Source organism: Alteromonas sp. 4NH20-0104 (assembly GCF_057547795.1).
Genome location: NZ_BAAJLP010000003.1, coordinates 57,672 through 115,342 on the forward strand (window position 1 = coordinate 57,672; position 57,671 = coordinate 115,342).

Genomic DNA, 57,671 nt, shown 5'->3' on the forward strand with positions numbered 1-57,671 from the left:
ACCCTCGGTATTGGTGGCGGGACTGATCCCAAGTTTACCCGATGAGGTTGTCGGCAGTGGTGAATCGCCGCTGTTAGTGACAGCATCCATGGTTGGCACTACCGTATTCTCCGGTTTGTTTATCATTCGAACCACTTTGGTTAAAGAGGCGGGCTGGACAATTGGCCAATACCAGGAGCAGCGTAACGATGCGTTATTCTCCGTGGTATTAATGTTTATTATCAGCGCATCTATCATGGCCGCTGCAGCCGGTACTCTGCACATTGCCGGGGTTCGCATGACCAGTGCGTCGCAAATGATGAACTTGCTTGAGCCATTAGCGGGTCAGTTTGCGGTGTCGGTGTTCGCAGCCGGGCTTATTGCTGCCGGTGTATCTTCACAGTTCCCCAATGTGCTGATGCTGCCCTGGCTTATTTGCGATTATAGCGGCCGCAAACGCGATATGACGCTACCTAGGTATCGCCTGATTGTGTTCGTTATATCGCTGCTCGGGTTAGTGGTACCGGTATTTAATGCCAGGCCGATTGTGGTAATGATTTTATCGCAAGCCTTCAATGCGGTGATCCTGCCGCTTACTGTAGCTTGCCTAATCTATCTCGCAAATCAAAAAGCGTTAATGAAATCCTATCGCCTCAGCGGTGTTCAGAATCTGGTGTTGGCGGCAATCCTGTTGTTTTCTTTGTTTACTGCCTACATCGGGCTCTCCGGTGTATGGCAAACCATCACTTCACTTTAATTAAGCGGTAAAAAAAGGTTCTGTATGTTTGTAACTACCCCTGGTTTTCATGGCAAATCATTGCTATTGGTCATTTTCGTGACGTTGACTCTCAGCGCATGTGGCGGGGGCGGCAATAATAGCAAGCAGCCTGAACCGTCCGCTCCCGAGCCGGAAACGCCGGTATCAAATACCTGTATTAATGAGGTTTACTCTATTAGTCAGGTAAGTAGCACTGCTATAAGTCATTCTGCTTATACGGCTGATAAAGCCGCTGATGGGGATACGGCTGGTGAGTCTCGTTGGCAAAGTGATAGTGGCAACGGCGATATTACAATTGATCTTGGTGAGCCGGTACTGCTCGGCTCAGTAACCATAAAATGGTATCTGGGTGATAGTCAGGAATATGCTTTTGACCTCGCAATCTCTGCTGATGGCGAGCAATGGGAACTGGTAGCAGAAAATCAGCAATCCAGTGGCAAACACAGTGGTTTTGAGCTGGTCTCATTTGATAGTGCAACAGCCCGCTATATCAGAGTTACTATTAACAGCACCAGCGCAACAATACCGGCTGGAATTGTTGAGCTTCAGGCCCACCGCTGTAATACTGCCACTGGCAACTTTACCGATGTCTTTCCCAATGAACTGGGGATTGATTTATTAGACTGGTACCTAAGCATTCCCACCGACGAAGACGGCAACGGTAAATCAGACACCATTTCAGAGTCAGAGCTTGCTGCTGGTTATACTAATTCTGAGTATTTTTATGCATCAGAAGATGGCGGTATTGTGATGCGTTCGCCAAGCTATGGATTTAAAACCTCCACCAATACTCAATATGTGCGGGTTGAATTAAGAGAAATGCTTCGTCGCGGCGACCGTGATATCCGTACTCAGGGGGTGAATAAAAACAACTGGGTTTTTGGTAGCGCATCGGCCGCTAATCAACTGCAGGCTGGCGGAGTGGATGGTGATTTACATGTTACGCTGGCAGTTAATAATGTCACCACGACGGGTGAGAACTATCAGGTTGGACGTGTAGTAATCGGCCAGATACATGCCAATGACGATGAGCCTGTTCGGTTGTATTACCGTAAATTGCCCGGCAACCAACGAGGCTCAGTATATTTTGCTCATGAAAGCCGGCAAACAGACGCTGCGGGCGACAATATTGAAACCTATGTTGAAATGGTTGGCTCACGAAGCAATAGTGCGCCTGACCCCGCTGACGGCATTGCACTAGATGAAGTGTTTAGTTATCACATCAGCGTGAATGTAAACCTGCTGACCGTCAAGCTATCCAGAGAGGGCAAACCGGATGTGGTGGCAAATTACGATATGAGTACCAGTCAGTACGACGCAGAAGATCAGTATCATTATTTTAAGGTGGGTGTTTATCACTTAAACAATTCCAGCGATCCTGATGAATATGCCCAGGCAACGTTCTATGAGATTCGCAACAGCCATACCGGTTACACCGCGAGCGAATAGATACTTTGTTATAAAGGCCAGATTAGGTAATAGGCCAACGCGTTTTAATTTCTCAGCAGCCGTCTGTTTTCAGACGCTTCTTGTTGTGTAAGGCACAACTGAAGTGATAGGCACGCAGACGTTGAAGATAGTGGTATTTATTATTTCCCGCATTAACACCAATCCATAAAGAAGTTTGCCCACTCAGTAAGGATTGGTTGCAATGGTTTGGTGATTCCAAACCATGCCTGGCCAGGTAACCTGCTGCCTGGTTCCTATGAGGAGAAAGCCCGCTGGGTTTCTTTGAGAGGGTAAGCTTCTATACGGGTTGATATCACTTATCAAATCACCTGGCAGGAATAAAACATCAACCAAAAAAAACGGGCCGAAGCCCGTTCAAATAACGCAGGGTAACAATTTATTAGTATTTGAATGTAACGCCAGCGAACAGACGAGGGCCATAGTCGTTCACTTCACCGAGGTTACCCTGCACGTAAAAGTCCTGCGATTTAGGGGCGCTGAACAGGTTAATAGCGGAAACGCGTACTTTAATATTACTGTTAACTTTATACGACGCGCGCGCTTCCCAAACACCTACCTCATCAACATAGCGCAGACGTGTACCATTGCTGGTATAAGGCTGGAAATACTCGCTACGGTACTTATAAATAAGCGCGGTATCAAAGTCGCCCACCTGGTAATACACCTGGCCACTAAACACGTGCTCAGAGAAACCAGGTACTGAGCCGGGTGGAATAATACCGTCCTGCAGTTGCGTGGTATTGCCATCCAGGTCGGTTACGAAGGTATCGCCATAATTACTATCTTCAAACTCGTAATCGGTGTCTGCATAGTTGTAGCCGAATTTAACCCCCACACCGATATCCCAGCGGTAAGCAACTGAGGCTTCAATGCCGTACAGGTTGCTGGTGTCATCGGTGGTCACCGAGTTAGTAATGGGTAAGTTAAATGACTGGCCTTCTATTTCATAGGGTTCAAGCACGGTACGCTGCTGGAAACCACCCTGAAACTGCTTGTGGTACAAGCTCAATGCAAAAATAGAGTCTTCATTTGGGTACCACTCTATTGCTACATCGTAGTTCCAGGACATCAAGGGCTGGGTGTTGGGGTTCCCTGAGCCGTTAACCCCAACAATCAGATCTGCAAGCGTGGTTGGGGCTACCTCATCGTCGGTCTGAAATTCGCGATTAAAGCCTAAATCTGCCGGCTCGACCCGCGACATGCCGCGATAGATACCAGCCCGAAGTAAGATATCATCACTGTAGTCAACGACCAGGTTAAAGCTTGGCAGTATTTCGGTGTAGCCACCGCCACCCACGGTCCGTTCAAGGTTGTCACCTGGTACCAGGCGCAGTTCGCCAAGCTCGGTGGTTTCAATGGTAAATGAGTTTCTGAAACCTACTGATGTTACTTCAGTATCTACCACTCTGATGCCGAAGTTACCGCGAATAAATTTATCGAACATTTCGGTGTCATAGTTGGCCATCAGATACATGGCATAGGTCTTCTCAGTGACATCAATGGTGCCCTGGCTTTCATACTCCACCTCAGGATAGCTAACGCTACCGCCACGAGAGCCACTGACTGCTTCAGCAAAACACAGGTTGTCATAGGTTGCCCAGGAAGACCCTGTACCGCTGCTTATTACATTGCCGTCTGCGTCTACGTTGGTGATGATGTCACCGTCTGACACGTTATCCAGAAAGTCACTTTCCGGAAAATCGATCTGGCAGCTACTAAGGATATCCAGCGCGTTTGCTACGCTGGTGTCAAGCGTGTACTCATTCCGCGAGCCGTTGCCATTGGTCCCTCCGAATTGTACAAAGGTCATCTCAGAGGCCCGGACGCCGCCTTGGATACTGGTAAACACATCACTGTCGAGAATGTAATCAAAGTCTAATCGTACAGAAGACACTTCGTTTTCCCGTGAGTTTTCTCTGTCTAAACGAGAGCGCAGGCTGTCAGTGAAGTTAGTGATATCCGTAACGTCCAGGTTCGTGGTAGTGAAATGAGGAATATTGTCACCCATGTCCCAGCTAAAGAAATGCCGGTCCGCGGTGCGCGCCCGGTTAGAGATTTGCAACTCTTCCCGTTTTGTTTGTGAGTAAGCTAAATCAAGTTCAACGGTAAGCAGATCGCTGAAGTGATGCTCTATGTTAATTCCGCCACCGCGATAGTTCTCCTCGCGAGAAAACTGCTCGCCCGACGATTCAATGCGGTCTTGTCCTTCCCAGTGTAAGATTCCGCCCACGTCATTGGTAACCAGCGTAGGACCGGTCAGGCCTGGAATGGCTCGCTTCTGTAAGAAAATAAGATCGTGCCGTGCCTCTCGTTGAACCCGGTCAGATACCTGAGCGTCAAGGTTGATATCCCAGTCCGCTGAAGGTTGATACTGAACCGCCAGGAATAGCGCATCCCGTTCATCTGAGGTTTCATTCTGGCGGAAGCTTCGGCTACTGCCTGTCCAGGCGTAGGGTACGCCGTCGCTGTATGCGCGCCCGGTTTCCGGGTCAATCTCCGGATCGTAGCCCTGATTAGAGCCGCCGGTGATCCGATCTTCACAGTCTCCGGCCGAGCTACGATAGAAGCCTTCGTTGGTATTGTTAGGATCGTTCAGGCATGCCCACAGGGATGAACCGGTTGGGCTTGAACTGCGGTATTCTGCCTCAGGTTGAGTGATGTCCTGACGCTGACCACCAAATGATATGCCCAGGTTTTGTCCGCCGGCGAGCTCAAACTGGTCAACATAGCTAAATGTACCCCGGTAGCCTAAGTCACTTTGCAGCGAGTTATCCACATTGGCTTCTTCAGGATTGTAGTTAAGTTTAACCTCGCCCTGAAAGCGTTGTTTACCGTAATCGAGCGGCTGTAACGTTTCCAGTGAGATAACACCGGCTACACCGCCTTCAATCATCGAGGCATCCTGGGTTTTATAAATTGCTACTTTTTTGATTAGTTCGCTGGGGAACTGGGAAAAGTTAACTGAGCGGTCACCACTGCCATTGGTTGCTTCGCGGCCGTTGATATGAGTAGCACTTAAAAATGGCCCTAAGCCACGAATGGTAATTTCTGTGGCTCCCCCATTTTCACGGTGTGATGCGGCGCCGGTAATCGATTCCAAAGCTTCACCGATAGACAACGCGGGCAGGTCGCCAATATCCTCGGCTGATAAGCCATCCACTACTGTCGTGGCCTCTCGTTTGATGGATATCTGGTCCTGAATGGTGCGTCGGCTTCCAACTACATCAATGACTTCTACGACTTCCTCGTCTGCGCCTTCCTGGGCTTCCTGAGCCTGAACAGTAAAGGCGCTAGAGCTGGCCATGCCGGCAATGATTGCTGTTTTTACCCACTTTGAGACCGGGTGAAGGTTAAATTGAGTGTGTTCTTCTCGCAACGACATTATATATTCTCCATTTTTTTACTGTGCACTTCAGGCAGCGCGTCGTCATAGTTAATTTTATTTTCAGGCGATAAGTGCATGGTGTTATTCATCCTGAGCCACCCAGGTAGAACCCACTCCAACTTCGGTAGACTGAATGTAGTGCAAGTCTTTTGCCCCTGCCACTGATTGAGCGCCGGCGGGATCGGTTTCAGTTAAAGAGTTGGTAGCGGTTACGAATTCCGGGATTTCTTTGCCGTTAGCTACAGGATCCTGGTCGATGGCACCGTCGGAGTCGAACTCACCGTTACCATTGATGTTTCTGATATCTACCCAGTAGTCATCCTCTACATCCCCTGAAGCATAGCTGTCGCTAAAGCCAAAGTTGTTGGAGAAGAACGACTCGGTGTGATTGATCAGGTCACAATCGTACTCAAAAGAATGGTCGCTGCTGCTGGCATCAAATGGTAAGAACAGACCCTGAGACATGGCATCGTCATTTAAGCCATTCGCAATGAGGTTGGCATCAAAGTTAATGACAAAAAAGTTCTTGGTCAGGCTATATAGCTCAGGCGCATTGGCTGCTGTTAGTTCATCGCAGTCACCAACCGGGGCTTTTGAGCCAATCTCAGTACTAAATACAATGGGTTGAATGCTGTTTAGCACAGTATTGTTGGCAATAGTGAGGGTAAGATCACCAGTTCCGTCGAGAATTGCCTGGTTGCCACTATTGGGCACCCCGCCGTCTGCCTGAGAAAATGGGTTGGCAGTAAATACAATACCGCCGGCTTCTTTGTTGGTAGAGCGAATACCGGCAATATAGTTATTGCTAACCGTGTGGCCCAGAGGTGTAATGAGTACGCCGCTTGGACGGTCACTTGAGTCTGCAATATCGGTAGTGCGAACAACAATATTGTTGGTTACGGTGTTAAAGCCACCGTCTTCCAGCGAAATACCGCCATTTGCATTAATGATGGTATTGCCGTGAATCGTTGCCCCGGAGGTTTGTACCCGCATCAGGCGACGGCCGGTTACGAAGTTTTCCACACGGTTATAACGAATCACAAAATTGGCATCGTCAGCGGCATCAGAACCGGTTGTACTACCAACATTTAACAACAGCAAACTGGAGTCGTCGTAGTTGGGGTTATTACTGTTGGCAAACAGGTTGTACTGAATAACGTGATCCGCAGAGGAAGAGGCCAGTTTAATCACTGAGCCTTTTTCGGCGTTGTCCCGGCCGGTAAAGGTATTTCGTTCGATCAGGGAACCACTGCCTTTAAGCATCAACCAATGGTAAGTTGATAGGTTAAGCGTGTCTTCTTCGCCATCAAAAGTATTGTGTGAGAATACAAAGTTATCACCTTCTGAGTAGATAACGGCTTGCTCTTCTGTTTCGCAGAACTCGGCTGATTTTGTATCAACATCTTTAAAAGTTAAACCGGTAATCATCGCGCCATCAACCGTGCTGGCCACATGGATACAGGTTTCGCCGGTAATAACAGGAGATTGCTCTTCAACGGCTCGCAATGTCACTGCACTGGTTAACAGAATTGGGTCTGGATCCGTATAGATGTTGGTATTCAGGCCTACAACATCACCGTCAGCCAGGCCACTACTGATTGCAGCCGACAAACCGGCTGTATCGGAGACTACCTGAGTATAAACAACCGTATCCAGTGCATCGGATACGGTAGCCGAGAAATTATCATTATCGGTGTAGGTTGCGCTGACAGAGATAATCGCACCAGCCTGATTAACCGGAGTAAAAGTTGCCGCGTTATTGTTAGCGATTGCAACACCGTCAGCAAACCAGGTGTAAACAACATTGCTGTCGGTAACGCCATTGTTATCGCTCAGAACGGCGGTCAGTTCTGCGCTGGCCATGTAGGGTGCTGTGCCAGCTATTGTTATGCTGCCTGGTTCATCAACTGCTACATTCGTGACCGCAATGGTAGGTTCAGAAGTATTCGTTTCGGCAAAACCATTGTCGTCTGTGTACTCTGCCTGCACAGTGATTACCGTGCCAACCAGTGATGCATCAACAATATAACTACTTTGCGTAGCGCCACTAATGGCTACATCGTCGGCAAACCACTGATAGCTGATTGACCCGGTTGCGCCGTCCTGATCTGTGACATCTGCTGTTAGTGTATTACCAACAGTTGGCGTGCCGGTAATTGCCACACTGCCAACCTGGTTTATGCGCCCTACGGTTTCAGTAGCATCAGATGTTACCGATTCGGCAAAACCACGATCATCCTCAAACGCAGCATTTACGGTGATAACGGTGCCAAACTGTTCTTCTGCAAGTAATAGGGTGCTTTGGTTTGCATCGGCGATGACATCACCGTCGGCGTACCAGATATAAGCGATGACGGCATTGGCAATACCGTTGTCGTCAGACACCGACGCGGTTAACTCTTCACCAACAAAGGCGTCACCGGAAATTGTTACCACCGCAGGAAACGCTATCGCAGAAACCGGAGACGTGGCCTCGGTAATGTGTGATTCATTGATTCCGCCATCGTCAGTGTAAAGAGCCTGTACGGTAATAGGTAAACCAATTTGATCGTCTGTTAATGTAAAATTGTCACTCTCTGCATTGGCAATAGCCATGCCGTCGGCATACCAAATATACGTCACCAGACCTGAAATACCGTCGGGATCAGTGACCGTTACATTTAGCGTCTCTCCAGAGGTTGGTGTGCCAGAGAGCGCAATGCTACCCCGGGTATTAGGATTGTTATTGGCGTCAGTGTTACAACCTGTAAGGGCTGCTGCAACGATGCAAAGCGCGAGGTAGTTTAACTTCATGATGGCGATACTCTCCCAGTTTTCCGTGTGTCCAATATGCTTATTGTATTACCAATAGTTTCTATTTGTATTTTAATTGTTAACCTTTTGGTAAAGTATAAACACAATAATTGGTCTAATTCTACCACTTTAGTTACATTTTTTTCACAAAAAAGTTCGATTATTGGAATTTGGAGTGGTGTGGGTTATTACCAACTTGAAATTTTGGTAATAACTTAAGCTGGGCAGCCTGTGATCGAATGTCCACAGGCTGCAGGAGTTGGGGGAAATTAATGAATATTATTCAGGTAGTAGAAAGTTGCCTGAGCGTAATCGCGGGGCTCACCGCTGTTATTCTGGTTATACACGCCAGCTTTGAAATACATGTATTGATTATTTTTGAAATAGCCGCTTTCTGACATGTCCAGTGAGCGAGTGATATTTGGCTTATCCTGGCGAATGACGGTGACGTGCAGCACATTACTTTCCACGCTTATCTTGTAGCTGAATTTTTCATCTAAACCAATGCCATCAGTGGGGTCGGAAAGGGTATGTGAGCGCGAGCCAATCAAGTTGATCCAAATGTCATCACCGCCGTTGATTTCGTGGGCAAAATAAATAGAGCCTTTTTTATTATCCGGAAGTTTTCTGTAATACAAGCGGATAGGCTCATCGTCAGTGGCATGAATCTGACCAATAATGACGCGGCCAACCTTTTTGATGTCGCCGGTGGTGGATACCCGGTTAACTGCCAGAGTGGCTTCCAGACTACCTTCTATGGCACCGGCCTGGCGTTTTACTGAGCCATGAGTACCACTAAAAACCCAGTTATTACCGGTTATTCCCTGGGTTTTCATACTTCTGTTTCCGCGTCTGAGCATTTCGCGCAGCTCAGTACGTGCATATTTAGTGTTTTTTGAGGTTTTGGCTCCCTCGTTCGGACACGCGAATACCATACCGCCATCCTCTGCGGTGTAAAATAGCGGGCTAAGTTCAAATCCATCAGACAAAGGTTTCTCATAAATCATGTCTGCCTTGTTATCCTTATTCAGATCCGTGGGTAGGGTCAGACTCCAGTCGAGTAAATCGAAATTAGCGCTTGGCGGCACACCGGGTTTGAGTTGTCCATCTATTCCAAGCAAACGGCCTTCGGCAAGCGCTAGGTGAGAGTCTGGCACTGGAATGGGTTGCTGAGCGTTGCTTTTATTTATCACCAGCATGAACATGGCCAGCAGCAGGCAGGGTCCAATTATCTTTATTATTTTTGATTTCATTGTCTTAAACTCGCTTAGTCATCTTAAGTGCAGAAGGCCAGCCGTTTAGAGAGGCTGACCGTCTGATATGGATTGATTAAACTGGCTAACCAGCGACGCCGATCCCATTGCTACCGGGACGCGCTGGTGGATGTGAGTCGGCAGGATGTTCAGGATCCGCCGGCCATTGGCAGTGGCTATTCCGTCGGCATGCTCTACCAGCATTGCCAGCGGATTCGCCTCGTATAACAGGCGAATTTTACCGTGTTCGTTACCCTGGCGTTTGTCTTGTGGATAAACAAACATGCCGCCCCGGCTCAGCACGCGATGGACATCGCCAACCATGGCCGCGTTCCAACGCAAGGTGCTGTTTTCAAACTGGCTGGTATGACTGAGTAACTGATTAAAATAGCGCTGAATGATCGGTGACCAATGGCGATAATTAGCCATATTAACGGCGAATTCTGTACTGTTTTCCGGCACCTGCATTGCGGTTCGGGTAAGCAAGTATCCGCCATGGGTTAAATCCAGCGTATAACAGCGGGTTGGCCCGCCGGTGGACATTACCAATAAAGAGGAGGGACCATACAATACATAGCCCGCACAAACCTGCTGGGAGCCGGGTTGCAAAAACTGCTCTTCGCTATCATAGGCTACATCTGACCGTACCGGATAAATGGTAAAAATGGTGCCTATTTGCCCATTAACATCTATGTTGGAAGAGCCATCAAGGGGATCGAAAGCCACCACGTACTTTCCCTGTGAGTGACCGGCAACCACGTTCGGCTCTTCTTCCGAGGCGATAGCCGCCACGCTGTCATCATCAAGTAAAATATCCTTGAGTAGCTGGTTGGCAACGATATCCAGTTTCTTTTGGATTTCGCCCTGAATATTTTCATCCAGGGTTGACCCTAAGATACCCGCCAGATCGCCCTGACTGACCCGAAATGAGATTTCCTTGGTCGCCGCCAGGACCGTTCTGATCAGCATAATCAGATCGGTCTCTACACCGTCGTTTTTTAGCACAGGTATGAGTCGTTTCATGGTTGATACCTGTTGATACAATTGAGGTCGTTGAAACACTGAAAAAGCCGTTCAACCATATATTGCTCGCCATGACGCAGCCATACCCGTGGGTCGTAGTATTTTTTATTAGGCTTGTCCTGACCCTCAGGATTGCCAATTTGACCCTGTAAATAGTCTTGTTTTTCCTGGTAATAGTGCAATATGCCCTGCCAGGTTGCCCATTGGGTATCGGTATCGATGTTCATTTTGACTACGCCGTACGTCAGCGACTCCGCAATTTTATCGGGATCTGAGCCACTGCCACCGTGAAACACAAAGTTAAGGCTATTTTCCGGCAGGTTGAACCGATTGGAGACGTGAGTCTGAGAGTCTCTGAGGATTTTGGGAGTGAGCACCACATTGCCAGGCTTGTAAACACCGTGAACATTGCCAAAGGAGGCGGCGATGATAAAATTAGGACTAATCTTACTCAGTCGCTCATAGGCATAGGCAACATCTTCCGGTTGAGTATACAGCGCAGAATTATCCAGATGGGTATTATCGACGCCGTCCTCTTCACCACCGGTACACCCCAGTTCTATTTCAAGGGTCATACCAATGCGCGACATTCTGCGCAGGTACTCCTCGCATATCGCGATATTGTCTTCCAATGGCTCTTCTGACAGGTCGAGCATGTGCGAACTGAACAGTGGTTTACCATGCTGGGCAAACCAGCGTTCGCCCTCATCCAGTAAGCCATCAATCCATGGTAGTAATTTTTTGGCGGCGTGATCAGTGTGCAGCATGACGGGTACGCCATAGTGCTCAGCAACGGTGTGCACATAACGTGCCGCGGCCACCGAGCCAAGCACCGCAGCTTGTTGTCCGGGTAACTTTAACCCTTTACCGGCAAAAAACTGTGCTCCGCCGTTGGAGAGCTGAATAATCACCGGTGACCTGGCGAGCTTAGCAGCCTCAAGAGCGGCATTCACTGACGAGGTACCGACAACATTTACAGCCGGTAATGCGTATTGATGCCGCCGGGCATGATGGTAGATAAGCCCGGTATTTTCACCGGTAACTACACCCGGCTCGATAGTATTGCTCAAATGCATTGAATTGCTCCCTATTCACTAACAGCTTCAACACAGGCGTCAGTAATGGCTGACCAGTTTTCACTGTCTACCCACTCTTTTTTCGCGACCCAGGTGCCGCCTACGGCAAAGACGTTATTGAGTGACAGGTAATCTTTTTTGTTACCAGGGTTTACGCCACCTGTGGGGCAGAAGGAAACAGACTGAAACACGGAAGAAATCGCCGATAAAAATGGCGCGCCACCGGATAGCGAAGCAGGAAATAACTTTTGCTCAAAAAAGCCAAACTCGGTCGCCATTAATACATCGCTGGTGTTCGATGCTCCTGGCAGCACCGGTACATCTATACGGGAGAGTTCGCTAAGTAATAGTGGCGATACTGCTGGTGTGACAATGAAATCAGAGCCAGCTTTCAGGGCCTGTTCCAGAATCTCCAGAGAGGTCACAGTACCAGCCCCCACTTTAAGCGTTGGTACCTCAGTTTTAATGGCTTCTAACGCCGCTAAAGACGCGTCTGTACGTAGTACAACTTCCACCAGATTGAGTCCGGCGGCGGCCATTGCTTTAGCGATGGCAACACCTTGTTCAGGTGAATTGGCCTGAATAATAGGCAGCAGTGTCTGACCCGACATTAACTCAGAAAAGCGATTCATGATTTTCTCTCTCGTGTAGTTAGGCAACAATGCTGGTGCATTATTGCGAAATTATGGTGAGGTCAGAGAAGCTGATCCGTCACCGTCTCTTAAATGGGAAAACACACTCTTTTTCTAACTGCTTTGGTGCTAATTTCCGTGTATGGGTACTAGAGTCCTGCGGATTTCATTGCTGATTTAAACGGTTCCAACGGGATAATTGCGCCGGGGTGCTGAATCACAGTACCTGCCGCTCTGGCTGCCAGTTGCACAGCGTCACTAATGGGTGCTCCATTAGCTCTGGCGCCCAGATAAACGCCATTAAATGCATCACCTGCCGATGTAGTATCAACCACCTCTTTTACCGGCGTGATTTGGTGGTGCTCAATTTGCCCGTTGTCACTGGTAACCACTGAATGCGGACCATTTTTGATGACAACTTCGGCTAGGTTAAAAGGACGGCAAAATGCGATAGCTGCCTCGGCTGTCTGAATATCAAACAGAGCGGTGAGGTCTTCCACGCCTGGAAGCGCAATATCGGCTAATTCCAGCGCACGCATAAAAGCACTGGCTGCTTGTTGTGGTGAGGACCAGAGCCGGGCACGGTAATTCGGATCGAATATTAGTTTGACGCCCCGTGTTTTAAGCTCTGACAGGAGTTTCCACAGCCGTTCCCGGCCAGACTCTTCCAGCACGGCAATCGATATGCCGGAAAAAAACAAACTATCTCCGGCAGTAAACAAACTGGTGGTTTCCGGGCTAATAAAATCCATGACTTTGCGCGCGGCTGAGTCATTTCGCCAGTAAGTAAAGTGGCGTTCACCGGTATTGTCTGTTTCAATTAAATACAGGCCGGGGGACTTCTCCTGATGCTGAAAAACAAAACGGCAGTCCAGACCCTCTTGTTTGAACTCAGCTAACATTTTTTCACTCAGGCCATCTTTACCTATAGCGGTTAGCATGCCCGCTTCGATTGCCGGGAAGCTACGCTTCATATATACCGCTGAGTTATAAACATCCCCAGCAAAGGCTTGCTTCATGGTAGATGGCTCAGTAGCTCTAAGCTCTACCATGCATTCGCCTAAAAAATAAAATTTATCCATGTTTTGCTCTTGCACTTAATCACGAAGGTAGCGACGTGCGATTGAGCTTATGCAGCATCAATCGCACGCTGGTTATTTTTTGTCTGGATTTGATAATGGCTCGATTTTAGGGATCAGAATCCAAATCGCTGCCATGGCAGTGATTGCCAGCGAGGCGCCAATGACAAACGCAGGCGTGTAATTCCCATCGGCAGTCAGATAAGGCACTAGCGAGGTCAGGCCTACTGCCCCCAGCTTGGCTGCCATACCGGAAAAGCCCGACAAGGTGCCAACCGCTTTTTTCCCCAGCAAGTCACTGGGTAAGGTCTGGACGTTACCAATGGCAGTCTGGAAGCCAAACAGAATAACCGCCATGATCATTACTGCTGTGGCCGGTGAGCCTGGATTGGCCATGGCAAGTAATGCAGGCAGCATTAACAGGCATCCCAGGGTAATCGTTAGTTTTCGTGTCTTGTTAGTGCTCCATCCGGCTTTTAAACGGTTTTGTGCAAGCAGACCACCAAACCAGGCACCAAGCATTGCACCTACATAGGGTACCCAGCCATAAATACCGATGGCCTTAACATCCATGCCATACACTTCATTCAGATAAATGGGGATCCAGAATACAAACAGCCACCAGATAGGGTCGATAGCTGCTGAAGCAAGAATAACCCCCCAGCTTTCCTTGCGTCCCAACAGCTCTGCGGTTGACGGGTTATATTCATTGTCGGGCGCTTCGGCGCTGCTACCTGCTGGCGAGTTGCGCTGCCCGGTTAAAATGTACTCGCGTTCTTCCTCGGTGATCCATGGGTGACAGCCAGGTGGCGCTTTAACCAGTATTAACCATGGCACTAACCATAGCAGGCCGGTCAGACCGACCACTACAAACACCATTTGCCAGCTAAAGTAGACAGTTAACATGGCGATCAGAGGAATCGCTATAATGCCACCAATGGCAGCACCTGAGTTGAAAATGCCCTGCGCCAGTGCTCTTTCTTTAGTGGGAAACCACTCAGCGTTACCTTTAGCTGCCCCCGGCCAGTTGCCCGCTTCCGCTATCCCCAGAATGGCGCGAAAGATACTGAAGCTAAAAACACCTTGGGCGATAGCATGAGCTACGGTAGCCAATGACCAAACGCCAATAGATAGCACAAAACCTATGCGGGTACCTACCCAGTCGAAGAGCTTGCCAAATATGGCCTGACCAAATGCGTAAGCAAACACAAACACAATCGAAATATTGGCGTAGATTTGCTTTCTTTCCAGCGAGTCTTTATCCGGAAATAAATCATCAACAATATCCGGCCACAGCACGCTAAGCGCCTGACGGTCGATATAGTTAATGATGGTAGCCAGTGCAATTAAGGCAATAACCCACCAGCGTAAGCCTTGTAGTTTCATGGTTATTCCTCAATAAAGTCTTCGCGAGGTGGGCTGAACGTATCGATAAGAATGCCGCCGGTTGGACATACAGCGCCATGTTCTGCAAACGGTGGGATCAGGCAGCTGTCGCCAGGCTTAAGTACTTTTACGTCGCCGTTGATACTAAAGTGAAATTCGCCTTCCACCACGTAGGTGACCTGAGAGTGACGATGCTTATGAACGTACCCCTCGGCACCTTTGTCAAACCAGACCTTAACTGCCATTAGTTCTTCGTTATATCCAAGCATTTGACGTTTCAGGCCACCACCCAGATCTTCAATTTTTGTCTCATTGCCGAATGAAAAGAGAGGACTCTGCTTTTGCATGTTGTAACTCCTAGTGGTTCGAACGTACGAAAACGCCTAAGCGTCCGGTTAAGGTGTACGAAGTATTAAAATAAGAAAAAGTTTGCGACTCATCGTCTGCAGCCTGGTTTGAGCTGTCGATAGCGACGAGGTAATCCAGGCCTTCCACCGTCAACTCAATCAGGGTAAGCGACCCTTGCTGTGAGTATTGCAGTGCCGTAAGCTGACTGACTGCATTGAGGGTATACTCCTTGCTCGGGTTGTATTCACCGTGAGGTTCCAGCACCGACACAAAACGATGCTCAGACGTATTTTCAATACGGCGAATAAAGCCGTGTTCATTGCGCAGATTAAAATTAGGATCGTTAGCGCCGATTTGCGTAAACAGAAACTCTTCATTGCCCTGAGTGAGGCTGGTTTGCGTGTAAAACCGACCATTATCATTAAGCCAGGTCACTTTGGCCAAACCTGCTTTTGGCGTTGAACTGCCTTTTAACCATAAGTGCTGATAACCATTTTTTGTGCCCAAAGCCGACAAGTTGCTTGTGTTGCCTTTGAGTTCAAAATTTGTGTCGATCAACTGGCCCTGATAATGCAGCGGTAAATCCAGCTGATGAGGCGAGTCAGACGTGACCGAGAAAATATCCACGGCCACTGAGCGATTGAGTTCAGTGAGGTTAACCAGTGCTACTGTGCGTTCCAGCATGACGTCCGGATAAGCCGTTGCAATCTCTCCACTGGCTACCGAACCGGTGCCGCTGGTGGCAAAGAAGTTCAAATCTGGTGGGTTGGCATTGCCTTTTGTAACCTTGCCGTCAAAATGACTGGTCTCGTCGACGACGACAGTATTATGTGCCACTGTTTGCTTGGCGTAAGTCGTATTCTCCGGGAGATAGCGACCGCCGTATTTAGCTTCCACATTTAGGAACCGGGCAGCGCCGTAATCAGAGACGATTTCACTGCCATGGTCGTAATACTGCCAGGTGAGCTTATCAAAATGGCCATGTCCCAGACCCTGCGAGGCGGGCTTAAACAACAGCGCTTGCTCGGTTCCAATATTACTGCGCATGACGACCAGCGCGCCTTCGGTACCGTCACTGCCGTCGCCAAAGGCCACGGACTGGTACTGGTAAGGGGTGGTAAGTTCAGCGTCCAGCGCCTGAGCGACTTTGAGGCCATCACCGGTAAGCACTATCTGGTCTTGTTGATGTGCAATATCCAGCAGGCTGGTATCGGATGTCAGGCTATAAGCTGCAGCTACACCATGTACCAGCTCAATAGTATCGGTTCCCTTGCTCTTAATTGCGTCATTAATGGGGAAGAAAAGGCCGTTGTAACTGAGCTCAATGGCGGCATAAATGGCTTTTAACAGTACGCCGTCGCGATGCTGGAAAATCGCCCGGCCAGGTTCGTTGTTCTCGATAGCTCTGGCAAAGGTCACAAAGGGTAATAAGGCAAATCGATGGTAATACGGGCCCTCGTTATAATAGCCCTGTGGCGAGAACAAAATATCAAGCTGCTTTAAGAAGCCGCCCTCACCGGATTTATCCAGGTCGTAAAGGGCTTTTTCAACCCATTCTGGTTCGTCCATGACATAACCCGCCATACCCACACCGGCCGTGGCCCAGGTACCGTGATTATGCACTTTGTTAAACGTAGATGGCTGACCCTCAGAAAGGAATAGCGCCACCGGTTTGAGCAGGTTTGTTTCAATGGTAGCAATGTGCTCAATGCTCAGGGCGTCATAGATCAGATCATAAGCCTGGATGGTATAGACCAGCCACATTGCCTCATTCAGGCTTTGCCAGAATAATTTGCCCGGGTTTTGTGCGTTCACCTTACGCTGGGGGTGTACGTTTAAGGTGGGGTAGAGCTTCGCGTACGCCAGTAACATATCCCGAACAAAGTCTGCATAGTCTTTGTTATGGGTAATTTGGTACATCACGCCAGCGTTGTACATTAACTGGTAGTTCTTTTTGTGTTGCTCATGGGTGTAACCACCGCCACCATCACGGGGTACCGGTACAACAATGGGTTGTTGAATTTGTTCGTCGAGCTGCGCCTGCCGGGCCGTCACTGCAGTGCTAAACCGACCCGGCTGTTTGGCCGCAGTGCGCATTGCTACGACGTCTTGTTCAGTAATCACCAGGTTGGGATGTGAAGCCTGAGCACAGGCAGACAAAACGACGGCAACCATTAGTACAATGAGATGGGATTTGATAAACCGTAAATGCATAATCATTATCTTTTCTCACTCGCCACGATGCGGTTGTTATGAAGTGTTGCCGTGTGTGGTCCAGGCATCCGTAGTTCTTCAACCTGCGGCGCGCTGGTGTCTTCAAACACGTTATTGGTGATTGAGGTGATAGGTTCTCCCACCGTGTGCTCTACCTTAACCGGCGCTGAGTGTCTTACCTCATTGTTGGCAATATTGGTTACCTGCACACCGTGTAAAAAGAGACTGGCATTGCGTTTATTCCGTTTGCCATTGCCCGCCGTATCCACTGTGTTACCGGTCATATCAAAATGAGGACCAAAGGTGCTTTCGTCGGTACCGCCCCGATAGAGTTTAACGATAGCGCCTTGAATCTGACTAAAGGTGTTATCGGTAAGCGTGACGTACTCAGCGTTATAGATGCCCAGGTCTTCAATTTCACTGTCGAGGCTTAAAATATCACCGGTTACCTGGTTAAAGGTGTTGTTAACCAACGTAATCTGGTCGGCAAATGCGCCCTTACCGGTGGTAAAGAAATTAAAGGAATGGTTAATATTTAAGTCGCTAACCGTGGAGTCGGTCATCACAAAACGGTAATTGTTAAGCATGCCCCACTTTTGGGATCTGATAACACTATTACCGGCGGCGTCCGGGCTGTACTGACCTGTTATGGATAAGCCGTGCAGACTGAGGTTGCCGCCATCGCGAATTTCGAATAATGCGGTGCGTTCAAAAGACAGCTTAGCTTTGCCATGATGGCGAGCTTTAACCGCTAGCGTTTTATCGATAACGATTAACTTAGGCACAATGTAATGACCGCTGGCGAGTTCCAGTGTGTCGCCGTCCTGTGCCTTATCGATAGCCATTAACAGTGCGCTGGCGTTAGCTTCTACCTGGTGTGTACGACCTGAACCGAAAGCGGTTTCCGGTGCCTTTTTAGGATACCAGCTAACGCCGGTCTGTGATTTTTTTGTGCTTTGCAGCGATGAACTGGCACCTGCCTTCGCATTAGCGGTAAGCAGACCACTGTCATTACGTTGCAATGCAATTTCCTGGTGTTTAAAGCCGTACTCAATGTCTGCTGGCGGCGCCTGATTAATCAGGTTGTTGGAAAACGTAATGCCGCTGATGTCGTCAAATACAGAGAACGGATGCTTACCACTTGTATTGATGATCAGATTATTACGAAAAACACTATTTACCGGAGGTGCGCTACGTTCTGCATCACTGCCGGCTGCCAGATGAATGTGCTGCACATCAGCGAATGTATTGTTTTCAATGGTGGCGTTGTCCACCTGGTGGTAGCGGTTGATTGGCGAGTCTGGTACGCCATTCATAACCGTAAAGCCACTGCCGAAGCGGTAGCCGGTTAAACCTTCCAGGTAATTGTTTCGCACGATCTGATCGCGGTTAATCACACGGATCCCACCGGTGTGAGGCACGTTATTACCAATAAATACGTTTTCTTCAATCAGGTTACCATTCCCATGGCGCATGGTAAGTGTGCCGCGTGCTTCAAAGAAGGTGTTATTACGAATGATATTTTTGCCGGACTTAATAGAAATAATTTCTACTTCGCCATTGGTGTGTTCGAAATAATTATTTTCCACCAGCGTGTGAGAGTCAGTCAGCGAGTAATGACTGGTACCTATACGCAGGGTTTCACCACCGTTAGAGCCAAAAGTAGGGCGATATCCAAAGTAGTTGTGGTCAAGGCGGTGGTAATTTTGCTGGCTTTCTTCATTATTCAGGCGCACAGCGACAGTGACGCCTTTATTGCGTTTACCAACAATATGGCTGTGGTCAAGGCGATTATGCTGACCGTATAACGCTACCCAGTAGTCAGATTCTTGTTTATCCGGGTTGTTGAAATTATCGATAACGATTTCGGTGACCCGTGAGTTAAAAGCTAGCTCATTTTTGTTGCGACGAAACTCAATGACTGCAGAGGTAGGCGTATAACCGTTTTTGAACACCAGACCTGAAACGACGAGATATTGCCCGGCTAAGCGCAGGTTACTCTGGCCACTGATAATAACGCCGCCCTTGGTTTCTGCGGTTAAAGTAATAGGGGCTGATTCAGTGCCCTGGCCAGACAGTAAAATTTCAAAATTTTCCCAGACGCCATTTTTCAAGGTAACAGTATCGCCAGCCTTAAAGCGCTGAGCGATGTTTTGGTAAGCTTGTTTATTCTCAACGAAATACTCTTTTGCCGTCAGGTTAAAAGACAGGCACAGAGAGACAAGTAAGGCGATTGTCAGACCGTAAACTTTCACTATACGCATCATACTCTCTTGGTAGTTGCGGCCGGCAGTAAGGGTGATAAAGCATCAACGCAGGCAATACCGGCCAATTATTATTATGTATGTTGGGGGTAATTAACACGCTCACCGGCAACGACAAAAGTGCTGATTACCCTCCTTAACATAGACTGTTATTTCGATAACTTGAGATAGTAATCAAAGATTTCAGGCACATTGCCCTGGCCCAGTCCTGCATCGAACGCCGCCTGAAGGTTAGCCGAAGAACCTTCGGCAATTTTTGATTCGGTGCCCAGATCGTCAACCATCTTCAGGAAATAACCTAAATCCTTGTTGGCATTGGCAATTGAAAAACCAAGGTCGCTGACATTATCGACCGCATAGTTTTTACAAAACTGCATAAAGGGTGAGCTTGACGGGCCGGTAGACATAATGTCGAATAATTGCTGCCGATCAACGCCAGCTTTGTCTGCCACTGCAAATGCCTGAGACATGGCACAAACCGTTGTCATCCCCATAAAGTTATTGATCAGTTTGGTGGTGTGCCCGGCACCGAGAGCACCCAGGTAGAACACGTTTTCTCCCTGGTCTTCCAATACAGTTTTCACTTTTGCAAAGGTTTCAGGGTCGCCAGCCGCCATAATATTGAGCAGGCCATCTTTAGCGTGTGCCGGAGTGCGCCCAAGAGGAGCATCGATCATGCCTACGCCCTTTTCAGCTAAGTCAGCACCAATTTTACGAGTAGATGCTGGTACTGACGTACCGAAATCTATGAGCGTAGCGCCTGGTTTAACACCTTCCATGATGCCGTTTTCACCATAGATAACTTTTTCAACAACCGCTGAAGTGGTTAAGCACAGCATAATAATGTCGGCTTGCTGAGCAAGCTCTTTGGCTGTTGAGGTTGAACTGGCGCCTTTTTCAACGCAGGCATTGACTGCGTTTTGATTTAGGTCCATGACGACTAGCGGGTAGTTTTTCTTCTGCAGGTTTTCAACCATGTTACCGCCCATAAGGCCTAGTCCGATGAAGCCAATGACTGGTTTTGACATGAATCACTCCTAGATTAAGTTCGTCTCACGTTGGCAAGACGATGAATATCAGTTTGTTGTGTACGTAAGTTGTCTTAGCTACCGCTTTGAAAGTGAGTAACACCCTGAATATTTGTGAACGGATTCATCAATGTTGAACACTTTAAGCAGTCACTAACGACTCATACTTAAGGTGTTAAAACATTATTAATATATTGCCAATTTGTCAACCAATTATAATTTTTTGGATATAAACTTCATATTTATGTTTTTATTGGTTTTTTTGTAATTCATAGGTAGATTGCTGCTTTTTACTGTTTCAAATATGAAACAAAATGAATAAAAAAAGTGTTTTCATTTAAAATTAATGGAGCATCATGGAATTTGTTAACTAAATTTTTACAATAATTGTGCTGTTCATAGTGGTTTTTAGTCATTGTTGATCTCATTTGTTATTTAAATTGGTTGACCATTTGTGGTTTAACAACTATTAATGGTAAAAGACTTGCAATTCTGGCAATTGAAAGGAGATTTTGATGACTGAAAAAATAGCGGTAATTTCGGGGGCGACCGGAGGAATTGGTGCCGCAGTAGCTAAACGATTAGGCCAGGAGGGTTATACCCTTATTTTAAATGGACGGGATCGGGAAAAAGGACTGGCGCTTGTCTCGCAGTTGCAAAGCGACAAGGTTACTGCAGAGTTTGCCGCTTTTGATATCACTAATGAATCTGAAGTGAATCAGTCGCTTCAGGAAATAGGTGAGAAATACGGGCATATAGATTGTGTTATTAATAATGCAGGTGGTCTTGGAGGGCGCAGCCCCATAGAATCAATGAGCACCGAATTTTACCGCTCTGTTATGGCGCTCAATATGGATAGCGCTTTTTATCTATCCCGCGCTGCAATCCCTTATCTTAAGAAATCCGACTATGGTGCCATTATAAACAATACGTCCAACGCGGCGTGGAATGGCGGTGGTCCGGGTGCTGGGATCTATGGTGTGTCAAAAGCTGCCGTGCACGCGTTTACCCGAGCGTTAGCCAAAGAACTTGCGCCTTATGGCATTCGCGTTAACGCAGTGTCACCGGGAACAATCGACACTCCTTTTCATGAGCAAATAAAAGCGACCAAACCAGAAGTTTTTGCATCGTGGAAAAACAATATTTTATTGAATCGCTTAGGACAGCCTGAGGAAGTGGCATCGGTAATTGCTTTTCTGGTGAGTAAAGATGCATCCTTTATTACAGCAGAGACAATACAAATAGGTGGCGGTCAAGCACTTGGGATCTAACGGTTTTGTATGAGTATCCAGTGCATTAACCGTGCAGTAATGAGCAGTTATCTTCAACCGACCCACTGAAGACTATGTACGTTATTATGTGGTTTACTCGCAGAGCGGCGTTAACGCCGCTCTATTTTATGGTAAATTGACTTGAATTAGAGCAAGTGAACTTTTAGGGTATCGCCTCACTAAACCATGAAGTAAAACCTATGGCTGATTGTCACATTAAAGCGCTTGAGCTGGCCAGAGCCGGTAACTGGGATGGCTCTCACGATCTGGTTCAGGACTATAACGATGAATTTTCCTGCCTGATCCACGGCTACCTGCACCGGGTTGAGGGTGATGAGTTTAATGCCCGTTATTGGTATACCCGGGCTGGCACTACAATGCCTACTAATTCACTGCAACAAGAGCTGACGCGCCTGGAAAGTCTGGTGCGCGGCAACGGCTAGCCGAGCGTAGTTAACCCTTTTCTCATACTTTCATTTGTATGCGGCGCTGATTACCAGATTTGTTAAGTACATTAACGAAATCACGCGCTGCATACGAATTCTTATTGATGTGCCCACAGGTTCGATGTTATTGCTAACGTAGCCGGCTTTTATATGGGAGCCGGACCGACACGTCTGACGGAGAATCAATGAATCGAACCCTGGCCACCACCGTAATATTCAGCGGCTTTTTTCTGCTCGGCATCCTGTTGCTGATGTGGGGGATCCTGCTGCCTCGTATGGCGGCAGAGTTGACCATGAGCAGTTTTGTTAGCGGTGCGTTGTTTACGCTGTTTTCGCTGGGCATGATGATGGGCGCTATTGTGGGCGGCAAATACGCCTCGCGGTTTGAGTTTTTGCCGTTGTTTGCCAGTTTGTCGCTGGTGAATGCCCTGTTCATCGTTATCGCCGGCTTAATGCCAAACTGGCCCGGACTACTGGCCATTGTGTTTATTGTTGGCCTGATAAGCTCCTGCAAAATTACCATTGGCCACACGATTATCGCGCAGCTCTATGTCGAAAAACGATTCGCCATGATGGGCATTATGGATTTTATGTTTAGTCTTGGCACCCTGGTGGCGTCATTTTACGTGTCGCTTATCTTTTTGTGGCAGGCGAACTGGCGTTTGCCGTTGCATTTTCTGGCTGGCTTTTGGGTTATTCTGGCCATCTTTACCTTCCTTAGCGTCCGGAGCGCAAAAGCGAAATTACCGTTGGAAAATGAGCCGGAGTCTGCGCCGAAACAAACACTCGCTTTTGCCACCATAGTGAAACAACCGGTATTCTTGCTGCTCGCGGTGGCGAGTTTTGGCTATGGGGCCGTAGAATTTGGCACCGTTAACTGGTTCGTGAGTTATGCGCAGCAGGGGCTGGGATTCGACGGTGATGCAGCCCGTTTGTTATTGGCCGGCTTTACCGGCGGTATGGCGCTGAGTCGTTTGAGCTTTGCCTGGTTTTTACGCTGGTTTAGCGTGCATCGCCTGATGGTGGTGTTGGTCACGATGCTGCTGGCGGGGGCGATCATTGCCAAGCTGGGCACTACGTTTCCCCTGATAATGCTGGGTAACTTCCTGTTAGGCCTTGGGCTGGGCGGACTCTTCCCGCTAATCCTTTCCGCCGCAATGAATATCGACAGCGAAAAAGGCCCGCTGTTATCAGGAATAACTATTCTTGGTAACGCCATGGGGGTGCAACTGGTGTCGCTTGGTACTGGTGCCTGGGCCGGGATAGCTTCTATTGAAGTGGCTTACTGGGCTGTGCCGATGGCAGCGGTGCTACTCTGGAGTGCCACCTGGTTTTACAGCCGCATCATTAAACAAGGCTAGGGCGTACACTTACAGCCCTTCGCTGGGTAGCCAGAATTCGGCTATCAGACCTTCCTGTGGGTGGTTGCGCAAATTGATCTGCCCGCCATGCATTTCGATGATCCGTTTGGTGATAGCTAACCCTAAACCGGAGCCACCGGAGTTGCGGGCAGAATCTCCCTGGGAGAAGGGCCGGAAGACATTTTCCAGACTGTCTTCCGGAATGCCCTGGCCAAAATCACGCACCTTGCAGATTACACGGTTCTGCTTTTTGTCGAAGTAGGTGGTGATTTCAATATGGTTACTGCCGTAGCGGAAAGCATTTTCGATTAAATTATCGAGAACTCGCTTTAACGCGACTTTACGCAATGGAATATTCGGCAGTGGATTGAGTTCCAGATGGATCGACTGACGGTCTTCTTTGGAGGGATTAAACTGCTGATTGGTGTTGCGGGCATCCGCCAGTTCGGTAATTAACGGGTTCAGGTTGGATATCGTCTGGCGTTCCTGTTGCTCCTGCCGGGCATACTCAATGAACTGATCGATAATCGCATTCATATCCTCAATGTCGCTGACAATGCCTTCTTTTACCCAGTCCTGGTCCTCTGGCAGCATTTCGGTGGCCAGACGGATACGGGTAAGCGGTGTGCGCAGGTCGTGAGAAATGCCGGCAGTCATTACCATGCGGTCGTGCTCTAACTGCTTGATCCCCTGATTCATGCGGTTAAACGCTTTGGTCACCTCAATCATCTCGCTGGTACCGTCTTCTTTTAATGGCGGTGGAAACTGGCCCCGGCCTACTTTAATGGCGGCGCGCTGTAAGGCGCTTAACGGGCGATTGAGCCGGAAAACAAACAGCCAGCCACCGCCCACACTTAAAATACCGATCAGCAACAGGTACAGAGTCAGCGGGAAAATATTGGCTTCGCTTAACCCGAACACCGGTACCCTGATCCACTTGTCAGCCAGACTGCTGATTTTTATCCAGACATAATAGGGCGTAGATTGCTGATCCAGCTGGGGCGCACTAATGCGCACTTCGGCTTTCTCACCGAGCTGCTCGGTGACCTGCGCAGACATAAACTGATAAAAGGTTGCCTGGCCCAGTCTTGCCGCTTTCGCTTCGGTATCGGTGAAGATACGAATGCCGGTTTGGGCTTTTAAGGTGCGCAGGTACTCTGGGTCATCGAGATCGTCCAGATGGGTTTTCAGGGTAGCGGCCTCGGTGGCAATCAGGCTGTTGATTTGCTCATAGCTGGGCCGAATAAAATACATAGTGACCGACAGGTAAGAGACTACCTGATTGATCAACAATAAAACGCCAATCAGCAGTACAGTTTGGCCAAAGGCGCTTTTAGGGAGTAATCGCACGAATGAGTTTACTGGGCAACCGCGCCGTCAGGCACGAAAACATAGCCTAAACCCCATACGGTCTGAATATAACGCGGATTAGCCGGATCTTCTTCGAGCATCCGTCGCAAGCGTGATACCTGTACGTCAATACTGCGTTCCAGGGCGCTGTAGTCACGGCCCCTGGCGAGGTTCATGAGTTTGTCGCGGGACAAAGGCTCACGGGGATGAGTGACCAGTGATTTCAACACGGCAAATTCGCCGCTGGTAAGAGACAGGGATTTACCGTCGTCGGTCATTTCGCGGGTGGCCAGATTTAACCGGTAACTGCCAAATTCAACGATCTGTTCTTCCATGGATGGTGCGCCTGGCGCCTCGTGTGTCTGACGACGCAGCACGGCTTTAGCCCGGGCAAGTAATTCTCGTGGATTAAACGGTTTTGGCAGATAGTCGTCGGCGCCCATTTCCAGGCCAATAATGCGGTCTACTTCATCGCCTTTAGCGGTTAACATAATAATCGGCATCTTGCTTTCAGCCTGACGCATGCGGCGGCAAATCGACAGGCCGTCCTCACCGGGCAGCATCAGGTCGAGTACCATTAAATGAAAGTTCTCACGTTCCAGCAGGCGGTCCATTTGCTCGGCATTTGCCGCGCTTCTGACCTGAAAACCTTGTTCAACCAGATAGCGTTCAAGCAAGCTGCGTAACCGCATATCGTCATCGACGACTAATATTTTTGATGTTTCCTGACCCATTTCTGCCTCATTGACAACCGCGTTCCGGTATCACTATAACCCTAAGTGATACCGGACAAAAGTGCTCAAATGTTTCGAACTGGCGATGATTGTTACAAAGCGTGTCAGGCGGCCGTTTCAGGCAACTCCTGGCATTACGTAGGTAGCAACACCATACACCAGCGCGTAGCCTATAGAATAAGCAATGAGCAGCAATAAGAAATACTTGCCGTAACGGGCAAAGCTCAGGCCTTTTACTTTGCTCATGGTGACGATACCGGCAGCAGAACCGATGATCAGCAGCGACCCTCCCACTCCGACGGCATAAGTCAGCAGCATCCATTCACTCACCGACATACCTATATTGGCTTTAAGCAGTGCAGCGGTTAACGGCACGTTATCGATTAACGCCGAGGTAGCGCCCATCACGTAGTTGGCCACCAGTGGCGGGAACACCTGGTACAGGTACAGCAATGAGTGCAGGGCTTCGATGTGTTCCAGCATACCCACCAAAAGCAGCACGCCGAGGAAGAACAGCAGCGTATCAAACTCTATATAGCGGATGTAATCCATAATCGGGTCCTGATCGTCATCTTCACCCATGTGGTTGGCTACTAAAAACATGATCGCCATGCCGGCGAGGAAGGTGAGCATGGGGGGAATGGCAAATAGCACGTTTAAGATCAGCGTTGAAATAATGGTGCTTAAGAAAATACCTGCGATCACGTAGTCGATGGTGTTGGTGGCATAGGTTGTTTTACGAATTTTGACGTTACCGGTCATCCCTATACTCAGTAATCCGGTAAGTACCATGACCGCCAGAAACGAAGGCACCAGCAGCCAGAACAGCTGGGTAATGGTGACTTTCTTCTGCATGAAGATCATCAGTGTGGTGACGTCACCGGTAATCAGCGACACACCGCCGGAATTGACTGCAAAGACAACCAGTACCGAAAAACGCATGGTTTGGTTAAAGGGCAGTCCCAACGATAGCACCATGGCAATTGAAACCAGCGTGGCGGTGATATTGTCGGCCAGCGAGGAGAAGCAAAAGCTAAACAGGGCTGTGATCAACATCAGCTTTTTCAGCGAAATGTGGGTCGGCATAACCAGGTTGAGCATATTGGCTATCAGGCCCTTGCGGTTTAAGTAGGCAACAAAAGTCATTGCCGCCACCAGGAATAACCAGAGGGTGGATATTTCGGTAATGTTATGTAATAAACCTTCGTTGACCGCCTCGGTAGAGGCCGGATTGTCGGCAGTGATAAAAAGGATCATCCAGGCCAGTGTGCCAAAAAATAATGTGATCTTTGCCTTGTTGATGTGCAGCACTTCTTCGAACATCACACCAAGTAGAGCCAGGGCGGCCAGAGTAATAAGAATGGTATCTATCATGAGGGGGGATTCCGCAATTTCAGTGACCGTATTTTACGGCGAAGGCCTCGCCAGTAAAGGGCTAAACGGTGAATGAGCGGTGTCAGGCGTTAATAGTTAATATTCATTTGGATAATAAAAGACTTTGGTCTTACGACCAAAGCGTGATGCCGAAATCTAATCGCCTATTCTATAGGCAGACGGTTGGATGCTTTGACTTCCCGCAGAGAGAGGTTGGAGCGAATGGCGGAAATGCCTGGCAGTTTACGCAGCACGTTTTCAACAAACGCACTGTAGTCATCCAGATCTTTGGCTACCACCTGTAGCATGAAATCGGCCTCGCCGGTGGTGTTATGGCAAGACAACACATTTTTGGAATTCAGAATAACGCGCTCGAATTCCCGGGTGCTGGCCTGATCGTGCGCAGTGCAGGAGAGTTGTACAAATGCCAGCACACCAAAGCCCAGCTTGCGGCGGTCCAGATTGGCCTGATAGCCATCGATATAACCTTCCTGCTCGAGTCGCTTTAATCGTCGCCAGCAGGGGGTTTCGCTAAGTGACAGGTGCGAGGCGAGCCTGGCATTGGTTAACCGACCGTCTTGCTGCAAATGGGCTAAAATAGTCCGATCTGCCTTATCTAAATCACTCAAAAGAAGAAGCCTTTATATGGATGTTAATTGGAGAAAGACTATTTCAGATTGACGGTTTATTCAATATCACAAAGCAAGGTTATTTCTGGCTGCTGGCCGTAGAATTCACAGCAGACCGCAAACTGTGCACCAGGAGTAATACCGACGATGAAAGCTGTGCTGATTGAGCAATTTTCCAGACCGCCCACCATTCAACACTTACCCGAACCGGACCCCAGGCCTCATGGAGTGGTCATTGAAGTGAAAGCGACAGGGGTTTGCCGTAGCGACTGGCATTGCTGGCAAGGGCATGATACAGACGTGGTGTTACCGCATGTACCGGGCCATGAGTTTTCAGGTGTGGTTGCGGCTGTGGGTAAGGAGGTAAAGGGCTTTAAAGTCGGCGACAGGGTTGCCATCCCGTTTATTAATGCCTGTGGCAGCTGTGGTGAATGTCATAGTGGTAATCATCAGGTGTGTGGCGCGCAAACACAGCCGGGGTTTACCCATTGGGGCTCATTTGCCCAGTACACCACGGTTGATCACGCTGATGTGAATCTGGTGCATCTGCCCGAGGAACTGGATTTTGTTACCGCTGCCAGTCTGGGCTGTCGCTTTGTTACCTCTTTTCGCGCGGTTATTGATCAGGGGCGGGTTAGCGCTGGCCAGTGGGTTGCGGTACACGGATGCGGTGGTGTAGGTCTCTCGGCCATAATGATTGCCAGTGCCGCAGGGGCCAATGTCATTGCCGTGGATATTAGTGACGAAAAACTCAGGCTGGCGACTTCCCTGGGCGCGGTCGCTACCCTTAACGCCAGTCATACCGAGAATGTCCCCGCCGCGGTAAAAACCATAACTCAGGGAGGTGTGCATGTGTCGCTGGATGCGTTAGGGCACCCTTTAACATGCCAGAACTCTATCAGGAGTTTACGTAAGCGGGGCAAACACATTCAGGTTGGCCTGCTATTGGCCGACCAGGCTAATCCGGCGATTCCCATGGATATTGTAGTAGCTCATGAGTTGGAAATTCTTGGAAGTCATGGCATGCAGGCTTACCGCTATGAGGCTATGTTTGACCTGATCAAAACGGGTAAGCTCGAGCCTCAGAAACTGTTAGGACAGACTATCACTTTGGAGCAGTCCATTGCGGCGATAACCACTATGGATAAGTCGTCCACGGTAGGGGTCACTGTGGTCACCGAATTTTAGGGGTGTGGAACAGGGCGTCGGCCTGGCCGATCGCCTTGTTTTTGATGCCGGTTATTGCACCCAGTCCATCTGATAACCGCGGCTTTTCTTGCGCTTCATTAGATCTTCAATCAGTGGCGTCAGAATCAGCTCCATGGCAAGCCCCATTTTGCCGCCGGGCACCACCAGTGTGTTGATGCGTGACATAAACGAGCCGTCAATCATTTGCAGCAGGTAAGGAAAGTCGACGTTTTTCATTTCACGGCGGAAACGCACCACCACAAAGCTTTCATCCTGCGTGGGTATTTCACGGGCGCTGAACGGGTTTGAGGTATCCACCGTGGGCACCCGTTGAAAGTTAATGTGGGTACGGGAAAATTGCGGCGTAATATAATGGAAGTAATCGTCCAGACCGCGCACAATACTGCTCATTACCGCTTCCCGGGAATGGCCCCGGTCGGTGGTATCGCGCACAATCTTCTGGATCCATTCCAGGTTAACAATGGGCACCATGCCCACCAGTAAATCCACATACTGAGACACATCAATGTCTTCGGTTTTTACGCCGCCATGTAAGCCTTCGTAAAACAACAAGTCCGTATCATTAGGTAATTCCTGCCAGGGCGTAAAGGTACCGGGCATCTGATTAAATGGTACGGCATCATCAAAGGTGTGCAGGTACTGGCGAAACCGGCCAGTGCCATCTTCTGCATACTGGCTGAATAAGGTTTCGAGCAACGAGAAATCATTGGCTTTCGGACCGAAGTAGCTGATGTGGCGCCCCTGCTCCTGCGCTTTACGTATTTCTACTTCCATTTCCGGGCGGGTAAAGCGGTGGAAGCTATCGCCGCCAACGTACGCTGCATCAATTTTCAGGTTACGAAAAATATGCCGAATCGCATTGGTAGTGGTTGTGGTGCCGGAACCAGACGAACCGGTAATAGCAATAATGGGATGTTTTACCGACATGCGCACTCTTTTTGGGCTGATGGAGATCCGAAATGTCAGACTCTTGGTTGGTCTGTGTCAGATACTCAATAAGATAATCCCTATTTATAAGCTTGTGAGCGCCAATAATCAACCCTGATGCGAATCGGTGGGCTGCCCGGGAGGGAGTGATTTTCCGCAGTGAGGGCAGTACTGATAGGGGCTTGCGTGTTGATTGTGCTGATTATAGTCCTGTGCAATGTCGATCAATAAATTGGCCTGATCATCATCGAGGCCTAATGTCTCCCGCAACTGATTTAACCGGGATAACTCATGGGGAGAGAGGCTGCCATCAGCGATGACTTCCATTACATGCTTACGAAAGGTATCGCGCCGCAAGCGTAATTGCTCGGATAAACGGGAGGCCAGAATACCGGCTGGTAAAGCAAATATCCCTACCCCTAAAATAGTTATCGCACCGCTGAATATCTTGCCCAGCGGCGTAATCGGCGTGACATCGCCGTAACCTACGGTGGTCAGCGTATTGATTGCCCACCAGAGTGCGGCCGGAATGCTGCCAAAGGCTTCAGGCTGGGCCCGTTGTTCAATGTAATACATGCCAGTGGCCGCCAGTACCATCACGATAACCAAAACCGATACCGCGGCTGCCAGTACGCGTAGCTCCTTACGAATAACGGTGTATAGCAGATTAACTGAACGGGAGTAACGACCGAGTTTTATCAGCCGGGTAAGCCGCAATAACCGTAAAATACGCAAATCAAAGGCGATGAACATGCTCAGGTAAAAAGGCAGTATCGCGGCTAGATCCACCAGTGCCATGGGCGTAAACATATAGCGTAAACGCTGCTGCCAGGATTTGCGGTATGGTGCCTGGCGATAACTGACGGTTTGCGGAGCGCTGGGGGCGCTCCATACCCGGGCTAAATACTCCAGCGTAAACACCACAACCGAAAACACTTCAAAAGCATACAGTTGAGGGTGCCATTGCTGGTGGAGTTCAGACACGGTAGACACCATAACCGCCACGGTATTGAGTAAAATGAGTAGGATTAAGAAAAGATCAAAGGCCCGGCTAACGTAATCGCCTTTACGATGAGGCTCAAGAATATGATAGATACGGTTGCGAATTGGCTGGTAGCTCATTAAACCTCCTCAGTACTCCTGTTTTACTCTACCCGCTAGCAATTATGTTGAGCAAGTCCGGCCGGGGAGAAGGCTTGAGCTATCACAATTTTTTGGTATTTAGCGAAACAGTGTAATTTTTCTGCGCTATGGAAGACTACCTGTATAACCCTCTCACTTACAGGATATATGATATGGAATTTTTAACGCAGCTTTTCGACAATACTTCACCCGCCCAGTTTGCCGTTGTGGGTGCATCGGTACTATTTGTGTGGTTTTTACCGGCCATGGTGGCAATGATGTTTAACCGTAAACAGGTAAAGTTAATTGCCCTGGCGTGTATACCGGCCGGATTTTCAATGATCGCCTGGGGCGGCGTAATGGTATGGGCATTCACAGGTAACATGGTTAACCGGTTTAATAAGAAGCCGGCAACCCAAGATTAATACCAATCCGCATAGAAGTTTACCCTCTCAGAGTGAGTCAAAACGACTTAGATCACGACGTGTTCTCTGAGGCATAGTCATTCTATGTCCAGAGGACGCAACACAGATGTAAGTCGTTTTGGCCACTCCCTTTGGGCAAGGCTGGCAGGCATTCTGGCGTTGTTACGCTTGCTTGATTTGGAACCACCAAACCTGTGCAACCAAGCCTAGCCAGAAAGCCTGACAGTCTTGCTGAGTGGGCAAACTTCTATGCGGATTGGTATTAGGGCTTACTGGTGTTTCAGGTAGAAAAAAGCCGCTCTGGTGAGCGGCTTGTTATTTTCTTACTCTAGTTGGCTAAACCAGCCTGTTCCCGCGCCATGGCCCGGTAGGCAATATCATTGCGGAAGTAAACATCTTTCCAGTCAATGGCTTTAACCAGCTGATAAGCTTGTTGTTGAGCTTCGGTAACACTGTTACCCAGCGCCGTGGCACAAAGCACGCGGCCACCGCTGGTAACAACTTCACCGTCTTGCAGCGCCGTGCCGGCATGAAAGACTTTGCCTTCCAGTTTCGCGGCTGCGTCTAAGCCCGAGATCACATCGCCTTTAGCATAATCGGCAGGATAGCCACCTGCAGCCAGCACTACGCCAACGGCAGCGCGGGAGTCGAAGTCAATCTCGATACCTGCCAGCTCACCGTCACAGGCTTTCAGGCATAAGGCCACCAGGTCTGACTGTAAGCGCAGCATGATAGGCTGGGTTTCAGGGTCGCCGAAGCGGCAGTTATATTCAATCACCTTAGGCGTGCCGTCAGCCATAATCATCAGGCCGGCATACAAAAAGCCGGTGTAGGGATACCCTTCTTCTGCCATGCCATTAACGGTGGGATAAATCACTTCATCCATAATCCGCTGGTGGATATCAGGCGTTACAACCGGTGCCGGTGAGTAAGCGCCCATTCCGCCCGTGTTAGGACCGGTATCACCGTCGCCCATACGCTTGTGATCCTGGCTGGTGGCAAACGCCGAAACGTTTTTACCATCGACCATCACAATGAAAGACGCTTCTTCGCCATCAAGAAATTCCTCGATAACCACGCGGCTACCGGCTTCACCAAAGGCGTTGCCGGCCAGCATGTCTTTAATGGCGTCTTCGGCTTCTTCGAGCGTCATGGCGACAATAACGCCTTTACCTGCGGCGAGGCCATCGGCCTTAACCACAATAGGCGCGCCTTTTTCGCGAACGTAAGCCAGCGCAGGCTCAATCTCTGTAAAGTTCTGGTAATCGGCGGTTGGGATTTTATGGCGTGCTAAAAAGTCTTTGGTAAAGGCTTTCGAGCCTTCCAGCTGTGCAGCACCTTTGCTTGGGCCAAAAATCTTAAGGCCTTGTGCTTCAAAAGCGTCAACTACACCAATCACCAGCGGCGCTTCAGGACCTACAATCGTCAGTCCAATCCCATTTTCTTTGGCAAATGCCACCAATGCCTCTACGTCTGTGGCAGAAATATCAACATTGGTTAAGCCTTTTTCGGTGGCTGTTCCGGCGTTACCCGGTGCAACAAATACGTCAGTTACACCAATCGATTGTGACGCTTTCCAGGCCAGCGCGTGTTCGCGGCCACCACCGCCAATTACAAGTACCTTCATTAAGAGTGTTCCGTAAAGTTATTCAGGTTTCATAAATTTTAGGGTCATTCGGTCACTTTCACCAATCGCCAGGTAGTGGGCTTGTTTCTCTTCGCCCAGACGCAGGCTTGGTGGCAATGTCCAAACACCTCGTGGATGATCTGCAGTGTCCATTGCGTTAGCGTTAATCTCGCTGCTTGCTACCAGCTTAAAGCCTGCCTTCTCTGCCATTTCAATGACATAAGATTGCTTCATGTAGCCAGATGACTCCATTTTATCGTCGGCATCAGACTCCGGTAAACGGTGGTCTACCACTCCCAGAATACCGCCGGGCTTGAGGGCTTTAAAAAACGTTTTCATGGCGTTGACTACGCCGTCTTTTTTATCGGCCATATACCAGTTGTGTACGTTGCGGAAGGTCAGCACGCGGTCGGCAGTGCCGGCTTTAGCCACTTCGAGGTTTACAATGGGATCGAAGGCTGTCAGCTCTACCGCGCTAAACGGTCCGTCGCTGGCCATTTTTTCTTTAAAGTTGGCGAGTAAACGATTGTAGTAGCTGGGGGAATTTTCCTGCACATAGAAGTGCGCCGCAACCAGTTTACCGTCTTCTTTTAGCAATGGTGCCAGGATATTTGAGTACCAACCACCACCGGGCAGGATTTCCACCACGGTCATGTCAGGCTGAACATCAAAGAAGCGCAGGGTTTGCTGGGGATGACGGTATTCGTCACGTAAGCGTGCCTGGCTTGAACGTGTATCGCTGGCTACTGCCTCAGCAATGGCATCGGCATTGGCTGTAAAAGCCGGTGTCGCCAGTAAGCTGGCAAGTAATAGAACCGCAGATTTACGCATTGGTATTTCCCTTCTGTCATTAACAACGTGTTGTTTATACTGCACTGCTCATCAGATCGTTTAATGAACAGGACTTTATTGCGCTAGCCTAACACAAAATTTTTACATTCGTGATGTCAGGCCAACGCAAAAACACGTTATACAGCGCGCTTAGTGACGGAAGTGACGCATACCGGTAAAGACCATGGCAATACCGTGCTCGTCAGCGGCGGCGATTACTTCGTCGTCGCGCATTGAGCCACCGGGCTGGATTACCGCTTTAATCCCGGCTTCTGCAGCGGCATCAATACCGTCGCGGAATGGGAAGAAGGCGTCGGAAGCCATTACCGAACCGGCGACTTCCAGCTTTTCATCTGCCGCTTTAATGCCGGCAATTTTGGCTGAGTAAACACGGCTCATCTGGCCTGCGCCCACCCCAATAGTCATACTGTCTTTACAGTAAACAATGGCATTGGATTTCACATATTTGGCTACTTTCCAGCAGAACATCAGGTCACGCAATTGCGCTTCAGTTGGCTGCACTTTAGACACCACTTTAAGGTCTTCCTGTTCAACCATGCCAAAGTCACGTTCCTGAATCAGCAAACCACCGTTAACACGCTTAAAGTCGTAACCGTCGGTTAACTGACCCATCCAGTCGCCGCAGACCAGCAGACGTACGTTTTTCTTGGTGGCCACAATATCAGCTGCCGCCTGAGAGACCGACGGGGCAATAATGACTTCTACAAACTGACGATCGACAATTGCTTGCGCAGTTGTGGCATCGAGTTCGCGGTTAAAGGCAATAATGCCGCCAAACGCCGAGGTGGGGTCTGTTTTGAATGCGCGGTCGTAAGCTTCAAGGATATTCTCGCCAAGTGCTACGCCACATGGGTTGGCGTGCTTAACAATAACGCAGGCCGGTTCAACGAATTCTTTAACACACTCTAAGGCAGCGTCGGTATCGGCGATGTTGTTGAACGACAACGCTTTGCCGTTTAACTGAGTCGCCGTAGCTACAGAGGCTTCCTGAACGTTATTTTCAACATAAAACGCCGCCGCCTGGTGGCTGTTTTCGCCGTAACGCAGATCCTGCTTTTTGCTGACCTGAATATTGTAAGTGCGCGGGAATTCGCTGTGATCGTGTTCGCAATCATCGGCACACTCGGTAGAGTCCAGACGTGCGCCGAAATAGTTAGCAATCATGCCGTCGTATTCGGCGGTATGTTCAAACGCTTTAATGGCTAAATCAAAACGGGTTTTGTAGGTCAGCGAGCCTGCGTTATCCAGCATTTCGCTTAATACACGAGGGTAGTCGCCGGCATTTACCACAATGGTGACATCCTTGTGGTTTTTCGCCGCGGCCCGCACCATAGTCGGTCCGCCAATATCGATATTCTCGATAGCGTCTTCTAACGTGCAGTCGTCTTTAGCCACTGTCGCCGCAAACGGATAGAGGTTAACGGCAACTAAATCGATAGGGCCAATGTTATTTTCTGCCATGACAGCTTCGTCGGTACCGCGACGGGCTAAAATGCCACCATGAATTTTAGGGTGCAGGGTTTTCACCCGGCCGTCCATGATCTCTGGGTGTCCAGTGTAGTTTGACACTTCAATGACGGGCAGTCCCTTGTCAGCGAGTAACTTGGCGGTGCCACCTGTCGACAGCAGTTCAACGCCTGCTTCGTGTAACGCTGTCGCGAACTCAACAATGCCGGTTTTGTCTGAAACGCTTAACAGTGCTCGTTTGATCGGTTTTGGTGTTTCCATAGTGGTATTTTGCTTCGATGAGGTTAATAACAATGGTGTGGGTGTCCGGAGTCTCTCATTTTATCCGCCATCGCTTCCGGAACCGAGCGCGGCGGTTAAACAAAAAGAGCACCTAAAGGTGCTCTTATGTGGGCCAGGCCCGCAGGGCTTAGTTCATGCCATACTGCTTTAATTTCTTGCGCAGTGTGCCACGGTTGATGCCCATCATGATTGCTGCGCGGGTTTGGTTGCCGCGAGTGAAAGTCATAACTTCTTCCAGTAAAGGCGCTTCAACTTCGGCCAGTACCATTTCGTACAGGTTATCGATGTTGGTGTTATCTAACTGTTTCAGGTACTTGTTGACTGCTTGTTTAACAGAGTCACGCAGTGGTTTTTGTGCCTGAGTTTGTGACGGAGTAGTTACAGTAGTTGTAAAAGGAGAAGTTACATTTTGATCGAACATAATACTTTCTTGCTCTTTTGTTAATCAGTCTTAAGCTGCCGGTGAAATCTGTCGGGCCTCACCATCAGGCAGCACGTTGTTAAAATAGTGGTCAATGGCCTGCAGCTGCTCTTCGGCAGACTCCAGCGCATTAAACACTTTACGGAACTGACGATCCTTATCGTGCTCCATCAAATACCAACCCACATGTTTGCGGGCAATACGAACACCGTTTTCAGCGCCGTAAAAGGCATGAACCGCTGTTACGTGTTCTTTAAGCACCGAATGTTGTTCCATTAACGATGGTGGGGCCAGTAATTCACCGGTATTCAGATAGTGGGAGACTTCTCTGAATATCCACGGATTGCCCTGGGCACCGCGGCCAATCATTAACGCATCAGCTTCAGTATACTCAAGCACTTCCCTGGCTTTTTCTGGTGAGGTTATATCACCATTGGCAACTACCGGAATTGACACCGCCTGCTTTATTTGGCGGATGGTGTCGTACTCGGCAAAACCTTTGTACATACAGGCACGGGTTCGACCATGAACAGCCAGTGACTGAATGCCATTTTCCTGTGCAATGCGGGCAATCTTTACCCCATTGCGGTTGTCCGTGTCCCACCCTGTACGGATCTTCAGGGTGACGGGAACTGACACAGCGTTGACTACCGACCGAACAATGGATTCCACTAAATCCGGATACTGCAGCAATGCTGAACCTGCCAGCTTTTTATTCACTTTCTTGGCGGGGCACCCCATATTGATATCAATAATCTGAGCGCCGTTGGCAACATTAAATTGTGCTGCTTGTGCCATTAAGTCGGGATCGGCTCCGGCGATTTGCACAGAACGTATACCTGACTCCCCGCTGTGATCCATACGTTGCATGGATTTCGCTGTATTCCATACCCTTGGATTACTGCTCAGCATTTCCGATACAACCAAGCCTGCTCCGAGACGACGACAGAGCTGTCTGAAGGGCCTGTCTGTTACACCTGCCATAGGTGCTAACATTAGGTTGTTATCAAGTGTGTAAGTTCCAATTCGCATAAAAAACAACCTAACTTTGCGTAGAAAATAACCACCTGTCTGAAACGGGGCGCTAAGTGTACGCGTTTTCTGCAATATTGAAAAGGCTAAAAATTACACAAAATTTGCGTGTGCACTATTGACAATGAGTTTTCGTTTTCATGTCAAAGTTGTGACATTGACATTTAAGACAGGTCAACCAGTATCGTCGATAATTAACCGTGCCGACGGCCTGAAATTCGTGCCCAATCTTCATCAATCGCGCTGACATCCAAAGTGAAGTCCCGGGCGTAAGCCTGTTCAATCCGCTCAACCTGCTCGGCAAGAATGCCGGAAAGTACCAGTAAGCCCTGTGCCTTACAGTAGCCGGTAATGACATCCTGTAACTCCAGCAACGGGCCGGACAAAATATTTGCCATAACGATATCGGCCTGCAGTGCCGGTTGGTCGGCGGGTAAATAAACGTTTAAACGGTCGGCCACATTATTGCGCTGAGCGTTATCCATGGAGGCTTGCAGAGCCTGAGGGTCGATATCAATACCAATGACCTCCCTGGCGCCAAGTTTTAATGCGGCGATGGCCAATATGCCGGAGCCACAGCCAAAATCGACCACGGTTTTACCGGCTACGTCTATGCCGTCGAGCCAGCGCAGGCATAAAGCGGTTGTTGGATGAGTACCGGTGCCAAACGCCAGGCCGGGGTCGAGCATTACGTTTACTGCATCAGGCTCTGGCACATCGCGCCAGCTGGGGCAAATCCATAAACGGTTGCCAAACTTCATGGGGTGGAAATTGTCCATCCACTCGCGCTCCCAGTCTTTATCTTCCAGCGGCTCGAGGCGGTATTTAAATGCTTTGCCCAGCACTTTGGCTTTTTCCAGTCGCTTAATAATGGCGGGCATGTCGTCTGCGGCGTCAAAGAGTCCGACGACCTGGGTGTCCGGCCATAGCATGACTTCACCTGGTTTAGGCTCATACATCGGCGTGTCTTTGGCATCGACAAAGGTAACGGCCTGAGCACCATTGGCGCTCATCATACCGCCTACTTGTTCAGCTAACTCGGCAGACGTATCGATTCGTAATTGTAACCAGGGCATGGGATCCTCAGCGCTAAAACAGAAAGACGCAATTTTAACAGGGATGGTAAGAATTGGTATCGGCGATTGCGCAGCATGGCGCTCGGTGCTGTTTTCATTTAAGGTAATTAGCATTTCGTCTCAATAATAACAAAGCGGCAATGACCGCCCGGAGAAAAATATGAAACAAAGGCTGATTAGCATTTTGCTCGTCTGTTTTATCGTGTCATGCGCCACGCAAACCCAACCTGTTTTCGACAATAAGTGGCTGGATGCGCCGGTTTCACAACAGGTGGCTGCAATAAAAAGCGGCGAATTAACGGCAGAAGCGCTGGTGTCTGGTTATCTGGCACGTATTGAATCTATCGATAAAAGCGGACCGTCTATTAACAGTGTGTTGTTAGTTAATCCGAATGCGTTGGCTGAGGCCAAAGCGAAAGATGCTGCGCTGGCTAGTGGTAACCCAACCGGCCCGCTGCACGGCATTCCGGTGTTACTTAAAGATAATATTGAAACCAGAGATATGCCGACCACCGCGGGTTCTCTGGCATTACTTAATAACAATACTCGTCGTGATTCGCCGCTGGTAGCCAGTTTGCGTGAAGCCGGAGCGATTATTCTGGGTAAAACCAACTTGTCGGAATGGGCTAACTTTCGTTCAGAGGACTCCATTAGCGGCTGGAGTGCGGTGGGTGGGTTAACCCGTAATCCTCACGTCCTTTCCCGTACAGCCTGTGGTTCGTCTTCGGGCTCCGGTGCCGCCATGGCGGCCGGGCTGGCGTCACTTGCGGTGGGAACCGAAACCAACGGGTCGATTATTTGCCCTTCTTCAATGAACGGTATTGTGGGCTTTAAACCCACGGTGGGGCTGATCCCACGTACGCATATTGTGCCGATTTCCGTGACACAGGATACCGCCGGGCCTATGGCTCGCTCGGTAGAAGACGCGGCGCTGATGGCCTCAGTCATGGCCGGTCAGGATGAGCATGATAAAGCCACATTGGCTGGAGCCCGGCCCGACGCCGGTATGCTTGCCGGGGTTAATGGCGATATCCAGGGCCTGAGAGTGGGTGTCATGCGGTATCGACAAGGTAACAATCCGGCCATTATCGCGGCTTTTGATGAAGCCGTGGCAAAATTAACCGCACTGGGAGCGCAGGTTGTTGACATTGAGAGCCTCGAGCAGCCGGATGATTTTTGGGAGAAATCCTACCTGGTGTTACTCGCCGAATTTAAAACCACGTTGAATGAGTATTTGCTGTCATCGCCTGCCAGTTTGCCGGTGGCAAACCTCGACGAGCTGATTGGCTTTAATCGCACCTCAACACGGGAAATGCAGTTATTTGACCAGTCTATTTTTGAAAAGTCGGCTGCAACCGAGGGGATGGCCGGTGAGGATTACCAGCAGGCGCTGGCCGTTGTCCGCACGGCTACCCGCGAACAAGGTATCGACAAACTGCTAAGTGAATACAATGTGGATGTGCTGGTGGGGCCGTCAAACAACCCGGCCTTTTTAATTGATGCGGTGTATGGCGATAACGCGCCTTCCGGTTATGTAGGCGTTGGTTACCTGGCTGCCATTGCCGGCTACCCGCATATCACTGTACCGCTTACCACGGTGAGAGATTTACCGGTGGGGTTGAGTGTGATTGGCGGACAGTGGCAGGATGCTCAGGTGCTCAATACCGGTCTGGCCTTTGAATGGGCCAATCAGTTTATTGCTACCCCGGCGTTTTTACCTAACCGGCTGGAAGCGGCATCGGTAAAAGGCATTGCATCGCCTTATCAACAGCCAGCTCAATAATGAAAAAGGCGACGTCACCAACGGTAACGTCGCCTTCTTAAATCTTTTGTTCTGCGTTTAGCCAGGCTTTTTCACCCACGCACTACACCAGCCGTTGGCATTGATTTGCTTGCCCGGGAAGATAGCACATGGACGCCATTCTGCGCCGGCATCACCCTGAATGTACATGCAGTTTGCACATTTTGAACCTTCCACGGTGGATTTGTGGGTGTATTTCAGGGCCTTTGCGGTGGCATCTTCTTCACTCAGGTGTTCCTGAGCCTGCGCACGCAGGGCTACACCGCCTAATGTCATGCCAATTAGCGTGGTTCCGGAAAGTTTCAGAAAATCACGACGATTGACTGATTTCATAATAGTACTCCAAAAAAAGTTAACGAGAATGATTCTTTTTTACTTTGGTCCCAAAATGCAAAAACCTGCCGAGGCAGGTTTTTATGGAATCGCACAGATTTATTAGTTTCTACTTATACAGGTTAAAAATGGATCTACCAACTGTAATTATCCATTCTATTGATCTGCATTAAAAAGCTGCAGCGGCTTAGGTGCACGGTCCGGTTTTGCATAGGCCATTTTAGCCACCGGTCTGGCCTGATGATAAGTATCCAGGCCGGTTATCGCTGCCAGCTCCAGGGCGGCGATATCCACGGAGCCATCCGCAGTGATCACAGACGGCTCAATTTGTACCTGCTGGATCCGGCCAATGACCAGCTCTGTGTTATTGGCCGGGATGGGCAGAATGTCTTCCAGCTTCAGCGCAATTCGCAGTGGACTCTCGGCCACAAACGGCGCCGCAAAGTCATTTTTCCACAGCGGTGTAAAGCCGGCTTCCTCAAATTCACTGACTGCAGGGTCGTAACGTGCAGAGGTTTGATGACCGCTGGCATAATGGCTAACCGGCAATGCATTAAGGGTAAAAAAGCCCGTTTGCTTAATGTTGCCGAGGGTATCACGGGTGACCGTGTGCGGACGCATAATCATGCCCATTAACGGCGGGTTAGCGCCAATATGCACCACCGAACTGACAATAGCCAGGTTGGTATGTTTGTGCTCGTTACAGGTGCCAACCAGGTTCGCGCTTTTATAGCCGGATAAACTGTTGATAAAGTTAGCGCGAAAGCGCTGTGCCATGGCATCAATGCCGTCTGCATCAATGGTTTGTATACTCATTCGTTCTCCATTTCTGCACGGATATCAAGTTCGCCGTTACTGTCGTAAATAGACACCAGAATAGGCTGACAGCAAATCTGGCAGTCCACTACCAGGCTTTGGCCAATATCATTGATTTCGTCCACCTCGATATCGTTAATCGTCATGCAGTAGGGGCACTCAAAGGTGCTGGCCTTGGTTAAACTCATAGTACTTTGCCTGTAGTGGTTGCTCTTTATTGTTAGGCTATACGTATAAGCTGCACAGCTGGATTGAACAGGAGGACAGATAGTTGGCCAATCAGGTGAAAAAAGGGCGCTGTTGTTGTTGCCGACGAATCCACTGGCTGACCTTTCATCATCTTATTCCGCGTAAAATGCATCGCCGTAACTTCTTTAAAAAGCGCTACAGTAAAGCCGAACTCGCCGAGGGCATCATGGTATGTCGCCAGTGCCACAATGGCATTCATCGCTTTTATGATGAGATGACCCTGGCCAAGACCCTGTCAACGCTTGAGCGGCTTAAAGCCGACCCTCCGCTTAGCGAATATTTTGCCTGGGTGGCCCGGCAAAAGATTGCGCCGGCGGGTGAGTCACAACAGTAGCAATTTATGTTGGATGCTGTATATTTATACATGTTATAGGTTCAGGATCTGCAATGCGAAAAACTCTCCCAGAACGGTATTACCTCGATCACTTTCATGAATTTTTGCAATTTTTCGAGGGCGCAAACCGGCCGTTAATTGATGCCAGTACCGCTACTTTTATTGAACACTTCCGGGCCCTGGACAGCGATGACCAGTGCCTGATAGTGCGTGCTGCCAACCGCAAATACCCTGTTGTTGTCACGAAAACCTTCGACTATGCAGAAATTGACGCGCCGTTAATACGGTTAACCAGGCTACGTGAGTCGGGCTGGTTCACCAGTATTAGTCAGGGGGATAGTTATTCGCTGGGCCAGGCAATGACAAAGAGCGACCTGCTTGTGTTACTCAGGTGTAATGGGGGTCAGGCCAGCAGCACTTTACCCAAACAAGCACTGATCGATGAGCTTGCCGGTGTGATGGCTCGTCAGCCGCTGGCTGTATTACCAGAGCTTGATGAGCAGTATTGGTTTCGCTCCTATGATCCCGCCCTCAACTATTTGTTGTTTTTATATTTTGGCCATACCAAAGGCCGCCTTAATCAATTTTCCATGCGGGATTTAGGGGTGATGCGCACTCGGCAGGATGTTAGCCAGCAACTGGCGCGTTTTGAAAGTCAGGATGCCGCCCGTGGTGCATTTTATTATGCGCGCCTGTTAACGGCTTTTAAGCAGCTCACTGACGACGAGAAAGCGGCGTTTAGTCCGGATACTGAAATTGGGGTGTTTTGCCCGATTGGACAGGATTATAGGGACCGGCTGCTGTTTCAAATGGGCAGCTTCTGGCTCGGCGAGGATCCTCAAAAAGCGCTGAGCCTGTTGCAGCAGGCTGGCAGCGACCAGGCTCAGGAAAAATGGCTGCGGGAAAGTTATAAACTCGGCAACAAAGAGGCGGTGCAGAAAACGCTTGAGGCGATAATTGACGATCCGTCTTCCGACACCTTGCTGGCTTTTGCTGAAGATTTCTACGCCCGTAAATTTGATCGAAAACGGACTTCCACTTTAACCGATATGCTCCGTGACGCCACTCAGGTGGTGCAACTCGATGATATTCACAATCAGTCTGTAGAGCACGGGGTTATTGGTTACTACCGGCGTCAGGGACTGGCGGCTTACCGGGCAGAGAATCAACCCTGGCGCATGTTATTCGGGCTATTGTTCTGGGATTGGTTATACGGTGAATGGGGGTTGGTGAGTGAGTTCGACCGTCGGCCGCAAGTGCTACGCTATAACGATTTTTACGCCCGCTTTGGCAGTGAAATTGAACAGCATCTTGATAAGTATTGTGCCAACACAGATACCCTACACCGCTATTTGCTTAAACAAGCCAGTGCCCATTATGGCAAAGTGAATAACATTTTTATGTGGCGTCAGGGCTTGCCGGACAGCCTGAAAATACTGCTTGATCATACAAATACAGACAACCTGCGTGAGTTTCTGGTGCTTATGTGTAAAGACTATGCCAGCCTGCGCGATGGCTTTCCGGATATTCTGGTTATTGAAAATGACACCCTGCGTTTTGAGGAAATCAAGGCACCGGGCGATCAACTGCGACGTAATCAACTGATTACCATTCAGCGCCTGAGGCAGTGTGGGTTTGAAGTGGGGATCACACAGGTTCAATGGTATCAGGATCCGATGCAGCCGTACGTGGTTGTAGACATCGAAACCACGGGTGGGCAGGCGGCGTACCATCGTATAACGGAAGTGGGTATGGTTAAGCTTATCGGTGGCGAAGAAGTGGCTCGCTGGCAGAGTCTTATTAACCCGCAGCGACATATCCCCTCCAGAATTACCCAGTTAACCGGCATCAGTGATGACATGGTGGCAGGTGCGCCGGTATTTGCTGAAGTGGCCGAGGATATTGAGGCATTTACTAAAGACAGTGTGTTTGTTGCCCATAACGTCAATTTTGACTATGGTTTTATAAAGCAAGAGTTTGCCCGTCTTGAACTGGAGTTTAAACGGCCGAAATTTTGTACCTGTGCACGGATGCGAAAAAGTTTTCCAGGACTCAAATCTTATGGTCTGGGCGCTTTGTCGGCGCATTTTGAAATCGCCCTGGAAAATCACCATCGTGCACTGGATGATGCATTAGCTGCCGCTGAACTATTACGGCTGATCCAGTGCACTGATAGCAGTCCGCAGAATTAATGTGAAAATAGACTTGGGTAAATAAACTAAAGTTTAATATAATTTTTAGTAAATTTTTTGATCTATTTTTAAACAATAGCCATACTATTAAGAACACTTACTAAGTGTGTATGCGTTCTTGCTGTTTAGCCCACTTAACGTGGGCTTTTTTATGCGTACGCGCCTGCGTTGCACCTATTTCCTCTCTCTGAATCACTGGATGCTAAATTTTGGTTAAAATGACCAGATTTTGGTTTTTGCTGTTTATCCAAAATCGAGCTTAAAATTGATTTTTAATTTAAGCTATTGATATTTAAAGGTTAAAAAAGTTGGCATCGTCGTTGCTCTATCTTAAGCAACTCTCTCCCGTAAATGGTAAAAAGGAAATAACGATGAAAACTTTCACTAAAGTAGTAATGATTGCAGGCTTAACTTTCGGTGCACTGTCAGCAGCTCAGGCAAATTCTCAATTTGTTGCAGCAGATGATGCGGTGACTTCAGAAATCTGTGTAGTCGCCGCCAATGGTAATAAAATGAAATTACACAAAGCGATTAAGGATGCAGGGTTAACCCGCGGTTTTGTAGAAGACAACGTTACTTGTAACGAGCTGCCAATTGTTGACTTTGTTGAGCAATATGGCGAAAACGTAGCGAAAATTAACCGTTACATTACCGCTGGTGATTACACAGGTACCCTAATCAGCCGCGCAAACTAAGATGGTTTGTTGGCAAAAAAGCCCCGTCGATAATTCGCGGGGCTTTTGTTTTTTGAGCTAATCCGGTTACCGAACCTGACTGGCCGGCACGCCGCCAATCCCCCAGTTGGCCTTGGGAATTTCAGTAATAATGACTCTCACCCGCTCCTTCGGTGCATCGATTGACCGGGAAATTGCCGCTGTTACTTCGCTGATCAACTGTGCTCGCTGTTCCTCAGTGCGACCTTCCAGAATTTCCAGATGTGCAATAGGCATGTTGTTCTCCTACACAAACTTCGCCGAAACAGAACCCAGGTCCTGATAGCGCACTGTGATGTTGTCGCCTTTATTTACGGCTACGGCTGCTGTAATGCCGCCCGTCATAATAAAGGTACCGGCAGGAATTTCTTCACCGCGCTCACCCAGCATATTAGCCAGCATGGCAACGCTTGAGGCCGGATGGCCAAGTACGGCAGCACCGGCGCCGAGCTCAACCACCTCGCCGTTAATTTCCATTACCACGCCAAGGGTTTTAAGATCCACATCCTCTACTTTTGCCATACGACCACCGGTAATAAAGCGGGTGGATGAGGCGTTATCGGCAACCACGCTGATAAGATCAAACTTAAAATTCTCGTAACGTGAGTCAATGACCTCTACCGCCGGAATAATAAAGTCGGTGGCCGCCAGCACATCACCAATGTGACAGCCAGGCCCTTTAAGCGGTGCCTTGGTTACAAAGGCCACTTCCGCCTCAATTTTAGGGTGAATAAGCTCATAGGTATCAATGTCACCGCCATCCGGCACCGAAAAATAGTCGGCCAAAAAGCCATAAACCGGCGTTTCCACGCCCATCTGCGCCATCTTAGCCCAGGAGGTGAGGCCCATTTTCATGCCAACAACCTTGTTGCCCCGGGCTTCTTTGCGACGGCGAATTTCCCACTGAATGTCGTAGGCGTCGTCGAAGGTCATGTCGGGGAAGTCATTGGTGACTTTGGTAATGTCATGAACGTTTAACTCGGCGTTTTCAATATGCTCCGCCAAAGAAAGCATCTGATCTTTTGTTAATGTGCGAGTGCTCACTTAGCACCTCCTTCCTGTTGTGCCAGTAAATCCAGGGCAACGTCTACAATCATATCTTCCTGGCCACCCACCATACGGCGGCGACCAAGCTCAACTAAAATATCCACGGTTTTGAGGCCGTATTTTTGTGCTGCCACTTCTGAATGGCGCAAGAAACTTGAATACACACCGGCATAACCGAGTGCCAGGGTTTCCCGGTCTACCCGCACCGGGCGGTCCTGCAGGGGGCGAACAATATCGTCGGCCGCATCCATCAGTGCGTAAAGGTCGGTTCCGTGCTCCCAGCCCAGCTTGTCGGCGTTAGCAATAAACACTTCAAGGGGAGCATTACCCGCGCCTGCTCCCATGCCAGCCAGACTGGCGTCAATGCGATCGCAGCCTTCCTCTACGGCCACAATAGAATTGGCTACACCTAAACTCAGGTTGTGGTGGGCGTGAATGCCGGTTTCGGTAGCCGGGTCCAGCACATCCTTCACCGCGCGAAAGCGGTCGCGAATATCCTGCATGCCCATGGCACCGCCTGAATCCACCACGTAAATACAGGTTGCGCCGTAAGACTCCATCAGCTTCGCCTGCTCGGCCAGTCCAACCGGCGTTTGCATATGGCTCATCATCAAAAAGCCCACGGTATCCATTCCCAGTTTGCGGGCATGTTCAATATGCTGTTTAGACACATCAGCTTCGGTGCAGTGGGTGGCCACCCTCACAATCCGCGCGCCAGCGGCATAGGCATCGTCGAGATCCTCAATAGTGCCAATGCCGGGCAGGAGTAACGTGGCAATCTGGGTATGGGTCAGGACATCGGCGGCTGCCTCTATCCAGGCCAGATCGGTATGGGCACCAAAACCATAGTTAAAGCTGGAGCCCTGCAGCCCGTCGCCATGGGCGACTTCAATACTGTCAACTTTGGCCGCATCCAGTGCCCGGGCGATATCCTGCACGTTTTGAATGGAATACTGATGGCGAATGGCATGACTGCCGTCGCGTAAGGTTACATCAGAGATATACAGTTTTTTACCAGGATTAAAGCTCATATTATGCGCCTCCTGTGAGTATTGATGTGGCCATGCGCTCGGCCGTCGCCATGGCCGCTGAGGTCATAATGTCGAGGTTACCGGCATAGGCCGGAAGGTAATGCGCAGCGCCTTCTACTTCCAGAAATACGGAAGTCTTCAAACCGCTGAAATTACCCAGCCCCGGAATATGCAGCGGCGCGTCAGCTGGAATATCATCAAACTGTACTTTTTGCTTAAGCCGGTAGCCCGGCACATAGCTTTGTACCGCTTTAGCCATTTCTTCTACCGATGCAGCGACTTTGGCTTTGTCGACCTGTTCAGAAAGCACATATACCGTATCGCGCATGATCATGGGCGGCTCGGCCGGGTTAAGAATAATGATGGCTTTGCCCTTATCGGCACCGCCCACTTGCTCAATGGCGCGAGCGGTAGTTTGAGTAAATTCATCTATGTTTGCCCGGGTGCCGGGACCGGCGGATTTACTCGATACACTGGCGACTATTTCGGCGTAATGCACCTTAGCCACCTGTTTAACCGCAGCCACCATGGGAATAGTTGCCTGGCCGCCGCAGGTGACCATATTCACGTTGGGCTGTTCAATGTGATCTTCGAGGTTAACCACCGGCACGCAGTAAGGGCCAATGGCTGCCGGGGTGAGATCCACCAGACGAATACCGGGTTTGGCGGTTTTTAACTTTTTATCGTTGATAAGGTGAGCACCGGCAGAGGTGGCATCAAACACAATGCCGATATCGTTAAACTCCGGCATATTGATCAGTCCGTCCACGCCCTCGTGGGTGGTAGCCACACCCATCCGCTGGGCGCGAGCCAGGCCGTCCGATTGCGGGTCTATGCCTACCATCACACTCATATTCAGATTGCTTGAGGTACGTAACACCTTGATCATCAGGTCAGTACCTATATTGCCGGAACCAATAATCGCCACATTCAGTTTATTACTCATAGCGGTTGCTCCTGTCAGGTGAAGTACACACTGGCGGAGCCAATGCCGCCAATTTCAACGCGCATAAAATCACCGGCCTTAACCGGTTCCAGCGGTACCAGTGAGCCCGATAGAATGACTTCACCGGCTTTAAGCCCAATGCCAAACTCACCCAGTGTATTCGCCAGCCAGGTTACACAATTTACCGGTGAACCTAGGGCTGCAGCACCGGCGCCGGTGGAGAGAATTTTGCCGTTCTTTTCTACCACCATTCCGCAGGTCACCAGATCCACTTTATGCGGGGAAACCGCTTTGTCGCCTAATACAAACAAACCGCAGGAAGCATTATCGGCAATGGTGTCTTCAATGGCGATTTGCCAGTTTTCGATACGGGAGTCGACCACTTCAAAGCACGGGATCACGCACTCGGTAGCGGCCAGCACATCGGCATTAGAGATGCCTGGTCCCATTAGATCTTTTTTGAGAATAAAAGCAATTTCCCCTTCCGCTTTGGGCGCGATAAGCCGTTCGCTGATGGGCATCACTTCACCCTGGTTAAACACCATATCGTCGGTGAGATAACCAAAATCGGGCTGGTGAACATTGAGCATGCTTTGCACGGCTTTGCTGGTTACGCCAATTTTTTTGCCAATCACTTTCGCGCCGGCATCGATACGCCGGTTCAGCATTTGCAATGAAATGTGATAGGCATCTTCAATGCTAATATCACTTTCCCGTGAGGTCAGCGGTGCTACCGCTTGTTTGTTTTGCATGGCGTTGTAAAGTTCATCGCCATACTGTTTGATTAACTTTGCGTCCATAAATCAGGTTCCGGTTTGGGAGGCGATATTTGCCTCATTAAGAAAATTAGTGACCAGTTGCACAAAGCGGTTGGCTTGCTCAATCTGGGTCCAGTGACCGCATTTGCTGAATACATGCAACTGAGCATTAGGTAACAGTTCCAGCAAGGTTTGGGAGGCCGCCAGCGGGATCACCCGGTCGTCGCGGCCATGCACCAGCAGGGTTTGGTGAGGCAGGCTGGCCAGCGCCCCTAAGGGGCTGGCGAGCATTTCTATCCAACGCTGACGCGGGGCCGGAAACATGGCGGCAAACGCTTCCTGAAAGCCGGGCTGGATACTCGCTTCATAGCGCAACTGAGCCAGCTCATCGGTTACCCGTGAACGGTCAAAAGCAAAAATGTTGAGCAGTGAGCGCATGTTTTCAAGCGAGGGCTCGTAGCCCCACACGGCATCAAGTCCAGGCGTTAACGGGAAGCTAGCCCCGGCACTGCCCATTAGCACAATACGGCCCACGCGGTGAGGGTGAGCGATGGCTAAGGCCAGGGCCAGTCCGCCGCCAAACGAGTTGCCAATAATGTCGGCCTGCTCAATGTCCAGCGCGTCGAGTACGCCAATGGCATGTTCGACCCAGCGGCTTTTGTGGTACAGCCCATCCGCAGGGCGCTCGCTATATCCAAAGCCAAGCATGTCCGGGGCGATCACCCGGCGTTGTTTGGCAAGCTCAGGGATAGTCAGACGCCAGTTTGCCCAGGCGGAGACACCGGGGCCGGAGCCGTGGATCAGCATGACCGGAAACCCTTCGCCCACATCGTGGAGGTTGGTTTGCCAGCCCGCGGCCTGAATGGTTTTGCCTGTTTCTGCGCTGGGATTACTACTGAGAGCCTGCATACCTGTTCCTACAACTTAATACAGATGTTTTTGAGTTCGGTGTAAAACTCCAGTGAGTGCTCACCCCCCTCGCGGCCGATGCCCGATTGCTTACTGCCGCCAAAAGCGGTGCGTAAGTCGCGCAGGAACCAGCTGTTCACCCAGACAATCCCGGCTTCTACCTGCCCGGCCACCCGCGCCGCGCGGCTGAGGTTTTCGGTCCAGATAGCGCTGGCCAGGCCATAGGGGAGGCGGTTGGCTTGTTCTATCGCTTCTTCTTCGGTATCGAAAGGCTGAATATGGCAACAGGGGCCAAAGATCTCTTCGTTGATCACAGCGGAGTCATCACTTAAGCCGGTCCAGATGGTCGGCTGGATCCAACTGCCGTTTTTCAGCGCATCAGGCATATCCGGAATGCCGCCGCCGGTTACCACCGTTGCGCCATCGTTAACCGCTTGCTGGTAATAAGACAGCACTTTGTCGCGTTGCTTTTGGCTGATCAGCGGGCCTAAGTTGGCGGCTGAATCATCTGGCGGGCCGATGACCAGTTTTTCCGCCTCGGCTTTTAACCGACTAACAAACTCATCGAAAATTGAGCACTCAACATACACTCGCTCGGTGCCCAGACAAACCTGGCCGCAGTTGGCAAAGGCGGAACGCATGGTGCCTTCAATGGCCTTATCCATGTCGCAGTCGGCAAACACGATACCGGCGTTTTTACCGCCTAATTCCAGTGAAATATCCCGTACGCCTTTAGCAGCGTTTCGCATAATAAGTTCGCCGGTACGGGTTTCGCCGGTAAAGGTGTAACCATCCACATCCGGGTGAGCAGTAAGGAAAGCCCCGGCGGAGTCGCCGCCGTAGCCTTGTACTACGTTATAAACCCCATCCGGTACGCCTGCCTCTTTCATGACTTCGCCAAGTAGTGCGGTGGTGGTGGGCGTTTCTTCTGATGGCTTCACCACTACCGTATTACCGCAGGCCAGCGCCGGCCCGACTTTCCACGTCATCAGCAGCAGCGGCAGGTTCCACGGGCTGATAACACCTATCACGCCTTTGGGGCGACGCACAGCATAATTGAGTGCGCCGGTACCGTCGGGCGTGGCCATTTCGAAGGCTTCGGTGGCGACATTTTTAACCATGTCGGCAAACACCTTAAAGTTGGCCGCCCCGCGGGGAATATCAATGTGACTGGCCAGTGATTTGGGTTTGCCGGTATCGGCACATTCCGCGTCTAAAAATTCCTCGAAGCGGGCATTAATGCCGTCAGCCACGGCATACAGTATTTTACTGCGCTCGTCGAGGGTCATTTTGCTCCACGGGCCTTTCAAAGCCGTACGGGCGGCTTGCACCGCCGCGTCAACTTCGGCTTCCCCGGCTTCATGTACCTGGCTGATCACCTCACCCGTTGCCGGATTAATGTTATCGAACCTTTTGCCACTGGCAGAGCCAACATACTGGCCGTTGATATAATGTTTAACTTCTTTCACAGCGAGTCCTGTATTGATGAGTTAAGTTAAAACCGTCAGAAAACGCTCGTTGAGCACACGGTCGTGATAGAAAATGGCTTTGCCCAAATCCTCGGCTTTCCAGGTGATAGGGTTATGGTCGGGGTACATATAATCGCCGCCGGCAAACACCTCGTTGCGGTTACCCGATGGATCGAAGAAATAGATGGTTTTACCGTGGGTAATACCATGGCGCGTGGGCCCGATGTCCAGCGAGGTATTGGTCATACTGATAAGGTCAGCGGCGCGCAGTATGTCTTCCCAGGTTTCAAGATAGAATGACGCATGGTGAAACTTGGCTTTTTCTTCATGCTGGATAAAAGCAACGTCATGGGCTTTCATCGACAGCGTAAGGAACTGGGCAATCCGGTTGCCATCCGGGTCGAGCACCTGCTCGGCCAGATAAAAGCCCAGTACATCCACAAACAAGTCATAGGTTTTGGCGAGTTCGTCGCCATACAGCAGGCAGTGGTCAAAGCGTACGGCTTTCATACCGCGCAGTGCCCGGGGCCAGGCTTCCGGGTTGGTTTCTTCCACCCCCCATTTACCGGTGTAGGCTTTTTCTGCATACAACTCAAATACGTGGCCGGAAGGCGCGGTAAACTGAATGCGGCGGCCGCAATCCTTTAAATCCCCCGCGGCTTTATGAGTGACTTCCAGACCGAAGGCTTCAATGTCTGCAGTCAGGCTTTCAAGGGTGGCATCGTCTACTACCTTAAAAGCCATAAAATCCATGCCGGGTTCATCGGCTTCACGTAACACCAGCGAAAACTTGTCGACTTCGCTCCAGGCTTTTAAATACACCCGGCCTTGTTCGTCACGATCAGTTTCGTGCAAGCCCAGTAGCTCAACATAATGTTTTACGGATGCTTCTAGATCCAGTACGCGCAACTGAATGTGCCCTGGACGCAATACGCCTTTTCTCATTTTATTACCTCGGTATGTTTTTGTTTTGCCTTGGCTAAGCCGGGAATACCGCTAATAGCCAGTGGTGAGGGGCTGCATTCAATGAGCAAATCGCTGGTGGGTTTAAGCCGACAGGCCAATGCGTACCCCTGCTGTTGTTGTTCTGTGGAAACCTGGGCTTTACTCATGCGGCCGCATTCGTAGCTGCCTGAAATCACCTTGACCCGGCATACCCCGCAGCCACCGCCACGGCAGCCCACTGCGATGGCGCGAAGCCCGTGACTCTCCATGGCTTTGAGCACAAACTCACCCTGCTTACAGGTAAAGTGTTGTTGGCTGTGTTGCTCGGTGATCACATAGTCAGGCATGCACTGTTGCTCCGCTTTAATCGCTTAAGTCTCCGGCACCAAAGAAAAAATTTTTTGATGCAGTGCGGTGATCAGAGCAATGGCTGTGCCATAGGTTAATAAAATGTTTAAATATGTTGTTAACTTGTTGATAGGGGAGTAGTTTATATAAAGCGTCTGGCATTCAACAATGCTATCTCACGCAAGCTAAGCCTTCCTGACACCGCTTAAATTTAATCAAATGATTAAATTTTATGTGCTTTTTAATCAAATGCTTAAATAGCCCGTTTTGGCCTGCCGTAAAAATGTGATCATTTAGTTGATTTATGACCATTTAAGGTTTTACATATGGTTTACATCTGACCAGGCTGTTGGCGTTCGACAGCTGTTTGCAGGGGAAAACCATGACCATTGAATTCGAACCAAAGCTTAATCATGTGGATATTCAGGATCTCACATCACTGATCCAGTTTGAGAGCACCGAAGGTAAGATCTGGTTTGGTGAACAGCGGATTTTGTTTATGCAACTGCCGGCCCTGGCAGCCTTTCGTCGTGAATTGGTCAACAGTATTGGCGTTGAAAGAGCCAAGGGGTTCTTTATGCGCCTGGGTTATCAGGGCGGACTGCGTGATGCTGAAATGGCCAGGCGTCTACGTCCGGACTGCGACGATATGGCGCTGTTCTGGACGGGACCGCAGTTACATTCTCTGCGTGGTATGGTGAAAAACCGCCCGATTAAAATAGAAATCGATAAAGAAAGTGGCCATTTCTACGGCGAGCTGGAGTGGGTTGACTCCTGGGAAGTAGAGATTGTGCAAACCGAGCTTGGCCAAATTGATGAGCCGGCGTGCTGGTCGCTACTGGGTTACGCCTGTGCTTACACGTCGGCCATTATGGGCCGGGAAATTATCTTTCGCGAAGTGAGCTGTCGGGGCTGTGGTGATGAACGCTGCCTGATAGTGGGCAAACCGGCCAACGAATGGGAAGATGCGGGTGAATTCTCAAGGTATTTTACTGCTGAGCCTATTATCGAAGAGCTTTACAGCCTGCAATCCCAGGTGAAGTCGCTACGTAGCAGCCTGGCCCGTCATCAGGGGCAGTATTACGGCATTGGCGATTCGCCAGACTATAAAAATGCCTGCAAGAAAATCGATAAGGCCGCCCAAAGTAAAGTCTCTGTGTTGCTATTAGGTGAAACGGGGGTAGGTAAAGAGGTCATCGCCCGCAGTGTGCATTTGCGCAGTGATCGCGCTGAGCAGGCGTTTATAGCCGTTAACTGCGCTGCCATTCCACAAGAGCTGATTGAAGCTGAGTTATTTGGTGTTGAAAAAGGCGCGTTTACCGGCGCCAATCACTCCCGCCCCGGCCGGTTTGAACGCGCTCATGGTGGCACAATTTTTCTTGATGAAGTGGTGGAGTTAACGCCGCGGGCACAGGCGTCATTGTTACGGGTACTGCAGGAGAGCGAACTTGAACGGGTTGGCGGCGTGAATACGCGTAAAGTAGATGTGCGGGTGATTGCCGCTACCAATGAAAGCCTGGAACAGGCCGTTAAAGATGGCAAATTCAGAGCTGATCTGTTTTACCGCCTGAATGTCTTTCCGGTGCAGATCCCGCCGTTACGCAACCGATTGGATGACCTGCCCCTGTTGGTCGAGCATTTTCTGGCTAAATTTCATAGCGATTACTCTAAACGCACCCTCGGCCTATCGGATAAATCCTGGCGGTTTATTAAAAATTATTCGTGGCCGGGTAATATCCGTGAGCTGGAAAACGTGATTGAGCGCGGCGTTATTCTTACCGATAATCACGAGACGATTTCACTGGAGTCATTGTTTGCCAGTGTTACGCCTGAATCCGGTAATACCGACGATACCCATGTCTACTCAGACGGACAGGTGGTAAAGCCGAGCAATATAAAAACCACTGAAGGCTGGGTTGATACATTGATTAATCAGCAAATTGGCCTGGATAGCATTGAAGAGCAGCTTATCAACCGGGCAATGGCTATGACGAATGATAATGTGTCGGCAGCTGCCCGGCTGCTTAACCTTACCCGCCCGGCACTGGCTTACCGGCTTAAAAAACTAAGTGGTAATGACTCAACAGATTTGAATTGATCATTTGATCAAACCTGCCAAATTTGGCTACTCATCCGCCTGAAAGGCCATTATTACCAACACCCGTTTTTCTGTTTAACTTACTGAAAATAAATAGTAAATAAGTATTTTTGGTGAGTGAGGGAGAGTCGGTACTATTTATGCTGTGCAAACAGATAGCGTGAGTCGTAGATGTTATCCGAGGTGCCATTTGAATACCCCATCCCCACAGCCCGTTACCGTTATTGTGTCCAGACGGGTGAAGCCCGAAGCGGTGAGTGCATTTGAAACGTTGAGTGATGAAATGTCACGTCGGGCGAGTCAGTTCGACGGGTATATGGGCGCTACATTGTTTCGTCCGGTGAGCCCTGACGACCCTGAATATCGCATGATTTTTAAATTTACCGACGAGGCGAGCCTGGCGGAATGGGAGAGGTCTGAAGAACGGGCTGAGATGCTGGAAAAACTGGAAGGGTTATTGATTTCCCCGACTGAGCGGGAGAAAGTGTCCGGACTGGTCACCTGGTTTAGTTTACCCTCACAAAATCCGGTTAAGCCGCCACCGAGATATAAGATGACTATAGTTAGCTGGCTGGCGCTCTACCCGGCCGCCACGCTGATTTTCTGGCTGTTCGGGCCATGGCTCGCTCACTTACCTTTGCTACTTCGCACGTTGGTGGTGACGGCTGTATTAATGATTTTAATGTCGTATGTACTGATGCCCATTATGACCAAGCGGTTTGCTTTCTGGTTATTCAGACGGCATTGAACTTAAGCTGTCAGAAGGAACGTTTGACCCCCAGTAAGATGCGTCGGGTGCTGTGGACCATATCGATGCGGCTAAACCAGTCAAGCTGCGCTACCGGCAAGGCACCTGAGACTTCCACCGAACCACCGTGTCCAGTACCCAGATAGTCTTCGGTCAGCTCGGCGCGCTGGCCAAAGTCTGCACTGACATAAGCATAATAGGCATACATCTCAAGAGGATACTGCCCAAGGGAAAATTCACTGTCGAGGCCAAGCACCAGTTTGTTCTCTGCGTGGTCAACACGCCTGACAAACTCAGCAAACCACACTCGATCAGACTGGTGAAAACGTACTTCACTGCGCAGGTAATTACCTTCAATAATGCGCTCTACACCAAATTCCATACTGAATTGTTCATTGATGGTAGCGCTGTACTCAAACTCAAAGAGGTTAAAATCATCGGCAAGAGATAGCGCCTTATTCGGATCGGTACTGTTAATAGCGCCTGCTACTAACTCCAGCTTGTGGCCCGGCTTTGCCTCGTAGACATGTCGAATGCCCTGAAACCAGCCATCTTTCGACATCCCGGTGGCCGATATACGGCCTTTGTAGGTGGGAATAACGCCAAATTCGGTTTTACCCAAGGCATGGGTTCGACGCAGGTAAATACGTCTGACTGCAATCTGGTCGCTATCTTCATCACCAAAGGTGTTGTGACTGGAACTAAAGTCATCGCCGGTGACAACAAAACTGTGCAGGCTCCATTGCTCATTGAGATTAAGTTGAGGATAAAAACGCAGCCGAAATTGTGAGCGATTACTGCGGTCTGAACGATTGTCGTAGCGAACCTGTACGTCGAGTTTTTGCTGGTAGAAGCCAGCCGGTTCACCGACCGATTCACTGGCCTTTGCCGGCGAAATGAAAAAGAGGATGAGACATCCGATAAAGCAGGTTAGCCCGGTGCTCAGATTTGCCATTGGGTAGATAAAAACTCACAGCTAAAAAACGCAGTGTAGCTTATCTATAGCTTTTACAACCAGTAAATATTGTGGTCGCAGAAGAGGCATAATAAAGAAAAAAGCCGGCAAACACGCCGGCTAAACAAGTGGAGAAGTACCTTTATACAAGGTCACCAACAACTACGATGGGTCAATACCATAACAGTCGGCATAAATTAAACTAAAGTCTAATCTAAAATAACTATAAATGGAGTTTGTCAGGATTAGTAATCAAAAAAAACGATTCTGTTAATCGATAAAATCGAATTAGCAGAAACAAAAAAGGCATTCTTCAGGAATGCCTTTTTAACGTTTTTTACTTAATTAGCTCAGGCCTAATTTCTTCTCGAGGTAGTGGATATTGGTACCACCTGCATAGAAGTTTTCATCAGCCATAATGCGTTGCTGTAATGGAATATTGGTTTTAATGCCGTCGACTACCAGTTCATCCAGCGCGTGGCGCATACGGGCGATGGCCTCATCGCGGCTCTCACCGTAAGTGATCAGCTTGCCAATCATTGAATCGTAGTAAGGCGGCACTGTATAACCGGCATAAATATGCGAGTCCCAGCGAACACCCAAACCACCTGGTGGGTGGAACATTTCGATTTTACCCGGACTGGGGATAAACGAATTGGGATCTTCAGCATTAATCCGGCATTCAATGGCGTGACCGCGGATCTGGATTTGCGACTGGTCGATAGACAGCGGCTGACCGGCGGCAATACGCAGTTGCTCTTTCACCAGGTCTACACCGGTGATCATTTCTGAAACAGGGTGCTCTACCTGAATACGGGTGTTCATTTCGATGAAATAAAACTCGCCGTTTTCGTAAAGAAACTCAAAGGTACCGGCACCGCGATAGCCAATTTCAACACAGGCTTTGCGGCAGCGATCACCAATTTTATTGCGCATTTGCTCAGAGATACCCGGTGCCGGGGCTTCTTCCACCACTTTTTGGTGACGGCGCTGCATTGAGCAGTCGCGCTCGCCTAAGTGAATGGCATTGCCCTGACCATCGGCCAGAATCTGAATTTCTACGTGGCGCGGGTTTTCGAGGAATTTTTCCATGTAAACCACGTCATTACCGAATGCTGCACCCGCTTCTGCTTTGGTGGTTTCGATAGATTTGATCAGTTCCGCTTCGCTGCGAACCACACGCATCCCACGACCACCACCACCACCGGCCGCTTTAACAATGATCGGATAACCAATGCGCTTGGCAATGGTTTTATTGCGATCTTCATCATCGGTTAACGGGCCGTCAGAGCCTGGCACGCAGGGCACACCGGCTTTTTTCATGGCGTTGATAGCAGAAACCTTATCACCCATCAGGTTGATAGTGTCTGCAGTAGGGCCAATAAAAATAAAGCCGCTCTTTTCTACCGCGTCGGCAAAATCAGCATTTTCGGCTAAAAAGCCGTAACCCGGGTGGATAGCAATCGAGTTAGTCACTTCCGCTGCAGCAATAATGCGCGGAATGTTCAGGTAACTTTCAGTAGCGGATGCATTACCGATACAAATTGATTCATCAGCAAGCAATACATGTTTAAGATTGCGGTCGGCAGTGGAGTGCACTGCTACCGTTTTAATCCCAAGCTCTTTGCACGCTCGCAGGATCCGCAGTGCAATTTCACCGCGGTTA

At 49.5% G+C, this 57,671-nt stretch carries 51 protein-coding genes (2 of these 51 cut by a window edge); 13 read left to right on the plus strand and 38 right to left on the minus strand.

Annotated features, from left to right (window positions below):
* Nucleotides 1-736 carry the 3' portion of an Nramp family divalent metal transporter gene (locus AC27IB_RS02985; protein WP_487118811.1) on the plus strand. It extends 536 nt beyond the left edge of the window, so 736 of the gene's 1,272 nt are visible here — the last part of the coding sequence; the start codon falls outside the window, past its left edge; its stop codon occupies nucleotides 734-736.
* Between the two features lie 24 nt (nucleotides 737-760).
* On the plus strand, nucleotides 761-2,206 hold the full coding sequence (locus AC27IB_RS02990) for a polysaccharide lyase family 7 protein (protein WP_296045107.1): 1,446 nt from the start codon (nucleotides 761-763) through the stop codon (nucleotides 2,204-2,206).
* 400 nt (nucleotides 2,207-2,606) lie between these two features.
* Here the strand turns inward: AC27IB_RS02990 and AC27IB_RS02995 are convergent, their stop codons facing one another.
* The 12 genes from AC27IB_RS02995 to AC27IB_RS03050 form a co-directional block, all read right to left on the minus strand.
* Nucleotides 2,607-5,609 carry a TonB-dependent receptor gene (locus AC27IB_RS02995; RefSeq protein ID WP_487118813.1) on the minus strand — a complete coding sequence of 1,001 codons (3,003 nt, stop codon included), beginning with the start codon at nucleotides 5,607-5,609 and terminating at the stop codon, nucleotides 2,607-2,609.
* An 84-nt stretch (nucleotides 5,610-5,693) separates the two neighbouring features.
* Nucleotides 5,694-8,405, minus strand: coding sequence for a poly(beta-D-mannuronate) lyase (locus AC27IB_RS03000; protein WP_487118815.1), 2,712 nt, complete (start codon nucleotides 8,403-8,405; stop codon nucleotides 5,694-5,696).
* Nucleotides 8,406-8,674: 269 nt separating this feature from the next.
* Nucleotides 8,675-9,658 carry a polysaccharide lyase family 7 protein gene (locus AC27IB_RS03005; protein WP_487118817.1) on the minus strand — a complete coding sequence of 328 codons (984 nt, stop codon included), beginning with the start codon at nucleotides 9,656-9,658 and terminating at the stop codon, nucleotides 8,675-8,677.
* Between the two features lie 45 nt (nucleotides 9,659-9,703).
* Nucleotides 9,704-10,681, minus strand: a complete 978-nt coding sequence (locus tag AC27IB_RS03010) for a class 1 fructose-bisphosphatase (RefSeq protein WP_487118819.1) — start codon at nucleotides 10,679-10,681, stop codon at nucleotides 9,704-9,706.
* A complete protein-coding gene (gene fbaA / locus AC27IB_RS03015) occupies nucleotides 10,678-11,757 on the minus strand; it encodes a class II fructose-bisphosphate aldolase (protein WP_487118821.1) in 1,080 nt (359 codons plus the stop codon). Before fbaA ends, AC27IB_RS03010 begins: the two co-directional genes overlap by 4 nt.
* Nucleotides 11,758-11,768: 11 nt before the next feature.
* Nucleotides 11,769-12,389 (minus strand): bifunctional 4-hydroxy-2-oxoglutarate aldolase/2-dehydro-3-deoxy-phosphogluconate aldolase, encoded by a 621-nt coding sequence (gene eda, locus AC27IB_RS03020; protein ID WP_296045089.1) that lies wholly within the window; start codon nucleotides 12,387-12,389, stop codon nucleotides 11,769-11,771.
* Nucleotides 12,390-12,538: 149 nt separating this feature from the next.
* Nucleotides 12,539-13,471 carry a sugar kinase gene (locus AC27IB_RS03025; RefSeq protein ID WP_296045085.1) on the minus strand — a complete coding sequence of 311 codons (933 nt, stop codon included), beginning with the start codon at nucleotides 13,469-13,471 and terminating at the stop codon, nucleotides 12,539-12,541.
* Between the two features lie 72 nt (nucleotides 13,472-13,543).
* A complete protein-coding gene (locus AC27IB_RS03030; RefSeq protein ID WP_487118824.1) occupies nucleotides 13,544-14,854 on the minus strand; it encodes an MFS transporter in 1,311 nt (436 codons plus the stop codon).
* Between the two features lie 2 nt (nucleotides 14,855-14,856).
* Nucleotides 14,857-15,201 (minus strand): cupin domain-containing protein, encoded by a 345-nt coding sequence (locus AC27IB_RS03035; protein ID WP_487118826.1) that lies wholly within the window; start codon nucleotides 15,199-15,201, stop codon nucleotides 14,857-14,859.
* Nucleotides 15,202-15,211: 10 nt separating this feature from the next.
* A complete protein-coding gene (locus tag AC27IB_RS03040; protein ID WP_487118828.1) occupies nucleotides 15,212-17,416 on the minus strand; it encodes a heparinase II/III domain-containing protein in 2,205 nt (734 codons plus the stop codon).
* A gap of 5 nt (nucleotides 17,417-17,421) precedes the next feature.
* Nucleotides 17,422-19,680 (minus strand): polysaccharide lyase 6 family protein, encoded by a 2,259-nt coding sequence (locus AC27IB_RS03045; RefSeq protein ID WP_487118830.1) that lies wholly within the window; start codon nucleotides 19,678-19,680, stop codon nucleotides 17,422-17,424.
* Between the two features lie 149 nt (nucleotides 19,681-19,829).
* The gene (locus AC27IB_RS03050) at nucleotides 19,830-20,708 is read right to left on the minus strand and encodes an NAD(P)-dependent oxidoreductase (protein ID WP_487118832.1); all 879 of its coding nucleotides are present in this window, start codon (nucleotides 20,706-20,708) and stop codon (nucleotides 19,830-19,832) included.
* 515 nt (nucleotides 20,709-21,223) lie between these two features.
* On the opposite strand from AC27IB_RS03050, the gene AC27IB_RS03055 reads away from it, so the two are divergent.
* The 3 genes from AC27IB_RS03055 (at nucleotide 21,224) to AC27IB_RS03065 (ending at nucleotide 23,786) form a co-directional block, all read left to right on the plus strand.
* Nucleotides 21,224-21,979: an SDR family NAD(P)-dependent oxidoreductase gene (locus AC27IB_RS03055; RefSeq protein ID WP_296045069.1), complete on the plus strand. Its 756-nt coding sequence runs from the start codon at nucleotides 21,224-21,226 to the stop codon at nucleotides 21,977-21,979.
* Between the two features lie 200 nt (nucleotides 21,980-22,179).
* The gene (locus AC27IB_RS03060) at nucleotides 22,180-22,422 is read left to right on the plus strand and encodes a hypothetical protein (protein WP_487118834.1); all 243 of its coding nucleotides are present in this window, start codon (nucleotides 22,180-22,182) and stop codon (nucleotides 22,420-22,422) included.
* Nucleotides 22,423-22,610: 188 nt separating this feature from the next.
* The gene (locus AC27IB_RS03065; RefSeq protein WP_487118836.1) at nucleotides 22,611-23,786 is read left to right on the plus strand and encodes an MFS transporter; all 1,176 of its coding nucleotides are present in this window, start codon (nucleotides 22,611-22,613) and stop codon (nucleotides 23,784-23,786) included.
* Between the two features lie 9 nt (nucleotides 23,787-23,795).
* On the opposite strand, the gene envZ is transcribed toward AC27IB_RS03065, so the two are convergent.
* The 4 genes from envZ to AC27IB_RS03085 all read right to left on the minus strand — a co-directional run bounded on the left by envZ (nucleotide 23,796) and on the right by AC27IB_RS03085 (nucleotide 27,873).
* Nucleotides 23,796-25,136 (minus strand): two-component system sensor histidine kinase EnvZ, encoded by a 1,341-nt coding sequence (gene envZ, locus AC27IB_RS03070; protein ID WP_487118838.1) that lies wholly within the window; start codon nucleotides 25,134-25,136, stop codon nucleotides 23,796-23,798.
* 8 nt (nucleotides 25,137-25,144) lie between these two features.
* Nucleotides 25,145-25,870, minus strand: a complete 726-nt coding sequence (gene ompR, locus AC27IB_RS03075) for an osmolarity response regulator transcription factor OmpR (protein WP_105933068.1) — start codon at nucleotides 25,868-25,870, stop codon at nucleotides 25,145-25,147.
* A gap of 117 nt (nucleotides 25,871-25,987) precedes the next feature.
* Complete coding sequence (locus AC27IB_RS03080) at nucleotides 25,988-27,244, minus strand: SLC13 family permease (RefSeq protein ID WP_487118841.1); 1,257 nt, start codon at nucleotides 27,242-27,244, stop codon at nucleotides 25,988-25,990.
* Nucleotides 27,245-27,408: 164 nt separating this feature from the next.
* A complete protein-coding gene (locus tag AC27IB_RS03085) occupies nucleotides 27,409-27,873 on the minus strand; it encodes an Lrp/AsnC family transcriptional regulator (RefSeq protein WP_487118843.1) in 465 nt (154 codons plus the stop codon).
* Between the two features lie 147 nt (nucleotides 27,874-28,020).
* Here AC27IB_RS03085 and AC27IB_RS03090 point away from each other — a divergent pair, with 147 nt between their 5' ends.
* Nucleotides 28,021-29,061, plus strand: a complete 1,041-nt coding sequence (locus AC27IB_RS03090; protein ID WP_487118845.1) for a zinc-dependent alcohol dehydrogenase family protein — start codon at nucleotides 28,021-28,023, stop codon at nucleotides 29,059-29,061.
* 51 nt (nucleotides 29,062-29,112) lie between these two features.
* Here the strand turns inward: AC27IB_RS03090 and AC27IB_RS03095 are convergent, their stop codons facing one another.
* Entirely contained in the window at nucleotides 29,113-30,009 is an 897-nt protein-coding gene (locus AC27IB_RS03095) for a phosphoribulokinase (protein WP_105933070.1), read from the minus strand.
* Nucleotides 30,010-30,117: 108 nt separating this feature from the next.
* A complete protein-coding gene (locus AC27IB_RS03100) occupies nucleotides 30,118-31,131 on the minus strand; it encodes an ion transporter (RefSeq protein ID WP_487118847.1) in 1,014 nt (337 codons plus the stop codon).
* Nucleotides 31,132-31,304: 173 nt separating this feature from the next.
* On the opposite strand from AC27IB_RS03100, the gene AC27IB_RS03105 reads away from it, so the two are divergent.
* A complete protein-coding gene (locus AC27IB_RS03105; protein WP_487118849.1) occupies nucleotides 31,305-31,556 on the plus strand; it encodes a superinfection immunity protein in 252 nt (83 codons plus the stop codon).
* A 328-nt stretch (nucleotides 31,557-31,884) separates the two neighbouring features.
* On the opposite strand, the gene purD is transcribed toward AC27IB_RS03105, so the two are convergent.
* The 6 genes from purD to prmA all read right to left on the minus strand — a co-directional run bounded on the left by purD (nucleotide 31,885) and on the right by prmA (nucleotide 38,313).
* Complete coding sequence (purD, locus tag AC27IB_RS03110; RefSeq protein ID WP_487118851.1) at nucleotides 31,885-33,183, minus strand: phosphoribosylamine--glycine ligase; 1,299 nt, start codon at nucleotides 33,181-33,183, stop codon at nucleotides 31,885-31,887.
* 18 nt (nucleotides 33,184-33,201) lie between these two features.
* Nucleotides 33,202-34,014, minus strand: a complete 813-nt coding sequence (locus AC27IB_RS03115) for a class I SAM-dependent methyltransferase (protein WP_296045016.1) — start codon at nucleotides 34,012-34,014, stop codon at nucleotides 33,202-33,204.
* 150 nt (nucleotides 34,015-34,164) lie between these two features.
* Nucleotides 34,165-35,763, minus strand: coding sequence for a bifunctional phosphoribosylaminoimidazolecarboxamide formyltransferase/IMP cyclohydrolase (purH, locus tag AC27IB_RS03120; protein ID WP_296045011.1), 1,599 nt, complete (start codon nucleotides 35,761-35,763; stop codon nucleotides 34,165-34,167).
* A 148-nt stretch (nucleotides 35,764-35,911) separates the two neighbouring features.
* On the minus strand, nucleotides 35,912-36,205 hold the full coding sequence (gene fis / locus AC27IB_RS03125; RefSeq protein WP_070175272.1) for a DNA-binding transcriptional regulator Fis: 294 nt from the start codon (nucleotides 36,203-36,205) through the stop codon (nucleotides 35,912-35,914).
* Nucleotides 36,206-36,235: 30 nt separating this feature from the next.
* Complete coding sequence (dusB, locus tag AC27IB_RS03130; RefSeq protein ID WP_296045001.1) at nucleotides 36,236-37,237, minus strand: tRNA dihydrouridine synthase DusB; 1,002 nt, start codon at nucleotides 37,235-37,237, stop codon at nucleotides 36,236-36,238.
* A 194-nt stretch (nucleotides 37,238-37,431) separates the two neighbouring features.
* The gene (prmA, locus tag AC27IB_RS03135; RefSeq protein ID WP_296045110.1) at nucleotides 37,432-38,313 is read right to left on the minus strand and encodes a 50S ribosomal protein L11 methyltransferase; all 882 of its coding nucleotides are present in this window, start codon (nucleotides 38,311-38,313) and stop codon (nucleotides 37,432-37,434) included.
* A gap of 160 nt (nucleotides 38,314-38,473) precedes the next feature.
* Between prmA and AC27IB_RS03140 the strand changes: the two genes are divergently transcribed.
* Complete coding sequence (locus AC27IB_RS03140) at nucleotides 38,474-40,096, plus strand: amidase (RefSeq protein WP_487118854.1); 1,623 nt, start codon at nucleotides 38,474-38,476, stop codon at nucleotides 40,094-40,096.
* Between the two features lie 57 nt (nucleotides 40,097-40,153).
* Here the strand turns inward: AC27IB_RS03140 and AC27IB_RS03145 are convergent, their stop codons facing one another.
* The 3 genes from AC27IB_RS03145 to AC27IB_RS03155 form a co-directional block, all read right to left on the minus strand.
* A complete protein-coding gene (locus tag AC27IB_RS03145; RefSeq protein WP_296044995.1) occupies nucleotides 40,154-40,447 on the minus strand; it encodes a high-potential iron-sulfur protein in 294 nt (97 codons plus the stop codon).
* Nucleotides 40,448-40,603: 156 nt separating this feature from the next.
* Complete coding sequence (locus AC27IB_RS03150; protein WP_487118856.1) at nucleotides 40,604-41,263, minus strand: flavin reductase family protein; 660 nt, start codon at nucleotides 41,261-41,263, stop codon at nucleotides 40,604-40,606.
* A complete protein-coding gene (locus AC27IB_RS03155; protein WP_296044990.1) occupies nucleotides 41,260-41,451 on the minus strand; it encodes a zinc ribbon domain-containing protein in 192 nt (63 codons plus the stop codon). Before AC27IB_RS03155 ends, AC27IB_RS03150 begins: the two co-directional genes overlap by 4 nt.
* Nucleotides 41,452-41,534: 83 nt before the next feature.
* On the opposite strand from AC27IB_RS03155, the gene AC27IB_RS03160 reads away from it, so the two are divergent.
* The 3 genes from AC27IB_RS03160 (at nucleotide 41,535) to AC27IB_RS03170 (ending at nucleotide 44,733) form a co-directional block, all read left to right on the plus strand.
* Complete coding sequence (locus tag AC27IB_RS03160; RefSeq protein ID WP_487118858.1) at nucleotides 41,535-41,846, plus strand: hypothetical protein; 312 nt, start codon at nucleotides 41,535-41,537, stop codon at nucleotides 41,844-41,846.
* A gap of 53 nt (nucleotides 41,847-41,899) precedes the next feature.
* Nucleotides 41,900-44,038, plus strand: a complete 2,139-nt coding sequence (locus AC27IB_RS03165; protein WP_487118860.1) for an exonuclease domain-containing protein — start codon at nucleotides 41,900-41,902, stop codon at nucleotides 44,036-44,038.
* Nucleotides 44,039-44,409: 371 nt separating this feature from the next.
* Nucleotides 44,410-44,733: a DUF3718 domain-containing protein gene (locus AC27IB_RS03170; protein WP_296044982.1), complete on the plus strand. Its 324-nt coding sequence runs from the start codon at nucleotides 44,410-44,412 to the stop codon at nucleotides 44,731-44,733.
* A gap of 66 nt (nucleotides 44,734-44,799) precedes the next feature.
* Here the strand turns inward: AC27IB_RS03170 and AC27IB_RS03175 are convergent, their stop codons facing one another.
* From AC27IB_RS03175 to AC27IB_RS03215, 9 genes are read right to left on the minus strand one after another with little or no spacing between them, the layout of a single operon-like run.
* Nucleotides 44,800-44,988 (minus strand): 4-oxalocrotonate tautomerase, encoded by a 189-nt coding sequence (locus AC27IB_RS03175; protein WP_296044979.1) that lies wholly within the window; start codon nucleotides 44,986-44,988, stop codon nucleotides 44,800-44,802.
* Between the two features lie 9 nt (nucleotides 44,989-44,997).
* Nucleotides 44,998-45,795, minus strand: a complete 798-nt coding sequence (gene dmpH / locus AC27IB_RS03180) for a 2-oxo-3-hexenedioate decarboxylase (RefSeq protein WP_296044976.1) — start codon at nucleotides 45,793-45,795, stop codon at nucleotides 44,998-45,000.
* Nucleotides 45,792-46,829 carry a 4-hydroxy-2-oxovalerate aldolase gene (gene dmpG / locus AC27IB_RS03185; protein WP_105933086.1) on the minus strand — a complete coding sequence of 346 codons (1,038 nt, stop codon included), beginning with the start codon at nucleotides 46,827-46,829 and terminating at the stop codon, nucleotides 45,792-45,794. The genes dmpH and dmpG overlap by 4 nt, the downstream gene beginning before the upstream one ends.
* A gap of 1 nt (nucleotide 46,830) precedes the next feature.
* Complete coding sequence (locus AC27IB_RS03190; RefSeq protein ID WP_296044967.1) at nucleotides 46,831-47,775, minus strand: acetaldehyde dehydrogenase (acetylating); 945 nt, start codon at nucleotides 47,773-47,775, stop codon at nucleotides 46,831-46,833.
* 14 nt (nucleotides 47,776-47,789) lie between these two features.
* A complete protein-coding gene (gene dmpE, locus AC27IB_RS03195; protein ID WP_296044963.1) occupies nucleotides 47,790-48,575 on the minus strand; it encodes a 2-oxopent-4-enoate hydratase in 786 nt (261 codons plus the stop codon).
* Nucleotides 48,576-48,578: 3 nt separating this feature from the next.
* Nucleotides 48,579-49,442 (minus strand): alpha/beta fold hydrolase, encoded by an 864-nt coding sequence (locus AC27IB_RS03200; RefSeq protein ID WP_487118864.1) that lies wholly within the window; start codon nucleotides 49,440-49,442, stop codon nucleotides 48,579-48,581.
* Nucleotides 49,443-49,450: 8 nt separating this feature from the next.
* Nucleotides 49,451-50,911: a 2-hydroxymuconic semialdehyde dehydrogenase gene (locus tag AC27IB_RS03205; protein WP_487118866.1), complete on the minus strand. Its 1,461-nt coding sequence runs from the start codon at nucleotides 50,909-50,911 to the stop codon at nucleotides 49,451-49,453.
* Between the two features lie 21 nt (nucleotides 50,912-50,932).
* Nucleotides 50,933-51,856, minus strand: a complete 924-nt coding sequence (locus AC27IB_RS03210) for a catechol 2,3-dioxygenase (protein ID WP_487118868.1) — start codon at nucleotides 51,854-51,856, stop codon at nucleotides 50,933-50,935.
* Nucleotides 51,853-52,203 (minus strand): 2Fe-2S iron-sulfur cluster-binding protein, encoded by a 351-nt coding sequence (locus tag AC27IB_RS03215; RefSeq protein WP_296053822.1) that lies wholly within the window; start codon nucleotides 52,201-52,203, stop codon nucleotides 51,853-51,855. Before AC27IB_RS03215 ends, AC27IB_RS03210 begins: the two co-directional genes overlap by 4 nt.
* A gap of 383 nt (nucleotides 52,204-52,586) precedes the next feature.
* Between AC27IB_RS03215 and AC27IB_RS03220 the strand changes: the two genes are divergently transcribed.
* Complete coding sequence (locus AC27IB_RS03220) at nucleotides 52,587-54,302, plus strand: sigma-54-dependent Fis family transcriptional regulator (RefSeq protein WP_296053490.1); 1,716 nt, start codon at nucleotides 52,587-52,589, stop codon at nucleotides 54,300-54,302.
* A gap of 190 nt (nucleotides 54,303-54,492) precedes the next feature.
* A complete protein-coding gene (locus AC27IB_RS03225) occupies nucleotides 54,493-55,050 on the plus strand; it encodes an antibiotic biosynthesis monooxygenase (RefSeq protein WP_487118871.1) in 558 nt (185 codons plus the stop codon).
* 10 nt (nucleotides 55,051-55,060) lie between these two features.
* On the opposite strand, the gene AC27IB_RS03230 is transcribed toward AC27IB_RS03225, so the two are convergent.
* Both AC27IB_RS03230 and accC read right to left on the minus strand, forming a co-directional pair.
* Nucleotides 55,061-56,005 carry a hypothetical protein gene (locus tag AC27IB_RS03230; RefSeq protein WP_487118873.1) on the minus strand — a complete coding sequence of 315 codons (945 nt, stop codon included), beginning with the start codon at nucleotides 56,003-56,005 and terminating at the stop codon, nucleotides 55,061-55,063.
* Nucleotides 56,006-56,350: 345 nt separating this feature from the next.
* Nucleotides 56,351-57,671 carry the 3' portion of an acetyl-CoA carboxylase biotin carboxylase subunit gene (accC, locus tag AC27IB_RS03235; RefSeq protein ID WP_296053498.1) on the minus strand. The gene runs 20 nt beyond the window's last position, so 1,321 of the gene's 1,341 nt are visible here — the last part of the coding sequence; its start codon lies beyond the right edge, outside the window; it ends in the stop codon at nucleotides 56,351-56,353.

Excerpts from the sequence above, each read along its gene's own strand:
- AC27IB_RS02990 (WP_296045107.1), top strand. The coding sequence starts at position 761 with ATGTTTGTAACTACCCCTGGTTTTCATGGCAAATCATTGCTATTGGTC.
- AC27IB_RS02995 (WP_487118813.1), bottom strand. The coding sequence starts at position 5,609 with ATGTCGTTGCGAGAAGAACACACTCAATTTAACCTTCACCCGGTCTCA.
- AC27IB_RS03000 (WP_487118815.1), bottom strand. The coding sequence starts at position 8,405 with ATGAAGTTAAACTACCTCGCGCTTTGCATCGTTGCAGCAGCCCTTACA.
- AC27IB_RS03005 (WP_487118817.1), bottom strand. The coding sequence starts at position 9,658 with ATGAAATCAAAAATAATAAAGATAATTGGACCCTGCCTGCTGCTGGCC.
- AC27IB_RS03010 (WP_487118819.1), bottom strand. The coding sequence starts at position 10,681 with ATGAAACGACTCATACCTGTGCTAAAAAACGACGGTGTAGAGACCGAT.
- fbaA (WP_487118821.1), bottom strand. The coding sequence starts at position 11,757 with ATGCATTTGAGCAATACTATCGAGCCGGGTGTAGTTACCGGTGAAAAT.
- eda (WP_296045089.1), bottom strand. The coding sequence starts at position 12,389 with ATGAATCGCTTTTCTGAGTTAATGTCGGGTCAGACACTGCTGCCTATT.
- AC27IB_RS03025 (WP_296045085.1), bottom strand. The coding sequence starts at position 13,471 with ATGGATAAATTTTATTTTTTAGGCGAATGCATGGTAGAGCTTAGAGCT.
- AC27IB_RS03030 (WP_487118824.1), bottom strand. The coding sequence starts at position 14,854 with ATGAAACTACAAGGCTTACGCTGGTGGGTTATTGCCTTAATTGCACTG.
- AC27IB_RS03035 (WP_487118826.1), bottom strand. The coding sequence starts at position 15,201 with ATGCAAAAGCAGAGTCCTCTCTTTTCATTCGGCAATGAGACAAAAATT.
- AC27IB_RS03040 (WP_487118828.1), bottom strand. The coding sequence starts at position 17,416 with ATGCATTTACGGTTTATCAAATCCCATCTCATTGTACTAATGGTTGCC.
- AC27IB_RS03045 (WP_487118830.1), bottom strand. The coding sequence starts at position 19,680 with ATGCGTATAGTGAAAGTTTACGGTCTGACAATCGCCTTACTTGTCTCT.
- AC27IB_RS03050 (WP_487118832.1), bottom strand. The coding sequence starts at position 20,708 with ATGTCAAAACCAGTCATTGGCTTCATCGGACTAGGCCTTATGGGCGGT.
- AC27IB_RS03055 (WP_296045069.1), top strand. The coding sequence starts at position 21,224 with ATGACTGAAAAAATAGCGGTAATTTCGGGGGCGACCGGAGGAATTGGT.
- AC27IB_RS03060 (WP_487118834.1), top strand. The coding sequence starts at position 22,180 with ATGGCTGATTGTCACATTAAAGCGCTTGAGCTGGCCAGAGCCGGTAAC.
- AC27IB_RS03065 (WP_487118836.1), top strand. The coding sequence starts at position 22,611 with ATGAATCGAACCCTGGCCACCACCGTAATATTCAGCGGCTTTTTTCTG.
- ompR (WP_105933068.1), bottom strand. The coding sequence starts at position 25,870 with ATGGGTCAGGAAACATCAAAAATATTAGTCGTCGATGACGATATGCGG.
- AC27IB_RS03080 (WP_487118841.1), bottom strand. The coding sequence starts at position 27,244 with ATGATAGATACCATTCTTATTACTCTGGCCGCCCTGGCTCTACTTGGT.
- AC27IB_RS03090 (WP_487118845.1), top strand. The coding sequence starts at position 28,021 with ATGAAAGCTGTGCTGATTGAGCAATTTTCCAGACCGCCCACCATTCAA.
- AC27IB_RS03095 (WP_105933070.1), bottom strand. The coding sequence starts at position 30,009 with ATGTCGGTAAAACATCCCATTATTGCTATTACCGGTTCGTCTGGTTCC.
- AC27IB_RS03100 (WP_487118847.1), bottom strand. The coding sequence starts at position 31,131 with ATGAGCTACCAGCCAATTCGCAACCGTATCTATCATATTCTTGAGCCT.
- AC27IB_RS03105 (WP_487118849.1), top strand. The coding sequence starts at position 31,305 with ATGGAATTTTTAACGCAGCTTTTCGACAATACTTCACCCGCCCAGTTT.
- purD (WP_487118851.1), bottom strand. The coding sequence starts at position 33,183 with ATGAAGGTACTTGTAATTGGCGGTGGTGGCCGCGAACACGCGCTGGCC.
- AC27IB_RS03115 (WP_296045016.1), bottom strand. The coding sequence starts at position 34,014 with ATGCGTAAATCTGCGGTTCTATTACTTGCCAGCTTACTGGCGACACCG.
- purH (WP_296045011.1), bottom strand. The coding sequence starts at position 35,763 with ATGGAAACACCAAAACCGATCAAACGAGCACTGTTAAGCGTTTCAGAC.
- fis (WP_070175272.1), bottom strand. The coding sequence starts at position 36,205 with ATGTTCGATCAAAATGTAACTTCTCCTTTTACAACTACTGTAACTACT.
- dusB (WP_296045001.1), bottom strand. The coding sequence starts at position 37,237 with ATGCGAATTGGAACTTACACACTTGATAACAACCTAATGTTAGCACCT.
- prmA (WP_296045110.1), bottom strand. The coding sequence starts at position 38,313 with ATGCCCTGGTTACAATTACGAATCGATACGTCTGCCGAGTTAGCTGAA.
- AC27IB_RS03140 (WP_487118854.1), top strand. The coding sequence starts at position 38,474 with ATGAAACAAAGGCTGATTAGCATTTTGCTCGTCTGTTTTATCGTGTCA.
- AC27IB_RS03145 (WP_296044995.1), bottom strand. The coding sequence starts at position 40,447 with ATGAAATCAGTCAATCGTCGTGATTTTCTGAAACTTTCCGGAACCACG.
- AC27IB_RS03150 (WP_487118856.1), bottom strand. The coding sequence starts at position 41,263 with ATGAGTATACAAACCATTGATGCAGACGGCATTGATGCCATGGCACAG.
- AC27IB_RS03155 (WP_296044990.1), bottom strand. The coding sequence starts at position 41,451 with ATGAGTTTAACCAAGGCCAGCACCTTTGAGTGCCCCTACTGCATGACG.
- AC27IB_RS03165 (WP_487118860.1), top strand. The coding sequence starts at position 41,900 with ATGCGAAAAACTCTCCCAGAACGGTATTACCTCGATCACTTTCATGAA.
- AC27IB_RS03170 (WP_296044982.1), top strand. The coding sequence starts at position 44,410 with ATGAAAACTTTCACTAAAGTAGTAATGATTGCAGGCTTAACTTTCGGT.
- AC27IB_RS03175 (WP_296044979.1), bottom strand. The coding sequence starts at position 44,988 with ATGCCTATTGCACATCTGGAAATTCTGGAAGGTCGCACTGAGGAACAG.
- dmpG (WP_105933086.1), bottom strand. The coding sequence starts at position 46,829 with ATGAGCTTTAATCCTGGTAAAAAACTGTATATCTCTGATGTAACCTTA.
- AC27IB_RS03190 (WP_296044967.1), bottom strand. The coding sequence starts at position 47,775 with ATGAGTAATAAACTGAATGTGGCGATTATTGGTTCCGGCAATATAGGT.
- dmpE (WP_296044963.1), bottom strand. The coding sequence starts at position 48,575 with ATGGACGCAAAGTTAATCAAACAGTATGGCGATGAACTTTACAACGCC.
- AC27IB_RS03200 (WP_487118864.1), bottom strand. The coding sequence starts at position 49,442 with ATGCAGGCTCTCAGTAGTAATCCCAGCGCAGAAACAGGCAAAACCATT.
- AC27IB_RS03210 (WP_487118868.1), bottom strand. The coding sequence starts at position 51,856 with ATGAGAAAAGGCGTATTGCGTCCAGGGCACATTCAGTTGCGCGTACTG.
- AC27IB_RS03215 (WP_296053822.1), bottom strand. The coding sequence starts at position 52,203 with ATGCCTGACTATGTGATCACCGAGCAACACAGCCAACAACACTTTACC.
- AC27IB_RS03220 (WP_296053490.1), top strand. The coding sequence starts at position 52,587 with ATGACCATTGAATTCGAACCAAAGCTTAATCATGTGGATATTCAGGAT.
- AC27IB_RS03230 (WP_487118873.1), bottom strand. The coding sequence starts at position 56,005 with ATGGCAAATCTGAGCACCGGGCTAACCTGCTTTATCGGATGTCTCATC.